The organism is Sinomonas atrocyanea (assembly GCF_001577305.1).
Taxonomy (GTDB): Bacteria; Actinomycetota; Actinomycetes; order Actinomycetales; family Micrococcaceae; genus Sinomonas; species Sinomonas atrocyanea.
In genome coordinates, this window is sequence record NZ_CP014518.1 from 3,510,016 (window position 1) to 3,564,965 (window position 54,950).

Annotated in this window: 54 protein-coding genes (2 of these 54 only partly in view); 19 read left to right on the forward strand and 35 right to left on the reverse strand. The window is 73.1% G+C overall.

Features of this window, described 5'->3' with window-relative positions; genetic code table 11:
- Positions 1–505 carry the 3' portion of a hypothetical protein gene (locus tag SA2016_RS21930; protein ID WP_066500015.1) on the forward strand. It extends 365 nt beyond the left edge of the window, so the window shows 505 of its 870 coding nt (coding positions 366–870); its start codon lies beyond the left edge, outside the window; it ends in the stop codon at positions 503–505.
- Between the two features lie 4 nt (positions 506–509).
- A complete protein-coding gene (locus SA2016_RS16135) occupies positions 510–1,196 on the forward strand; it encodes a hypothetical protein (RefSeq protein ID WP_141305426.1) in 687 nt (228 codons plus the stop codon).
- A 78-nt stretch (positions 1,197–1,274) separates the two neighbouring features.
- Here SA2016_RS16135 and SA2016_RS16140 read toward each other — a convergent pair whose 3' ends face one another.
- Together SA2016_RS16140 and SA2016_RS16145 are read right to left on the reverse strand one after the other, a co-directional pair.
- Complete coding sequence (locus SA2016_RS16140) at positions 1,275–2,027, reverse strand: redox-sensing transcriptional repressor Rex (protein ID WP_174835349.1); 753 nt, start codon at positions 2,025–2,027, stop codon at positions 1,275–1,277.
- A gap of 140 nt (positions 2,028–2,167) precedes the next feature.
- Positions 2,168–2,422 carry a glutaredoxin family protein gene (locus SA2016_RS16145; protein ID WP_066500020.1) on the reverse strand — a complete coding sequence of 85 codons (255 nt, stop codon included), beginning with the start codon at positions 2,420–2,422 and terminating at the stop codon, positions 2,168–2,170.
- Between the two features lie 54 nt (positions 2,423–2,476).
- Between SA2016_RS16145 and SA2016_RS16150 the strand changes: the two genes are divergently transcribed.
- The gene (locus SA2016_RS16150) at positions 2,477–3,286 is read left to right on the forward strand and encodes an HAD family hydrolase (RefSeq protein WP_066500029.1); all 810 of its coding nucleotides are present in this window, start codon (positions 2,477–2,479) and stop codon (positions 3,284–3,286) included.
- A gap of 125 nt (positions 3,287–3,411) precedes the next feature.
- On the opposite strand, the gene SA2016_RS21025 is transcribed toward SA2016_RS16150, so the two are convergent.
- The 3 genes from SA2016_RS21025 to SA2016_RS16160 form a co-directional block, all read right to left on the reverse strand.
- On the reverse strand, positions 3,412–3,510 hold the full coding sequence (locus tag SA2016_RS21025; protein WP_003792170.1) for a 30S ribosomal protein bS22: 99 nt from the start codon (positions 3,508–3,510) through the stop codon (positions 3,412–3,414).
- A gap of 120 nt (positions 3,511–3,630) precedes the next feature.
- Positions 3,631–3,834 carry a helix-turn-helix domain-containing protein gene (locus SA2016_RS16155; RefSeq protein ID WP_066500031.1) on the reverse strand — a complete coding sequence of 68 codons (204 nt, stop codon included), beginning with the start codon at positions 3,832–3,834 and terminating at the stop codon, positions 3,631–3,633.
- A 10-nt stretch (positions 3,835–3,844) separates the two neighbouring features.
- Entirely contained in the window at positions 3,845–4,990 is a 1,146-nt protein-coding gene (locus SA2016_RS16160; RefSeq protein WP_066500034.1) for a 3-deoxy-7-phosphoheptulonate synthase, read from the reverse strand.
- Positions 4,991–5,424: 434 nt separating this feature from the next.
- Between SA2016_RS16160 and SA2016_RS16165 the strand changes: the two genes are divergently transcribed.
- Positions 5,425–6,147, forward strand: a complete 723-nt coding sequence (locus tag SA2016_RS16165) for an ANTAR domain-containing protein (RefSeq protein WP_066500037.1) — start codon at positions 5,425–5,427, stop codon at positions 6,145–6,147.
- Positions 6,148–6,201: 54 nt separating this feature from the next.
- On the opposite strand, the gene SA2016_RS16170 is transcribed toward SA2016_RS16165, so the two are convergent.
- The 3 genes from SA2016_RS16170 to SA2016_RS16180 form a co-directional block, all read right to left on the reverse strand.
- Positions 6,202–6,630: a hypothetical protein gene (locus SA2016_RS16170; RefSeq protein ID WP_066500040.1), complete on the reverse strand. Its 429-nt coding sequence runs from the start codon at positions 6,628–6,630 to the stop codon at positions 6,202–6,204.
- Positions 6,627–6,887 carry a hypothetical protein gene (locus SA2016_RS16175; RefSeq protein WP_066500042.1) on the reverse strand — a complete coding sequence of 87 codons (261 nt, stop codon included), beginning with the start codon at positions 6,885–6,887 and terminating at the stop codon, positions 6,627–6,629. Before SA2016_RS16175 ends, SA2016_RS16170 begins: the two co-directional genes overlap by 4 nt.
- An 88-nt stretch (positions 6,888–6,975) precedes the next feature.
- On the reverse strand, positions 6,976–7,713 hold the full coding sequence (locus tag SA2016_RS16180) for a LuxR C-terminal-related transcriptional regulator (protein WP_066502716.1): 738 nt from the start codon (positions 7,711–7,713) through the stop codon (positions 6,976–6,978).
- Positions 7,714–8,047: 334 nt separating this feature from the next.
- Here SA2016_RS16180 and SA2016_RS16185 point away from each other — a divergent pair, with 334 nt between their 5' ends.
- The 3 genes from SA2016_RS16185 (at position 8,048) to SA2016_RS16195 (ending at position 10,179) form a co-directional block, all read left to right on the forward strand.
- Entirely contained in the window at positions 8,048–8,638 is a 591-nt protein-coding gene (locus SA2016_RS16185) for a hypothetical protein (protein WP_066500045.1), read from the forward strand.
- Positions 8,639–8,795: 157 nt separating this feature from the next.
- Positions 8,796–9,101, forward strand: coding sequence for a hypothetical protein (locus tag SA2016_RS16190; RefSeq protein ID WP_066500047.1), 306 nt, complete (start codon positions 8,796–8,798; stop codon positions 9,099–9,101).
- A 22-nt stretch (positions 9,102–9,123) separates the two neighbouring features.
- Entirely contained in the window at positions 9,124–10,179 is a 1,056-nt protein-coding gene (locus tag SA2016_RS16195) for a zinc-dependent alcohol dehydrogenase family protein (RefSeq protein WP_066500050.1), read from the forward strand.
- A gap of 52 nt (positions 10,180–10,231) precedes the next feature.
- Here the strand turns inward: SA2016_RS16195 and SA2016_RS16200 are convergent, their stop codons facing one another.
- The 3 genes from SA2016_RS16200 to SA2016_RS16210 all read right to left on the reverse strand — a co-directional run bounded on the left by SA2016_RS16200 (position 10,232) and on the right by SA2016_RS16210 (position 12,982).
- The gene (locus SA2016_RS16200) at positions 10,232–11,422 is read right to left on the reverse strand and encodes an acetyl-CoA acetyltransferase (protein ID WP_066500051.1); all 1,191 of its coding nucleotides are present in this window, start codon (positions 11,420–11,422) and stop codon (positions 10,232–10,234) included.
- The gene (locus SA2016_RS16205; protein WP_066500053.1) at positions 11,422–12,129 is read right to left on the reverse strand and encodes a CoA transferase subunit B; all 708 of its coding nucleotides are present in this window, start codon (positions 12,127–12,129) and stop codon (positions 11,422–11,424) included. Before SA2016_RS16205 ends, SA2016_RS16200 begins: the two co-directional genes overlap by 1 nt.
- Positions 12,130–12,265: 136 nt before the next feature.
- A complete protein-coding gene (locus tag SA2016_RS16210; RefSeq protein WP_066500055.1) occupies positions 12,266–12,982 on the reverse strand; it encodes a CoA transferase subunit A in 717 nt (238 codons plus the stop codon).
- 180 nt (positions 12,983–13,162) lie between these two features.
- Here SA2016_RS16210 and SA2016_RS16215 point away from each other — a divergent pair, with 180 nt between their 5' ends.
- The gene (locus tag SA2016_RS16215) at positions 13,163–13,939 is read left to right on the forward strand and encodes an IclR family transcriptional regulator (protein WP_141305425.1); all 777 of its coding nucleotides are present in this window, start codon (positions 13,163–13,165) and stop codon (positions 13,937–13,939) included.
- Between the two features lie 55 nt (positions 13,940–13,994).
- Here SA2016_RS16215 and SA2016_RS16220 read toward each other — a convergent pair whose 3' ends face one another.
- A complete protein-coding gene (locus SA2016_RS16220; protein ID WP_066500061.1) occupies positions 13,995–14,732 on the reverse strand; it encodes a dienelactone hydrolase family protein in 738 nt (245 codons plus the stop codon).
- Positions 14,733–14,815: 83 nt separating this feature from the next.
- Between SA2016_RS16220 and SA2016_RS16225 the strand changes: the two genes are divergently transcribed.
- Positions 14,816–15,796 carry a squalene cyclase gene (locus SA2016_RS16225; protein WP_066500065.1) on the forward strand — a complete coding sequence of 327 codons (981 nt, stop codon included), beginning with the start codon at positions 14,816–14,818 and terminating at the stop codon, positions 15,794–15,796.
- 10 nt (positions 15,797–15,806) lie between these two features.
- On the opposite strand, the gene SA2016_RS16230 is transcribed toward SA2016_RS16225, so the two are convergent.
- A complete protein-coding gene (locus SA2016_RS16230) occupies positions 15,807–16,358 on the reverse strand; it encodes an ArsR/SmtB family transcription factor (protein ID WP_066500068.1) in 552 nt (183 codons plus the stop codon).
- 36 nt (positions 16,359–16,394) lie between these two features.
- A complete protein-coding gene (locus SA2016_RS16235; protein ID WP_066500069.1) occupies positions 16,395–17,633 on the reverse strand; it encodes an acetoin utilization protein AcuC in 1,239 nt (412 codons plus the stop codon).
- Between the two features lie 122 nt (positions 17,634–17,755).
- On the opposite strand from SA2016_RS16235, the gene SA2016_RS16240 reads away from it, so the two are divergent.
- Both SA2016_RS16240 and SA2016_RS16245 read left to right on the forward strand, forming a co-directional pair.
- Entirely contained in the window at positions 17,756–19,168 is a 1,413-nt protein-coding gene (locus SA2016_RS16240; RefSeq protein ID WP_066500070.1) for a TrkH family potassium uptake protein, read from the forward strand.
- A complete protein-coding gene (locus SA2016_RS16245) occupies positions 19,161–19,859 on the forward strand; it encodes a potassium channel family protein (RefSeq protein WP_066500073.1) in 699 nt (232 codons plus the stop codon). Before SA2016_RS16240 ends, SA2016_RS16245 begins: the two co-directional genes overlap by 8 nt.
- A gap of 36 nt (positions 19,860–19,895) precedes the next feature.
- Here SA2016_RS16245 and SA2016_RS16250 read toward each other — a convergent pair whose 3' ends face one another.
- Positions 19,896–20,729, reverse strand: coding sequence for a uracil-DNA glycosylase (locus SA2016_RS16250; RefSeq protein ID WP_066500075.1), 834 nt, complete (start codon positions 20,727–20,729; stop codon positions 19,896–19,898).
- Positions 20,730–20,751: 22 nt separating this feature from the next.
- Positions 20,752–21,528 (reverse strand): alpha/beta fold hydrolase, encoded by a 777-nt coding sequence (locus SA2016_RS16255; RefSeq protein WP_066500079.1) that lies wholly within the window; start codon positions 21,526–21,528, stop codon positions 20,752–20,754.
- Between the two features lie 121 nt (positions 21,529–21,649).
- On the opposite strand from SA2016_RS16255, the gene SA2016_RS16260 reads away from it, so the two are divergent.
- Positions 21,650–23,161 (forward strand): HD domain-containing phosphohydrolase, encoded by a 1,512-nt coding sequence (locus tag SA2016_RS16260; RefSeq protein ID WP_066500082.1) that lies wholly within the window; start codon positions 21,650–21,652, stop codon positions 23,159–23,161.
- An 11-nt stretch (positions 23,162–23,172) separates the two neighbouring features.
- On the opposite strand, the gene proC is transcribed toward SA2016_RS16260, so the two are convergent.
- From proC to SA2016_RS16295, 7 genes are all read right to left on the reverse strand, one after another.
- Positions 23,173–24,018, reverse strand: coding sequence for a pyrroline-5-carboxylate reductase (proC, locus tag SA2016_RS16265; RefSeq protein ID WP_066500084.1), 846 nt, complete (start codon positions 24,016–24,018; stop codon positions 23,173–23,175).
- A gap of 310 nt (positions 24,019–24,328) precedes the next feature.
- Entirely contained in the window at positions 24,329–25,231 is a 903-nt protein-coding gene (locus SA2016_RS16270) for a sugar phosphate isomerase/epimerase family protein (protein WP_084249594.1), read from the reverse strand.
- Positions 25,228–26,247, reverse strand: coding sequence for a Ppx/GppA family phosphatase (locus tag SA2016_RS16275; RefSeq protein ID WP_066500088.1), 1,020 nt, complete (start codon positions 26,245–26,247; stop codon positions 25,228–25,230). The genes SA2016_RS16270 and SA2016_RS16275 overlap by 4 nt, the downstream gene beginning before the upstream one ends.
- Positions 26,248–26,254: 7 nt before the next feature.
- Positions 26,255–26,779, reverse strand: coding sequence for an SseB family protein (locus tag SA2016_RS16280; RefSeq protein WP_066500091.1), 525 nt, complete (start codon positions 26,777–26,779; stop codon positions 26,255–26,257).
- Positions 26,776–29,553, reverse strand: a complete 2,778-nt coding sequence (gene topA / locus SA2016_RS16285; RefSeq protein WP_066500093.1) for a type I DNA topoisomerase — start codon at positions 29,551–29,553, stop codon at positions 26,776–26,778. The genes SA2016_RS16280 and topA overlap by 4 nt, the downstream gene beginning before the upstream one ends.
- A gap of 163 nt (positions 29,554–29,716) precedes the next feature.
- Positions 29,717–30,451 carry an ArsR/SmtB family transcription factor gene (locus tag SA2016_RS16290; RefSeq protein ID WP_084249595.1) on the reverse strand — a complete coding sequence of 245 codons (735 nt, stop codon included), beginning with the start codon at positions 30,449–30,451 and terminating at the stop codon, positions 29,717–29,719.
- Positions 30,452–30,508: 57 nt separating this feature from the next.
- Positions 30,509–32,149, reverse strand: coding sequence for a DUF7059 domain-containing protein (locus SA2016_RS16295; protein ID WP_066500094.1), 1,641 nt, complete (start codon positions 32,147–32,149; stop codon positions 30,509–30,511).
- Between the two features lie 51 nt (positions 32,150–32,200).
- Between SA2016_RS16295 and SA2016_RS16300 the strand changes: the two genes are divergently transcribed.
- Complete coding sequence (locus tag SA2016_RS16300; protein WP_066500096.1) at positions 32,201–32,791, forward strand: DUF6023 family protein; 591 nt, start codon at positions 32,201–32,203, stop codon at positions 32,789–32,791.
- On the opposite strand, the gene trhO is transcribed toward SA2016_RS16300, so the two are convergent.
- The gene (gene trhO / locus SA2016_RS16305; RefSeq protein WP_066500098.1) at positions 32,778–33,722 is read right to left on the reverse strand and encodes an oxygen-dependent tRNA uridine(34) hydroxylase TrhO; all 945 of its coding nucleotides are present in this window, start codon (positions 33,720–33,722) and stop codon (positions 32,778–32,780) included. The two genes, SA2016_RS16300 and trhO, sit on opposite strands and share 14 nt — an antisense overlap.
- Before the next feature lie 93 nt (positions 33,723–33,815).
- On the opposite strand from trhO, the gene SA2016_RS16310 reads away from it, so the two are divergent.
- Both SA2016_RS16310 and SA2016_RS16315 read left to right on the forward strand, forming a co-directional pair.
- Positions 33,816–34,505 (forward strand): GNAT family N-acetyltransferase, encoded by a 690-nt coding sequence (locus tag SA2016_RS16310; protein ID WP_066500100.1) that lies wholly within the window; start codon positions 33,816–33,818, stop codon positions 34,503–34,505.
- Between the two features lie 58 nt (positions 34,506–34,563).
- A complete protein-coding gene (locus SA2016_RS16315) occupies positions 34,564–36,909 on the forward strand; it encodes a DEAD/DEAH box helicase (protein ID WP_066500103.1) in 2,346 nt (781 codons plus the stop codon).
- 118 nt (positions 36,910–37,027) lie between these two features.
- Here SA2016_RS16315 and SA2016_RS16320 read toward each other — a convergent pair whose 3' ends face one another.
- From SA2016_RS16320 to ssd, 7 genes are all read right to left on the reverse strand, one after another.
- Positions 37,028–37,450: an Rv3654c family TadE-like protein gene (locus SA2016_RS16320; protein WP_229710910.1), complete on the reverse strand. Its 423-nt coding sequence runs from the start codon at positions 37,448–37,450 to the stop codon at positions 37,028–37,030.
- Positions 37,447–37,830: a TadE family protein gene (locus tag SA2016_RS21825; RefSeq protein WP_066500108.1), complete on the reverse strand. Its 384-nt coding sequence runs from the start codon at positions 37,828–37,830 to the stop codon at positions 37,447–37,449. The genes SA2016_RS16320 and SA2016_RS21825 overlap by 4 nt, the downstream gene beginning before the upstream one ends.
- The gene (locus SA2016_RS22670; RefSeq protein WP_371326664.1) at positions 37,827–38,084 is read right to left on the reverse strand and encodes a DUF4244 domain-containing protein; all 258 of its coding nucleotides are present in this window, start codon (positions 38,082–38,084) and stop codon (positions 37,827–37,829) included. The genes SA2016_RS21825 and SA2016_RS22670 overlap by 4 nt, the downstream gene beginning before the upstream one ends.
- A gap of 409 nt (positions 38,085–38,493) precedes the next feature.
- A complete protein-coding gene (locus SA2016_RS16335) occupies positions 38,494–39,108 on the reverse strand; it encodes a type II secretion system F family protein (RefSeq protein ID WP_066500113.1) in 615 nt (204 codons plus the stop codon).
- Positions 39,105–39,674 carry a type II secretion system F family protein gene (locus tag SA2016_RS16340; RefSeq protein ID WP_442758770.1) on the reverse strand — a complete coding sequence of 190 codons (570 nt, stop codon included), beginning with the start codon at positions 39,672–39,674 and terminating at the stop codon, positions 39,105–39,107. The genes SA2016_RS16335 and SA2016_RS16340 overlap by 4 nt, the downstream gene beginning before the upstream one ends.
- Before the next feature lie 212 nt (positions 39,675–39,886).
- Positions 39,887–41,071, reverse strand: coding sequence for a TadA family conjugal transfer-associated ATPase (locus SA2016_RS16345; protein WP_066500116.1), 1,185 nt, complete (start codon positions 41,069–41,071; stop codon positions 39,887–39,889).
- A complete protein-coding gene (ssd, locus tag SA2016_RS16350) occupies positions 41,068–42,237 on the reverse strand; it encodes a septum site-determining protein Ssd (protein WP_066500119.1) in 1,170 nt (389 codons plus the stop codon). The genes SA2016_RS16345 and ssd overlap by 4 nt, the downstream gene beginning before the upstream one ends.
- Positions 42,238–42,359: 122 nt before the next feature.
- Here ssd and SA2016_RS16355 point away from each other — a divergent pair, with 122 nt between their 5' ends.
- Positions 42,360–44,024, forward strand: a complete 1,665-nt coding sequence (locus SA2016_RS16355) for a bifunctional 3'-5' exonuclease/DNA polymerase (protein WP_066500122.1) — start codon at positions 42,360–42,362, stop codon at positions 44,022–44,024.
- A 19-nt stretch (positions 44,025–44,043) separates the two neighbouring features.
- Here SA2016_RS16355 and SA2016_RS16360 read toward each other — a convergent pair whose 3' ends face one another.
- From SA2016_RS16360 to SA2016_RS16370, 3 genes are read right to left on the reverse strand one after another with little or no spacing between them, the layout of a single operon-like run.
- Complete coding sequence (locus tag SA2016_RS16360) at positions 44,044–44,721, reverse strand: NUDIX hydrolase (RefSeq protein ID WP_066500126.1); 678 nt, start codon at positions 44,719–44,721, stop codon at positions 44,044–44,046.
- Positions 44,718–45,581, reverse strand: coding sequence for an endonuclease III (gene nth, locus SA2016_RS16365; protein WP_084249801.1), 864 nt, complete (start codon positions 45,579–45,581; stop codon positions 44,718–44,720). The genes SA2016_RS16360 and nth overlap by 4 nt, the downstream gene beginning before the upstream one ends.
- A gap of 35 nt (positions 45,582–45,616) precedes the next feature.
- Complete coding sequence (locus tag SA2016_RS16370; protein WP_066500128.1) at positions 45,617–47,098, reverse strand: hypothetical protein; 1,482 nt, start codon at positions 47,096–47,098, stop codon at positions 45,617–45,619.
- 314 nt (positions 47,099–47,412) lie between these two features.
- Between SA2016_RS16370 and acs the strand changes: the two genes are divergently transcribed.
- Positions 47,413–49,398 (forward strand): acetate--CoA ligase, encoded by a 1,986-nt coding sequence (acs, locus tag SA2016_RS16375; protein WP_229710835.1) that lies wholly within the window; start codon positions 47,413–47,415, stop codon positions 49,396–49,398.
- 118 nt (positions 49,399–49,516) lie between these two features.
- Here the strand turns inward: acs and SA2016_RS16380 are convergent, their stop codons facing one another.
- Entirely contained in the window at positions 49,517–50,515 is a 999-nt protein-coding gene (locus SA2016_RS16380; RefSeq protein WP_066502724.1) for a LacI family DNA-binding transcriptional regulator, read from the reverse strand.
- Positions 50,516–50,649: 134 nt separating this feature from the next.
- On the opposite strand from SA2016_RS16380, the gene SA2016_RS16385 reads away from it, so the two are divergent.
- Positions 50,650–52,857 carry an alpha-galactosidase gene (locus SA2016_RS16385; protein ID WP_066500129.1) on the forward strand — a complete coding sequence of 736 codons (2,208 nt, stop codon included), beginning with the start codon at positions 50,650–50,652 and terminating at the stop codon, positions 52,855–52,857.
- A 101-nt stretch (positions 52,858–52,958) separates the two neighbouring features.
- On the forward strand, positions 52,959–54,950 hold the 5' portion of the coding sequence (locus SA2016_RS16390) for a beta-galactosidase (protein ID WP_066502725.1). Its footprint extends 48 nt past the window's final position; the window shows 1,992 of its 2,040 coding nt (coding positions 1–1,992); its start codon is at positions 52,959–52,961; the stop codon falls past the right edge of the window.

The window sequence follows — 54,950 nt, forward strand, 5'->3', positions numbered from 1 at the left end:
GCCGAGCCCCGAGGCCCAGCGCACGGCGGTCCGCCGGGCGTCCCTGCTGATCTTCATCACGGCGGCCGCCGAGGTCGTCATCGGCTTCTTCGCCACGTTCGTCACACTGAACACGCCCACGTCCGCGCTCCGGAACCTCTTCGACGACGCCGGCGGCGCGTCGTCGGGCATCACCTTCGAGCAGTTCCGCCAGATCATCAGCACCTTCGTGTGGCTCGCCATGGCAGGGGTCGTGGTCAACGCCGCCGTGCTCGTGCTCTGCGGGGTGTTCCTGATGCGGGGCCGGCGCTGGGCGCGGATCCTCGGGACCGTCTTCCTCTGCCTCACCCTCGGCGCGTTCCTCGCGGGCGGCGTCTTCTCCCTCATCACCATCGGCCTCGCGGTCGCCTCGGTCGTTCTCCTGTTCCGGCCTGCGGTGACGGCCTTCCTCGCCGCACAGAACCAGTTCGCCAATCCCTACACCACCCCGAAGGGACCCACCTTCGGCAACCCCTACGGACAGTGACGCCATGAGCCAGCAGCCCACGCCGCCCCCGTACCAGTCCGGCCCCCCGGCGTACCAGCCGGGGCCCCCTCCGCACGGAGCGCCGGACTACGGCCCTCCCCCGCCGCAGGGCTCGTACCAGGGTCCTTGGCCGAGCCAGCTGCCCAGCGGATCCTTCCCCGGGATGCCCGCCGTCGGCATCGGCCGCCCGCTGACCATCATGCTCGCGGTCTGGTTCCTCATCGCGAGCTCCGTCGCACCGCTCGCGGGGATCCCGGCGATCGTCGACTGGATGGGCACCTACATGCACACCGCCCTCATGCAGTCCACGACGCGGGCCAACCGGGCCAGCGCGGTCGCCTTCGCCAGCCAGTTCACGGCCATCATGACCCCCGTGCTGTGGATCTCCGCGCTCATCGGGGTCGCGGTCACCGTGCTGCTCGCGCTCGGGATCCGGGCCGGCATGAACTGGGTGCGCATCCTGCTGACCGTGTTCGCGGGCCTCTCGCTCCTCGGCTACGTGGTCAACTTCGCCATCGCCACGGCGCTCCCGACCGCGCGCACCTTCCCCCTGCCGGCCTTCGTGTACGTGCTCGGGTTCCTCTCGGCGGCCCTGTACATCGCCGCGGCGGTGCTCACGTGGCTGCGCCCCTCGAGCCAGTACATCGCCGCGCGCCGTGCGGCCAAGCTCGGCGGCGGCTACCTGCGCTGAGCACGGGGCGCCCCGGCGTGCCGGCGCCCCCGCTTCCTGACGCCCCGCGGGAGTCGGCGCACGACGCCGGCCCCCGCCTCAGGCGGGCTGCCCGCCCGAGTGGGGGGCGGCGTCGTACGTCGGGTCGGGGTCCGAAGAGGCCCCCGTCTCCCCTCCGGCCTCCCCGCGCTGGGCGTGGTAGGCGAGGATCTGGAGCTCGGTGGCCATGTCCACCTTCCGCAGCGTCACGCCCGGCGGGACCTGGAGGATCGTCGGCGCGAAGCTGAGGATGCTGCGGACGCCCGCCGCGACGACGCGGTCGCACACGGCCTGGGCCACGGACGCCGGGAGGGCGAGGACCGCCATGTTCGCGCGGGTGCGCTGGAAGACGGCCTCGAGGTTGGCCGCGTCGGAGATCCGGAGCCAGCCGATCTCGTTGCCGATGATCTGCGGGTCCGTGTCGAGCAGCGCGACGACGTCGAAGCCGCGGGTGCCGAAGCCGCCGTAGCGGGCCAGGGCACGGCCGAGGTTGCCGGCGCCCACGATCGCGACCCGCCAGTCGCGCGTCAGGCCGAGCGCCACGGAGAGGTGCTGGCGGAGGTTCTCGACCTCGTACCCCACGCCGCGCGTGCCGTAGGAGCCGAGCTGGGAGAGGTCCTTGCGCAGCGTCGCGGAGCTGACGCCGGACGCCTCGGCGAGTGCGTCCGAGGAGACCCGGTCCACGCCGTCCGCCAGGAAGGAGTTCAGCGCGCGCAGATAGACGGTCAGGCGGGAGACGACCGCGGGCGGAAGCTGCTTCCCGTCGGGCGCGGGCGCGGCGCCTCGGCTCCCCGACTGGGACCGTCCTGCCACTGCCACCTCATTCCCTCGCGGGCCTTGCGCCTGTCGCGCGATACGCTCGGTCGCCGCCGTCTGGGCGGCCCCATTCACTCTAGGACCGGGGCGGGGCGGCCGCCAAAAGGGCTGCGGGGCGCCGGGCCGGGCGCTGGGACTCAGCCCCGGCGGGCCGCCTCGACGGTCCGGCGCAGGCGGGCCTCGTTGATCCGCCAGAAGTCGCGCTGGACCCCGTCGACGAGCACCACGGGCACCTCCTCGGCGAAGCGGTCGTGCAGGGCCGGGTCGTCATCGATGCTGCGCTCTTCCCAGCCGAGGCCGGCGTCCGACGCCACCCGTCCGACCACGTCCCGCGCCGCCTCGCAGAGGTGGCACTGGCTCTTCGTCACGAGGACGATCTCGGGGATGCGCATGCCTCCACGGTAGCGCGCGACGGTGGCGGAGCCGCGAATCGCTAGACTCGGACCATGCCCGCAGTGAAGAAGGCGCTGGATCCAGTGCGCCCCGCGCCCCTCGGGCGCCCGGGCGAGGCAGCCTTCTTCGACGTGGACAACACCCTCATGAAGGGGGCCAGCCTCTTCCACGTGGCGCACAAGATGTACGAACGCGGCGCCTTCACCCTCCGCGACGCGGCCGGCTTCGCCTGGAAGCACGTGGCGTTCCTGTTCCGCGGCGAGAGCCTCGAGGACGTCCGCTCGATCGAGGCCTCGGCCCTCGCGCTCGGAGCCGGGATCCTCGCGGTAGACGTCGAGACGATCGGCCACGAGGTCTACGACGAATTCATCGAGTCACGCATCTGGCCCGGCACCAAGGCCCTCGCCGAGCAGCACCTGCGCGTGGGCCGGCGGGTGTGGCTCGTGACGGCCACGCCGATCGAGGTCGCCTCCGTCATCGCCGACCGCCTGGGGCTCACCGGCGCGCTCGGGACGGTGGGCGAGATCGAGGACGGCGCCTACACCGGCCGGCTCGTGGGCGAGATCCTGCACGGGAAGGCCAAGGCGACCGCCGCCGCAGAGCTCGCCGAGCGGGAGGGCCTCGACCTCGACCGCTGCTGGGCCTACTCGGATTCGCACAACGACATCCCGCTGCTGACCCTCGTGGGGCACCCCGTGGCCATCAATCCCGATGCGCGCCTGCGCGCGCACGCGCATGCGCACAACTGGCCCATCTACGACTTCCGCGCCGGGCGCCGGGCCGCGACGCTCGGGCTCAAGGCCGCCACCGTCGGCGGCGCGCTGTACGGGCTGTGGCGCGGCTACGCCCGCTTCCGCCGGTAGCCGTACCCGGCTGCCCCCTCTCCCGCGAAGTCACCCCGCGGGAAGGAAGGTGCCCGGACGCACGTGAGGCCCGCTCCCACGAAGGGAACGGGCCTCACCCACCATCGCCCCTCAGGGGCGGGCGCCTACTTCTTGTTGCGGCGCTGGTGACGAGTCTTGCGAAGCAGCTTGCGGTGCTTCTTCTTGGCCATGCGCTTGCGGCGCTTCTTGATAACCGAACCCATGAAAAGTTCCTTACCGGTAGTTGGTGCCCCGGGCTGCTGGCCGGGTCGCGCACAGGGGCGCCGTTCAACCAACTGCTGGTGACGTGACGTAAAACGTTCCTGAACAGGATACCGTACGCGTCAGGCCGACTCGGTCCTGCCGTCCACGACCGAGTTCTTCAGGTACTGCTCGACCGCGGCCTCCGGAACCCGGTAGGAGCGGCCGAAGCGCACGGCAGGCATCTCCCCCGAGTGCACCAGACGGTAGACCGTCATCTTCGACACCCGCATCATCTCCGCGACCTCAGCGACTGTGAGGAACCGCGACGAGGAGAAATCAGACATACAAACAACTCTAGTTGCTGGAGTGGCCCTTGGGAACGCGGCGGGCCCGAACGGCTCCCGCGAGCTGATCGAGGACCTGCTCGGTGACGCCCCACTCCATGCACTTGTCGGTCACGCTCTGCCCGTAGACGAGCTGCGCACGGCCGGCAGCGAACTCGGCCACGTCGAGCGGCTGGGCCCCGCCCACGAGGAAGCTCTCGAGCATGACGCCGGCCACCGCACCGGCCGCTTCGGCGCCCGCGGCGAGCTCCGCGCCGATCTCGAGGGCCACCTCGGCCTGGCGGTGGTGGTCCTTGCCGCTGTTGGCATGGCTTGCGTCCACGATGAGGCGCGGGTTGAGGCCCTTGCCCGCCATCCGGGCAGAGGCCGCGGCGACGTGCTCGGCGCCGTAGTTCGGCCCCGCGGATCCCCCGCGGAGGATGAGGTGGGTGTCGGGATTGCCGGCGGTCTCCACGAGGGCGGCCCGGCCGGCGTCGTCAATCCCGAGGAAGGCCTGCGCGGCGGCCGCGGCCCCGCACGCGTCGACGGCGACCCCGAGCCCGCCGTCGGTGCCGTTCTTGAAGCCGACCGGCATCGAGAGGCCGGAGACGAGCTGGCGGTGGATCTGGCTCTCCGTGGTGCGGGCGCCGATCGCGCCCCAGACGATCGCGTCCGCGGTGTACTGCGGGCTGATGGGCTCAAGGAATTCGGTGGCCGTGGGGAGCCCGAGCGCGAGGACGTCGAGGAGGAAGCGCCGCGCGGTGCGCAGCCCGCCGGGGATGTCGTGGCTGCCGTCCAGGTGGGGGTCGTTGATGAGCCCCTTCCAGCCCACGGTGGTGCGCGGCTTCTCGAAGTACGTCCGCATCACCACGAGCAGGTCCTCGCGGTGTCCGCGGGCGACGCCGGCCAGTCGCCGCGCGTAGTCGAGGCCCGCCTCGGGGTCGTGGATGGAGCAGGGCCCCACGATCACGAGGAGCCTGTCGTCCAGCCCGTCCATGATGGCGCGCACCTCGTCGCGGGCGCGGGCCACGGTCCGGGCGGCGCCGTCCGAGAGGGGCAGCTCGCCGAGGATCTCCTCGGGGGACGGGAGCGCGGTGAACTCGGCGACACGGAGGTTGCCGGTGGAGGAGGTGGCCGCGGCGGAGCTGGCGGTCGGGGCGGCGGGCTGGGGATTCATGGGGTCCTGTCCTTCATCTGCAGGCCCCGCGGGGTCCAGAGCCTGCCGTTGATATGGCAAAGGGCAAGGACCGTGAGGTCCCTGCCCTGTTGGCTCTGGAAGTCGGTACGCGAAACTCTACGCTTGGCCCTCCAGAGCCAACGCAAAATACGCATACCAACGCTTGAACATGCGCCCACCGTAGCTCCCGGGCCGCCGGGACGCCAAAGACAGCCCGCATAGTGGACGCCGGCCCCGGGTGTCCCCTCTTCCGTGGTGGATCGAGGCGTTCGTGGCGGGCCCCGGGGGGCCTCGAGATTTGACCGGTTCGCGGACTTTCGTCAAAGATGATCGACGGGGCTGCGCCGAGCGCCGCCCGTGCTCAGGAAAAGGGCCGACTTCAGTCCACACGGCCTACGCTCCCGCGGCGGCCGTGCCCCCGAAGGAGCGCACCGATGGCCGCCCGGCCCGAGCTATATCCCGCCACGCACGATCTGATCCACCTGCTGCTGGCGTACTCCGGGCTCGACGCGTTCCTCTCCGCCCTGGCCGACCGCACGGGCCGCCGCCTCGCCCCGCTGGGCCAGCCTGACACCGCACTGGCCGTCTACCGCCGCAACCGGCCAGTGCTGACGGCGGGGGCGGCCCCCTCGCTCGTCCGGCTCACCCAGGAGCGCCTCGCGGACGACGACGTGTACCTCGCCTCCGCGCTCGAGCATTCGCGCTCGGCGTCCGAGGAGCGGCTGCCCGACGCCTGGGCGTCGGGGACCGCCTGGGGCGTCGACGCGGGCCTGCTCGTGGTGCCCGTGCCCGCCGGGCCCTCCGCCACGGCGGCGCTGGTCCTCGTCGGCACTCCGCCTGCGGACCCAGGGACGCGGCGCGCTGCTCTCGCCCTGCTGGGCCGCGTGCGCAATGAGGCGTCGTGGGCGCTGCGGATGGCGGTGCGGCTCGCGGATGAGACGGACCTCGCCGAACACCGGGCCCACGCCATGCAGAACCGGACGGTGATCGACGTGGCGATCGGGGTGATCATGGCCCAGAGCCGATGCTCGGCAGACGAGGCCTTCGATGTCCTGCGCAGGGCGTCGAACAACCGCAACGTCAAGCTGCACACCGTCGCCGCCGAGCTCGTCCGGCGCATCCATCCCGAGCTGCCGCAGACGGCATTCGTGGACTGAGCGTCTCAGCCGGCCCTTCCGGAGACGCTGAAGCCGGCGCGACCCGCGCCCGGCTCAGCCGGCCCTGCGCATCCCGGAGGTGAGCAGGGCATCGAGCGAGCTGAACGCCTCGTAGGCCACGCGGGCGCCGGCAGCGCGCTGGACCGGGCCGAGGCCCGCATCCTGCTCGAAGCGGCGCTGCGCGGCACGGATCACGGAGCGGGCCGTCTCGGTGTCCCCGGGATGGCGCAGGAGGCCCACCACGACGCTCTGCAGCGGCCGCAGCGCCGCCTCGAGCATCTTCGCCTCGCTTCCGTTGCCCCGGTCCCGCTCGTGGCGGCGACGCAGGTTGATCAGGTCCCAGGCCTCGAGCGCCCCGAGGCACGCGGCCTCGGTGCGGGCGCGCTCGTCCGGCGCGCCCTCGAGGACCAGCAGGGTGCGGACGCTCTCCCAGCGGGCCAGGAGGCCGCGCCGGCCGCGCGGGGTCAGGGGCGAGACCGTCATGGGCGCTCCCCTCCTTCGGCGCCCGGCTGGTCAGGTGCCCCGGCGTCCGTCTCCCAGACGCCGTCCCTCCACCGCAGCGACTCGGCCGCGGTGCCCGCCGCCGAGAGCACAGCTTCGGCGACCCGGCCGCCCCGGAGCTGATGGTCAATCAGCTGCGAGGCAAGGATGCGGGCGGACTCAGGCGACGCTGCCCGGAACTGGAGGGGGTGCGACCTGCGGGAGGCAGGATTGATGAACGTGAGCTCGTAGTGCGGCATATTGGTTCTCCTCGTGCACGTGCGGGCGTCCATCCAGCATCGCTGCCCGGCGCCCAGGGTCCACAGGGGAAAAGGTCCCAGCGGTGGCTCAGCGCCCGCGCGAGGGCCCCCCAGGGTGGCCGTCCCCGTTCCGGCCGTCCCCGTTCCGGCCGTCCTCGTTCCGGGTGGCGACATGCAGCGCGGCCTGGGTCCGGTGCCTGAGCCCGAGCTTGGTGAGGACCGAGGAGACGTAGTTCTTCGCCGTCTTCTCCGCGAGGTCGAGCTCGCGGGCAATCTGCCGGTTGGTCAGCCCCTCGGCGATGAGGTCCAGCACCCTGTGCTCCTGCGGGGTCAGCGACTCTACGAGGGGATCCTTGGGTTCGGCTGATGAGAGCCGGGCCTTCGCGCGCGCCTCCGCCCCGGGCCCGAAGAGCGTCTCCCCCGCCGCCGCGCGGCCGATCGCCTCCACGAGCGTGGCGGCCGGCGTGTCCTTCGGGAAGTATCCCGCCGCCCCCGCGAGCACCGCTTCGAGGACGGCCTGGTCGTCATGGGCGTCGTTGAGGATGATGCACTGGACGCCCGGGGCCGCGGACCGGAGGCGGCGGCACACCTCGATGCCGATCCCGTCCGCCAGCTGCGTCCCGAGGACCGCGACATGCGGCTCCAGCTGCGGGACCTGGGCGAGACTGTCGCGGACCGATCCCGCTTCCCCGACCACCGTCATCCCGGCGCCCTCGAGCAGGCCCCGCAGGCCGAGGCGGACCACCTCATGGCGATCGAGGATGAACACGCGGACGGCCCCGCCTGCTGGGCTCCTGTCGCCGGTGTGGGACTCACGGCGCTCCATGCCGCCCCCCATCTCGCCGCGGCCGCAACGTCCTTGCTGCAGCCGAGGACATGGTAGGTCCGTGCGCTCAAGGCGGGTCAGGGGAAAAGGTCACTGCCGCCGTGGGGCCGGCTGTGCTGGGCGGCGCGCGCGGCGCCCGGGACAGGCTCGCGGTGAAGACACGGGACTTTTGGCCCTCCAAGGATCCGGCGTCCGTTGTGGACTCTGGAATGGAGCCGCAGTGATCCGGGTCCCCACAGCTTCGGGGCCGACGAGCCGCGGCCGTTGCACCACGTCCCGATCCAGCCCCTGTCCCAGCCCTGCTGGCACGGGCTGGCCAGCTGAGCGGAAAACGATGAAGAGAGTCCCAGCACTCGCACACTACCGCACCCGCACCGCAGAAGCGGCGCTGCACGCCCACCCCTCGAGCCACATCCCCACGGTTCCGCCGCGCCCGGCGACCGAGGAGGAGCTGGCCGGCCGGTGGAACCGGCTGCACGCCACCTTGGTCCGCGCCGGGCTCGAGGAGGAGCAGGCCTGGACAGAGGTGGCGCGCATCGCCGCAGGAGAGCTGTGGTCCGAGGCCGCGGGCCAGCTCCGCGAGCACCGCGCCGCGGCCCAGCGCGAGGACGCCCGCGCGTTCGCCCTTGCCCTGCAGTCCGTCCGCGGGGTCCTGCAGCCCCTCACCCTCCGGCCCGGCGACCTGCCCGCCGCGCGCACCGCCGTGACCAAGGCACGCCTGCGCCTCCAGCACAACGGGGAGCTCCTGCAGCGACTGCAGCGGCCCCACCCTGCGTTCGAACGGACCGGGCAGGCCTTCGCGGCGCTCGAGGCCTTCCTGGCCCCCGGCTCGCGGCCCTCGGGCGCGGGTGCCGCCGCCTTCGACGGCGATCCCCGGCCGCGCCCGCGGCGCGGGCACATTTCCAGGTCGGGACCCCGCAGCTAGGGAGCGCGCCGGGCAGAGGGGCGGACGACGACGTCCGCGGCCTCGTGTGCCCGGCCGGTGGTGCTGGGCACGCGCCGCACGGCGGCGTGCCCGCAGCAGGAGATGGCCGGGTCGGTCCCCGTGCCCGGATGTCGGAGGCCTCAGGAATGATCCAGCCATGAGTGAGCTGAACAAGATCGGCGAGCCCGAACCGGACCCGGTCGTGGCCCCCGTAGGAGAGGCCTGCCGGCAGCGGGCAGTCCGCGCGCACCGGCCCCTTCCGGTGTGGGTGCGGCTGACGTTCGACGACGGCCGCCCGGCCCTCACCGAGAAGGGCTTCGCCCTGGGCTGGAACGGGGAGCACGTGCTCGTGCAGGTGCTCTGGGGCATGTCCTACTACCGGGGCGCGCGCGAGTTCTGGGTCGGGTCCGATCAGGTACGGCGACGGCACCTCGAGCCGCAGTGGCTCGGGCGCTCCGCGTGAAACCCATCAAGGAGGTTCCACTATGAAGGCACTCGTCTACCACGGCCCGGGCCAGAAGGCCTGGGAGGACGTCCCCGACCCCGTCCTCAAGGACCCGACCGACGCGATCGTGAAGGTGGAGACCACCACGATCTGCGGGACCGACCTGCACATCCTCAAGGGTGATGTCCCGGCGGTCACGGACGGCCGGATCCTCGGCCACGAAGGGGTCGGGGTCGTCACCGAGGCCGGCCCCGAATGTACCCGCGTCAAAGTCGGCGACCGTGTGATCATCTCCTGCATCAGCAAGTGCATGGAGTGCGACTTCTGCACCGCCGGGCTCACGTCCCACTGCCGCACCCTCGGGGGCATCGGGTGGATCTTCGGCCATCTCATCGACGGCACCCAGGCCGAGTACGTGCGTGTGCCCTTCGCGGACAACGGGCTCATCCCGCTGCCTGAGGGAGTCACCGCGGAGCAGGGCGCGATGCTCAGCGACCTCCTGCCCACCGGGTACGAGATCGGTGTCCTCTACGGCAAGGTGGGCCCCGGCGACGAGGTCGCGGTGGTCGGCTCCGGCCCGGTGGGGCTCGCCGCCATCATGACGGCGGGCCCGGCGGGCGCCTCGAAGGTCATCGCCGTGGACGGCAACGAGTACCGGCTCGAGCAGGCCAGGAACTTCGGCGCGACGGACACGCTCCGGGTCGGCGAGGGCGTCGACGTCGCCGCAGAGATCAAGCGGCTGAGCCGGGACGGTCTCGGGGTCGACGTCGCGATCGAGGCCGTGGGCCTCCCCGCGACCTTCACCACGTGCCTGGATGCGATCCGGCCCGGCGGCCGCGTGGCCAACGTCGGGGTCCACGGCAAGCCGGCCGAGTTCCCCCTCGACCGCGACTGGATCAACAACATCACCGTCACCACGGGGCTCGTCAATGCGACGACGGCGCCGGAGCTCCTCGCGAAGATCACGGCCGGCGAGATCGACCCCGCGAAGTTCGTCACCCACCGGTTCGCGTTCGGGCAGATCCTGGACGCCTACGACACCTTCGCCAACGCCGCCTCCCAGCATGCGCTCAAGGTGGTCATCAGCGCCGAGTGAGCGCGGCTGAGCGGGGCCCGGTATCGGCCCCGCTCACCTGCGGGGGAGGCGGTCAGACCGCCTCGAGCACGCTGACGTAGTTGGCGATCGCCAGGCCGCCCATGTTGTGCACGGCGGCGCGGCGTGCGCCGGGCAGCTGCATCTCCCCCGCGGTCCCCGCCAGCTGCATGGCGGCGATGACATGCTGGGAGACGCCCGTCGCGCCCACGGGGTGGCCCTTGGCCTTCAGGCCGCCCGAGAGGTTCACCGGCAGTCGGCCGCCGCGGTACACCGAGCCGTCCTCGATCGCCACGGAGCCCTTGCCCCGCTCGGCCAGGCCCATGACCTCGTACATGACCAGCTCGGCGATGGTGAAGCAGTCGTGCACCTCGGCGAGATCGAGGTCCGCCAGCCCCACCCCGGCCATGCCGAGCGCCCGGGACCAGGCGGCGCGGCTGCCGGCGAACTCGAGCGGGTCCCGCTTGGCGGCCGGCAGGAAGTCGTTCGCGTGGCCGAAGCCGGCCAGGCGCACCGGCGCGGTGGCGGCGCCCGACGGCGCGTGGCCGGCCGAGAGCACGACGGCTGCGGCGCCGTCGGACACCGGGGAGCAGTCGGTGCGGCGCAGCGGGGCGTCGACCATCGGGTTCTTCTCGGACACGGTCCGGCAGAACTCGACGCCGAAGTCGCGGTGCATCTGCGCGTACGGGTTGGACATGCCGTTGTGGTGGTTCTTCGCGGCGATCGATCCGAGCACATCGGAGACGGCGCCGTAGCGGTCCTCGTAGGCGCGGGCGACCTCGGCGAAGAGGCCGGTGAAGCCGGTGCGCGAGGGGTGCCCGGCGGACTCGTAGCCGGCCGCAAGGAGCGCGGCGCCGACCGTGTCCGCACCGGCCGAGGTCATCTTCTCCGCCCCGATGACGAGGACGTTGCGGGCCGTGCCGGCCAGGAGGGCCTTGACGCCCTGCTGGAACGCGCCCGAGCCGGAGGCGCAGGCGTTCTCGACGCGGGTGGCCGGGACGTTCGCGAGCTCATCGGAGACCTGGAGCGCGAGCGAGGACGTGAACGCGAGCGGCACCATGCCGGCGTTGTAGTTGCCCACGTAGATCTCGTCGATCTGGCCCGGCTCGAGGCCGGAGTTGGCGATGGCCTCGGCGGCCGCGGCCACGACGAGCGATTCGAGCGTCTCGCCCTCGAGCTTGCCGAAGCGCGTGTGGCCCCAGCCGGTGAGCAGGACGTCGGTGCCGAACTGGTCCTTGAGTGCCATCAGAGCGCCACCTCCACGCGCGCCTCGTCCGCCGAGGCCGCATCGTCCGCCTCGGGCGCGACGTCGAACTCCGCGCCCGTCTTCTGCCGCAGTTCCTCGAGGCCGACGCCGGGCGCGCGCCGCACGAGCGTGAGCCGCCGCCCGCCGTCGTCCGCGCCAGACTTCACCACGTCGAAGACGGCGAGGTCCGTCACGATCCGGTCCACGACGCCCACCCCGGTGAGCGGCAGGGTGCACTCGGCGACGAGCTTGGGCGTGCCGTCCTTGGCCACGTGCTCGGTGAGGACGACGACGCGCGGGGTCCCCGCGACGAGGTCCATCGCCCCGCCCATGCCCTTGACCATCTTCCCGGGAATCTGCCAGTTGGCGAGGTCGCCGTTGCCCGCGACCTGCATCGCGCCGAGGATCGCGACCTTGACGTGGCCGCCGCGGATCATGCCGAAGCTCGTCGCCGAGTCGAAGATCGAGCCGCCCGGAAGCACGGTGACGGTCTGCTTGCCGGCGTTGATGAGGTCGGCGTCCTCGTCGCCCTCATACGGGAAGGGGCCCATGCCGAGGAGCCCGTTCTCGCTCTGCAGGTGCACGGTCACGCCGTCGGGGAGGTGGTTGGCCACAAGGGTCGGGATGCCGATCCCGAGGTTCACGTAGTCGCCGTCGCTGAGCTCGGTGGCGGCGATGGCCGCCATCTCGTCGCGGGTCCAGGCCATGGGAGGCCCTCCTTCTGGGAGTCAGTTTCTGGAAGTCAGGTTCTGGAAGTCAGGTTCTGGAAGTCAGGTTCTGGGAGTCACCTTCTGGAGGTCACGCGAGGTGCCTCCCAGAAGCTGACCTTCAGATGGGCGCGGGTCAGCCGACGACGGCGGCCGGCCGGGGGCGCGTGGTGACCTGCTCGATGTGCTTCACCCGGTCGGTCGCCTGGAGGAGCCGCTGGACGTACACGCCCGGGGTCACGATGTGGTTCGGGTCGAGCGCTCCGGCGGGCACGATCTGCTCGGCTTCGGCGACGGTGATCCTGCCGGCCGTGGCGACGACCGGGTTGAAGTTCCGCGCCGTGTAGCGGTAGACGAGGTTGCCCGCGGTGTCCGCCGTGTGGGCATGGACCAGGGCGACGTCGGCCACGATGCCGCGCTCCTGGACGTAGAGCTCGCCGTCGAAGGTCTCGTGCGGCTTGCCCTCGGCCACGAGGGTCCCCACGCCGGTCTTCGTGTAGAAGGCCGGGATGCCGGCGCCGCCGGCGCGCAGCCGCTCGGCGAGCGTGCCCTGGGGGGTGAACTCGACCTCGAGGCGGCCGGCGAGGTACTGCTCCGCGAACAGCCTGTTCTCGCCGACGTAGCTCGCGATCACTTTGGCGACCTGCCCGGCCTCGATCAGCACGCCGAGGCCCTTGCCGTCCACGCCCATGTTGTTCGAGACGACCGTCAGAGACGTCACCCCCGAGTCGCGCACGGCGTCGATGAGGTCTGCGGGGATGCCGCTGAGGCCGAACCCTCCGACCGCCAGGGTCATGCCGTCGGCGAGGGCCCCGGCGAGAGCCTCGGCGGCGTCGGTGTACATCGTGGGCATGGGCTCCTCCTCGAGCTGGCTGCGTCCCGCGGCCCGCGAGGGCCACGTTGTGGACTCTTCTGCTCAGCGAGCGTAGGCAGGTGTTGCCCGCGTCACAAGGGAGTCGCGGCCCAGCTGTTCACGTCGTGGCGTCGGCTGCGTAGAATGTCCACATTGTGGCGGATTTCTATGAGGCAGGCCATGTCCGGGATCCAGGGCACGCAGGTCGTGGGCCGCGTGGCGCTCGTCCTGCGGGTCATCGCGCGGGCCGGCGGAGCGGGGCTGTCGCTCACCGGGATCGTGCGCGCCTCCGGCCTCACCCGGCCCACCGTCCACCGGCTGCTCAAGGCCCTCGCCGCGGACGGCCTGCTCGACTTCGACGAGGCCGCCGGACGCTGGCACCTCGGGCCGGAGCTGTACGTCATGGGCGCTGTCGCCGCGGGCCGCTTCGCGGTCGAGCACCTCGCCCGCCCCGCCCTGCGGCGGCTCGCCGAGGCGACCGGCGAGTCCGCGTTCCTCTCGATCCGCCGGGGCGACGAGACCGTGTGCCTCGCCCGCGAGGAGGGCAGCTTCCCGGTGCGCTCGTTCGTGCTCTACGAGGGCAAGCGCTTCCCGCTCGGCGTCGCCTCCGCCGGGATCGCGATCCTCGCCTTCCTGCCCGGCGGCGAGGCCGAGCCGATCATCAGTGACGACGCCGCGCGCACCGCGGAGTACGGCCCGACCCATGCCGCTGGCCCCCTCCGGGAGCGGCTGGCCGAGACGCGCGAGCTGGGCTACTCCGTGAACCCCGGGCTCGTGGTCGAGGGATCCTATGGGCTCGGCGCGGCGGTATTCGACCCCTCCGGGCGGCCGGCATGGGCACTCTCCCTCACGGGCATCGAGCCGCGCTTCCGGCCGGGCCGGCGCGAGGAGCTCGGAGAGCAGCTCCTGGCCGAGGCCCACCGGCTCTCCACGGCCATCGCCTCGCCCCGGCCCTGACGGCCGCCCGCCCCGGGCCGCGCGGCGGGCACGGGGACGGTGCTCCCCGAGCCCCTCAGGCCGCCGCGCCGGGGAGGTGCCGGGCGAAGAACGCCACGGAGCTCGCCTCCTCGTGGTCGGGGACCTCGCCGTGGGCGCCGGGGTTGGCGTGCAGCGTCTTGTCCCTCGAGCCGACCAGGTCGAAGAGCCGCAGCGCGCTCACACGGGAGACGAGCGGATCGTCCCACTGCATGACGAACTGGACGGGCACCCGGATCGCCGCGGCGCTCTCGGCCACGGTCTCGCCGATCAGGCCCAGCACGGCGGCCCGGATGCGCCCTTCGGCGGCGACGAGCGGGAACCCGATGGCCGCTCCGAGGGAGTAGCCCCAGTACCCCGCGTGCGCGGCGCCGGCCACGCCTTCCGCCTCGAGGTCGTCCAGCAGCAGGGTCCATTCGGGCACCGCGTCCTGGGCCACCGCCGCGTTGAGGTCCGCCACCGCGGCGCCGAAGTCCGGGCTGCCCTGCGCGTCCCGCATGCGCTCGATCCGCCGCTCGAGCTCCGCCGTCCTGGGGCGGCCGCCATGGCCGGGGGCGTCCAGGGCCGCCACCGCGTAGCCGCTGTGCACGAGGGCTTCGGCCCGGGCGCGCATGCCCGGTGCCTGGGTGCTCTGTCCTCCCCCATGGCCTAGGAGCACGAGGGGGCGCCCCGCGGCGTCGTCAGTGCCCCAGAGGACTCCGGTGGTGCTGTCCCCGATCCGGAACGCACGCCTGCCCGCCGCGCCCGCCGGCGCCGGATCCGTGTACTGCAGCATGTCGGTCTCCTCCTCGAACCCCCGCCGTGAAAGGTCCCGTGGGGGGGCTTGCCGCCCCACAGGGTGCGAGTAGCCTAGCCCCCATGGGGGACGATCTCACCGGGTGGCTCCTCGACGCCGACCCTGCCCTGCGCTGGCAGGTCGAGCGCGATCTTGCCGGGGCCTCGCCCGAGGTGTGGCAGGCCACCCGCGCCAGGGTGGCCACCGAGGGCCACGGGGCACGCCTGCTCGCACTCCAGGACCCCGACGGGCAGTGGGCCGGAGGGGCGTTCTTCCCCGCGGACTTCGACGTCCACGGCCCCGAGGCCGCGCCGGACGCGGGCCAGCCCTGGACGGCGACGACGTGGACCCTCACCACCCTGCGCGAGTGGGGCCTCGACGCCGCGGCGCTGGCCGGGACCGCGGAGAAGCTCGCGGCCAACAGCCGGTGGGAGTACGACGACCTGCCCTACTGGGGCGGCGAGGTCGACGCGTGCATCAACGCCGCCACGCTCGCCAATGGCGCGTGGCTCGGCGCGGACGTCGGGACGCTCGCGCAGTGGTTCGTGGACCACCAGATGGCCGAGGGCGGCTGGAACTGCGAATGGGTCAACGGCTCGGACCGCTCGTCGTTCGACTCGACCCTCAGCTGCCTACGCGGCATCCTCGCCTACGAACAGTCCCCGCAGGGCGCCTCGGCGTCCCCGGAGGGCCTCCGCCGGACGCGCACGGCGGCCGAGGAGTACCTCCTGGCCCGGCGCCTGATGTACCGGGCGAGCACCGGCGGCCTGGTCCGGCCGCGGTTCCAGGTCTTCGCCTACCCGTTCCGCTGGCAGTACACCGTGCTCCGGGCGCTGGACTACTTCCGGGCCTCCGCCCTCCACGATGGCACCGCGCCGGACCCACGGCTCGAGGAGGCCATCGAGCTCGTCCGGGGCAGGCGACGGCCCGACGGGACCTGGGTGCAGGAGCACCGGTACCCGGGGCGGACGTGGTTCGACGTCGACGTCCCTCCCGGAGAGCCCTCGAAGTGGCTCACGTTCTACGCCGCCCGGGTCCTCGGCTGGTGGGACGGCCGCGCCTGAGCTCCTCGAGCTACTTCCGGCGCCCGAACTTGGGCAGGTTCGCCATAAGCTCCGTGGCCCGCGCCGCGGCCCGCTCGACCGTGCGCTGGATCTGCGCCGGTCGGCTCCCCTCGGGCCTCGCCTCGAGCCGCTCGGCCGGGCCGGGCACGACGGCGGCCTGCACCAGCGCGCCCTCCTCGCCGGTGCGCGGGCTGGGCGCGGCGGGCCGCGCGGGCGGTTCCTCGGCCTGGGCGGGGCGGCCGGCCTCGGGCGCTGCCTGTTCCACGGCGGAGGGCGGGGCAGCGGCGGCGGGCGGGGACGGCGCCGTCGTGCGCAGCCCGGCGAGCCAGCCGCCGACCTCGTCGAGCGGCTCGAGCCGGAGGGCGTAGAAGCGCTTCTGCCCCTGGGCGCGGGTGCTCACGAGTCCCGCGTCGCGGAGGACCTTGAGGTGCTTGGACACCGTCGGCTGGCTCGCGGCGAGGGCCTCGACGAGTTCGCCCACTGCCTTGTCACCGGTCCGCAGCGTGTCGAGGATGTCCCTCCGCGTGCGGTCAGCGATGACGGCGAAGATGTCAGTCACCATGCTTCCAGCCTACCCATCCCGGCGAGGGCCGCTGACTCAGTCGAACCACGGGTCCAGGCCGTGCAGGGGGAAGATCTCCTTGCGGGTGGCCATGACGGCCCGGTCCACCGGATCGTTCGGATTGAAGCCGATCTCCCACGAGCGCCACCAGGTGTCGGCGTCCTCCCCCATCAGCGCCGGGGCGTTCCTGCCGTACCTCTCGTGCACGTAGTCGCGCCACCGCTGGGGCGTCGGGGTGCGCAGGTGCACGGGGTGGCCCGCCGCGATCCCGACCAGATGGGCCCAGGCCCGCGGGACCACCTGGACGACCTCGTAGCCGCCCCCTCCCGTGGCGATCCAGCGGCCCTCACAGAACCGGCGCGCGAGCGCCGAGACGGACAGCGCGGCCTCCCGCTGGGCGTCCACCGTGACCTTGAGGTTGGTCAGGGGGTCGAGGTGGTGGGAGTCGCAGCCGTGCTGGCTCACGATCACCTCGGGCCGGAACGCCTCGACGAGCTGGGGGACCACGGCGTGGAAGGCCCGCAGCCAGCCCGCGTCGCGGGTCCCGGCGGGCAGGGCGACGTTCACGGCGGTGCCCTCCGCGTGCGGGCCGCCCACCTCGTTCGGGAAGCCCGAGCCCGGGAAGAGCGTCAGGCCGCTCTCGTGGAGCGAGATGGTCAGGACGCGCGGCTCGTCCCAGAAGATGCGCTCCGTGCCGTCGCCGTGGTGCGCGTCCGTGTCGATGTAGGCCACACGCTGCACGCCCCCGTCCAGGAGCCGCTGGACCGCCGCCGCGACGTCGTTGTAGATGCAGAACCCGCTGCCGCGGTCGGCGGCGGCGTGGTGCATGCCCCCGGCGAAGTTGACGGCGTGCACTGCGGAGCCGTCGAGGACCGCATCCGCGGCAGCCAGCGATCCCCCCACGATCCGGGCGCTCGCCTCGTGCATGCCGGCGAACGCGGGATCGTCCTCGGTCCCGAGCCCGCGGCCCGGCTCGGGCTCGGCGGGGTTCTCGCTGACACGGCGGACCGCGGCGATGTACTCGCGGGTGTGGACGGTGGCGAGCTCGTCGTCGGTGGCCACGGGGGGCTCGACGACGCGGACCACGGGCAGCCCGAACAGTCCGAGGTCCTCGCACAGCCGTGCGGTCAGGTCCAGGCGCGCCGGGCTCATGGGGTGGTGCGGCCCGAAGTCGTACGCGAGGACCTCCTCGCTCCACGCGACGAGGGTGGGGTACTCGACCCTGCGGACGGCGCTGGCGGGGCCGCTGGCCTGCTGCGCTGCGCCGTCGGACATGCGCCTAGGCTACCGGACACCCCTTCGGGTGCGGCCCTCGGGGGCCGTTGGTGGTTTACTGTGACACGAAGCCGCCGCCCGGGCCCTCCGGACGGCCAGGACGCACACAGGACACGCTTTCCATGGCCCAGACGAAGCCGACATGGCAGCCCATGCCGCAGCGCGAGGGCCTCGGCCCCCTCACGGGCCTGCGGGATTTCGTGGACCGGCTTGCGGCGTCGTCGCCGGCACGGCTGGCGATGCTCGCGTTCGCCGCCGTCATCATCGTCTTCACGCTCCTGCTCTCGCTGCCCGCCTCCTCCGCCGACGGCCAGGTCACGCCCCTGCACGAGGCCCTCTTCACCGCCGCGTCCGCGGTCTGCGTGACCGGGCTCACCGTGGTCTCCACGGCGGCGCACTGGACGTTCTTCGGCCAGTTCGTGATCCTGTTGGGCATCTTCGTGGGAGGCCTCGGAACGCTCACGATCGCCTCGCTCCTGACCCTCATGGTGAGCCGCCGGCTCGGCCTGCGCAGCAAGCTCATCGCGCAGGAGGCACTGAACAACTCAAGCCGCCTGGGCGAGGTCGGAGAGCTGCTGCGGATCGTCATCATGACCTCGGTCGTGATCGAGGGCTCCCTCGCCGTGGTGCTGACGGGCCGGTTCCTGGCCCTCGGCGAGGGGTGGTGGACGGCCGTGTGGCATGGGGTCTTCTACTCGATCTCCGCCTTCAACAACGCCGGCTTCACGCCGCACTCGGACGGGATTGTGCCGTACGCGGCGGACCTGTGGATCCTCGTCCCCTTGGCCCTGGGCGCGTTTGTGGGTTCCCTCGGCTTCCCCGTGATCCTCGGGCTGCGCCAGGCCGGCTTCCGGTGGCGGAAATGGAGCCTCCACGTCAAGCTGACCATCCAGGTCTCCGCGATCCTCGTCGCGGTCGGCAGCCTCCTGTGGGGCTGGATGGAGTGGGACAACCCCCGCACGATCGGCGGCATGGGGGTCGCAGAGAAGATCATCCACGCCGTCTTCGCCTCCATCATGACCCGCTCGTGCGGGTTCAACCTCGTGGACCAGAACCATCTGGGGGGAACCACGCGGCTGCTCACCGACGCGCTCATGTTCGCCGGCGGGGGCTCCGCCTCCACGGCGGGCGGCATCAAGGTCACGACCATCGCCGTGCTGTTCCTCGCCATCGTCGCCGAGGGCCGAGGGGACAGCGACGTGAAGGTCTACGGGCGCACCATCCCCGACAGCGCGCTGCGGGTCGCGATCTCCGTGATCGTCGCCGGGGCCACGCTCGTCCTCGTGGGCTCGTTCCTGATGTCCGCCATCACCCAGCAGTCCCTGGACCGGGTCCTGTTCGAGGTCATCTCCGCCTTCGCGACCTGCGGGCTGAGCTCGGGCCTGAGCGCGGAGTCACCCCCCGCCGGCATGTACGTCCTGACCGCCCTCATGGTCACCGGCCGCCTCGGCACGATCACGCTCGCCTCCGCCCTCGCGGTCCGCCAGCGCATCCAGCTGTACCACTACCCGGAAGAGAGGCCGATCATTGGCTAATCCCACGCCCAGCGCCACGGGCGCCAGCCGGCGGCCCAACCCCTCGGCCCCGGTCCTCGTCATCGGCCTCGGCCGGTTCGGCGCGGCCACCGCCGAGCAGCTCGTCAAGCAGGGCCGCGAGGTCCTCGCCATCGAGCGGGACATCAACCTCGTCCAGAAGTGGTCGGGGACCCTGACCCACGTGGTGCAGGCGGACGCGACGAACATCGACGCCCTCCGCCAGCTCGGAGCGCAGGAGTTCCAGTCCGCAGTGGTGGGCGTGGGCACCTCGATCGAGTCCTCGGTGCTCATCACGGCCAATCTCGTGGACCTCGGGATCGAGCACCTGTGGGTCAAGGCGATCACTCCCTCGCACGGCAAGATCCTCTCCCGCATCGGGGCGAACCACGTGATCTACCCGGAGGCCGATGCGGGGGTGCGGGCCGCGCACCTCGTGAGCGGGCGCATGCTGGACTTCATCGAGTTCGACGACGACTTCGCGATCGTGAAGATGTACCCGCCCAAGGAGACCCAGGGGTTCACCCTCGCCGAGTCGGCCGTCCGCTCCAAGTACGGCGTCACCATCGTGGGGGTCAAGAGCCCCGGCGAGGACTTCACCTACGCCCAGCCCCACACCAAGGTCACGAGCCGGGACATGCTCATCGTCTCCGGCCATGTGGACCTGCTCGAGCGGTTCGCGGCGCGTCCGTAGGCGCCTGTCGCCCGCGGCCGGCGCCCTCCGCCGCCCTCAGAGGCGGCGGAGGGCGGCGTCGAGCATCTCCTCGGTCAGCCGCTTCGTGGACGTGTTGTGGGGGCTCACGTGGTAGCTGCCCAGCAGCCGGACACCGCCGCCGCCCGGAAGGCCCAGGACCACCTCGGCCCCGTGCCCGAACACGGGCTTGGGCCGGGGCACGGCCCAGCCGAGCCTGCGCGCCGCGGCAAGCGCCGCGTTCCAGGCGACGCCGCCGAGTGCCAGGACGGCGTCGAGTCCGCCGGGCGAGGCGGCCGTGAGGGCGAGGTCGCGGTCGAGCCAGTGCCCGCACGTGGCGAGCTCGGCTGGCGTCGGGCGGTTGGCCGGAGGCGCGCAGCGTACCGAGGCGACGATCCGGATGCCGCTCAGCACGAGCCCGTCCCCGGCCGCGACCGAGGTGGCCTGGTTCGCGTACCCCGTGCGGTGGAGGGCGGCGTAGAGCCAGTCGCCGGAGCGGTCGCCCGTGAACATGCGCCCGGTCCGGTTCGTCCCGTTCGCCGCGGGCGCGAGGCCGAGCACGAGCTTCGAGGCCGAGGGGTCGCCGAACGAGGGGCCCGGGCGGCCCCAGTAGGGCTGGTCCGCGAACGCCGCGCGGCGCCCCGAGACCGCGACGTCCTCGCGCCACTGGACGAGGCGCGGGCACGCGCGGCACACCGAGCTCAGGGCGTCCACGTCCTCCACCGTCTCCGCCGCGGCCGCGAGGCGGGAGACCTCGCCCAGGTCGTGGGCGACGGGGGTGCTGGGCGTCGCCGGGTCCCCCGGCCATCCGGTGCCCGGCGAGACCGGGGACGGGAACGGCGCTCCGGTGACGGGGTGGGGCTCAAGGCTCATCCCCTCACGCTAGCCGCCCGGGTCAGTCCTCGTCCCAGAGCGCCGCGAGGGACGCCGCGACGCGGTCCGGCTCGACCCGGTGAGGGGGATCGAAATGGTGCCTGTCGGGGAACACCTCGAGCCGGAACCTGCGGAAGACGCCGGAGAGGCGGTCGGCGATCTCCCCGTAGTCGTCGGGATTGGAGAGGCCGCCGAGGGCGAAGTAGACCGGGCGGTCGAAGCGCGCGAGGGCGCTCCGGTCGAGGTCGTAGGTGGAGAACGTCTGCAGGAAGGCCCGGATGCCCGCGGGGCGCTGCGCCATCCACGGCGGCTGCTCCCCGCCCGGCACGGGCAGGCCCGCCGTCACGCCGGGGCGCACGCCGAGGCGGACGAACCGCGCCATGAACTCATCGGGTCCGAGGCCGTCCAGCTCCCGGTACTGCTCCCACAGGGCGCGATGGTCGGAGCTCCATCCCCAGTTTCCCGCCCAGGCCGGCTCGAGCAGCGCGAGCGACTGGAGCAGCTCGGGATGGGCCGCCGCCACCGCGAGGGCGGCCGCTCCCCCGCCGGAGTAGCCCACCAGGTGGAACCTGTCCCAGCCGAGCTCGAGGGCGGCGCGCACGACGCCGGCCACCTCCGTATCGAGCGAGTAGCCGGCGGGCGGTGTGGGACCGGCATAGACCTCGAGGTCCTTGGCGACGGGCTGGACGGCGTCGCCCAGCCTGTCCCGCAGAGCGGTGATGAGCGCGCCGTACGCCGGAGCGGCTGGCAGGACGCTGCCGGGGAGGAGGAGAACGCGGTGTGCGGTTGCGGTGTTCATACACCTAGGATCCGGCGTCGGTCGCACCGGCGCATCGCGCGATCGCGCTATCTGAGCCGTCGCGGCGTCCTGGTGCGCGCGGATGCTGTACGCGCACGGCCGCGGGCGCGATGATCGACCCATGACGCGCCCGCTGCGCCTCGCCGAGGTGATGGCCGCGGTCTCGCTCGCCACCGACCTCGGCATGGGCCAGCCGCTCGAGCAGTGCCTGAGGACCTGTCTCACGGCGCTCGAGTTGGCAGATGCCGCGGGCGTGGAGCGCGGCACGCTGTCCGAGGTGTACTGCACCGCGCTCCTGAGGTTCCTCGGCTGCACGGCTGACGCGCACGAGGCCGCGGCGCTCGCTGGCGGCGACGAGATCGCGCTGCGGGCAGCCATCGCGCCCGTGCTCGGCGCACCGCCGCACGAGTTCCTCCGCGGGGTCGTGCCAGCTCTTGCTCCGGGGCGTACCCTCCTGCCGCGTGCAAGGGCTGCCACGGTGTTCCTGGCGACGGGGAGGGACACGCTCCGTGCCGGCGTGCGGGCCCACTGCGAGGCCGCGGAGATCCTCGCGGTGCGGCTCGGTCTCCCCGCAGTGACGAGGGCCGCCCTGAGGGCCGCGTTCGAGACCTGGGACGGAAAGGGGTTCCCCGACGGGCTCGCCGGGGAGGATATCCCCCTCCCCGCGCGGATTGCCTTCGCTGCCCGCGACATCGAGGTGATCAACCGCCTCCACGGGCGCGAGGCCCTGCGCGATGCGCTCAGCGCGCGGTCGGGAGGCTCCCTGGATCCAGCGCTCGCGGAGACCGCCCTCCGGCACCTCGACCGGCTCCTCGAGGCGGCGCAGACGGAGAGGCCCTGGGACGAGGCGCTGCGCCGCGAGCCTGCACCCGTCGCAACTGTCCCCGACGACCGGATCGACGAGGTCCTGACGGTGTTCGCCGACTTCGCCGATCTCAAGGTGCCGGCCCGGGCGGGCTTTTCTCGCGATGTCGCCGCCCTCGCGGCCTCGGCAGCCCCGGACCATGCGGAGACCCTTCGCGGCGCTGGCCTCGTCGAGGATCTCGGACGTGCTGCGGTCCCCGCCGGTGACCCCGCCGGGTCCCTGGATGCCAGCGAGCGGCTCCGGCTGCACCCGTACTACAGCGAGCGCATCCTGGCGCGGGTTCCCGCCACGGCCCCGCTGGCCCGGCTCGCAGGCATGCACCACGAGCGGCTCGACGGCTCCGGCTACTATCGCGGGGCGACGGCCGGCGAGCTGCCGTGGGAGGCGAGGGTCCTGGCGGCCGCAGACGCCTTCCGCGAGCTGCTCATTGCCGCTCCCGGCCGGCCCCAGCCCTCCGCGGCCCGGGCCGCGGACGCGCTCTCCCGGGAAGCACCGCACCGCCTTGACAGCGACGCCGTGGACGCTGTCCTCGCTGCCGCGGGCGCGAGGGACCGCCGTTCACGTCCCGCATGGCCAGCGGGCCTCACCGCCAGAGAGGTCGAGGTCCTGCGGCTCCTCTGTCACGGGGCGACCAAGAAAGAGGTCGCGGCGGCGCTGGCAGTCTCACCGGCCACCGCCGACCACCACGTGCGCCACATCTACGTCAAGACCGGGTGCTCGACCCGGGCGGGAGCAGCCCTGTTCGCTGCCGCCCATGATCTCCTCTGAGACCGGGACCGTCAGACCCGAGGGGCGCGGCCGAGCTCGCGGGTGATCTCGTCCGAACGCTCGACGGCGGCACGCGCGCCGTCGGCGATGATGCCCGGCAGGCCCCGCTCGTCGAAGACGCGGATGGCCTGCTCGGTGGTGCCCTTGGGGCTCGTCACGGCGCGCCGGAGCGCGGCCGGGTCCGCGCCGGGCTCGTCCAGCATGTAGCCGGCGCCGACCACCGTCTCGCGCGCGAGCTGGAGCGCGAGCCGGGGCTCGAGGCCGAGCGACTCGCCAGCCTTGGCCATGGCCTCGGCCAGGTAGAAGGCGTACGCGGGGCCGGATCCGCTCACGGCGCTCACCGCCGCGATCTGGTCCTCGGAGACCTCCACCACCAGGCCGAGGCCGCCGAAGAGCTTCTTGATGTGCTCGACCTGCTCGGTGGTGGCGTGCGTGCCGCGCGCGAGGGCCACGACGCCCTTGCCGAGCCGGGAGGGGGTGTTCGGCATGGTGCGGATCACCGGCTGGCCCTCGGGCAGCTCACGCTCGAGCTGCTCGATCGACACGGCGGCGGCCACGCTCACCACGACGGCACCCGGGCTGAGCACGGGCGCGATCTCGCGTGCGACGGCCGCGACGCCGACGGGCTTGACGCCGATGACCACGATCGAGGCCCCGCGCGCGGCCTGCGCGTTGGAGTCGCTCTCCTCGTCCCAGGCCATGACGGTCACGCCGTAGCGCTCGGCCAGCTCCGAGGCGCTCTCCCGGCGCCGCACGGTGGCGACGATGTCCGTCTTGGGGAAGCCGGCCGCGAGCAGGCCGCCCATGATGGCCCCGTTCATGGAGCCCGTGCCGAGGAATGCGATCTGGTTGCTCATGCCCCCATCCTGCCAGCCGGGGGCGGCCGCCGCATGCCGGCCGGCGGATCCTTTCCCAGCCTTTTCCCACCCTCGCCCCGGTGTTCTCCCATACTCCGTCCCTAGAGTTGCTAATACCTCACAGGGTGCGAGTGATGGGGCGGTCAGTCTCCCCCCAAGACTGACCGCCAGGCACTGGCAGTTCGGATGCATGGTCCCCTAACCTTCCCCGAACTGCCAGTGCCGAACTCGTTTAAGGGGTCCTCTTCCTCGGGCGGCGCAGGCAGCTCCGGCGCCGGCCCCGGGCAGGGGCCGCCGCCGAAGCCCCGGCCTAGATCCCGCTGCCCGCGTCGAGGCGGGCGCGCTGGCCCAGATGGGTCCGCGCGAATTCGAGGGTCTCGGCGAGCATCCGCTCCCGCTCCCCCGTCACCCTGGCCTTGCGCGTGCTGATCTCGGCGACCACAGCGCCGTCGAACCCGTTCCCGCCCAGGTGCGCGAGGCACTCGGCAACCCGCTGGGTCCCCTGCCCCGGCAGGAGGTGCTCGTCGCGGAACGAGCGACCGGAGCCGTCCGTCAGGTGGACGTGCCGCAGCGTGCTGCCGAGCGCCTTGATCGCGGCGAGGCTGTCCTCGCGCGCGGTCGCCGCGTGCGAGAAGTCCCACGTGACGTCCTGGTAGCCCTGCCCGATGGGATCCCAGTGCGGGAGGTAGGCGAGCGTCTCGCGCCCGCGGACGCGCCACGGATACATGTTCTCCACCGCGATCCGGACCCCGTAGGCGTCGGCCAGGTCCCGGACCCCGTGCGCGAACGTCTCCGCGTAGTTGCCCTGCCACCGGAACGGCGGGTGCACCACCACGGTCTCGCACCCGACGTCGACCGCCATCCGGCAGGACTGGCTGATCTTGTTCCACGGCGAGCCCCACACCTGCTGGGTCAGCAGGAGCGTGGGCGCGTGGATGGAGACGATGGGCTGGTCATAGTGCTGGGCGAGCTGGATCAGCTCGTCGGCCTTCTGGCTCGTGGAGTTGTTGGTGACCATGACCTCGACCCCGTCGAAGCCGAGGTCGGCGGCCACCGCGAAGGCGTCATGGACGCTCAGCGGATAGACCGAGGCACTCGAGAGGGCTACGGGGATCTCCCCTCCGTCCGCGCGCTCGTCCGCCTCTGGGGCCGTCTGAGGTGCTGTCTCCACGTGGGTTCCCGCTTCCGCTCCGGTGCCGCTGGATGAGTTCATGCGCGCGCCCTCGAGGGGTGCATGCGCTCTGATCGCCGACGCTCGCTCTGGATGGGCCCGATGTGCGCCGGGGGCTCGAGGGGGCCGTCGTGGACGAGCTGGTCGAGCCGGCGGAGGATGAGGCCCTCGCGCAGGGCCCAGGGGCAGATCTCGAGCTCGTCCACTTCGAACTGCTCCATGGCCGCCTCGGCGGCGAGGGCGCCGGCGAGGAGCTGGGGCGCGCGCGCCTCCGAGACCCCGGGGAGGTGGACGCGGTCGGAGGCGGCCATCGCCGAGATGCGCTGGGCCCACAGCCCGAGGTCGGTCCGCTGCAGCACGCGCCGCACGTACGGCCCGGCGCCCGACGGCGCGGCGCCGGCGATGCGGGCCAGCGAGCGGAAGGTCTTGGACGTCCCCGTGACGAGGTTGGGCCGGCCCGCCTTCTCGAACCCCTTGACCACCGGCCTCAGGGTGTCGCGGAGGTACTTGCGCAGCTCCTTGATGCTCTTGGCCGTGGGCGGGTCCTCCGACAGCCAGTCGCGGGTGAGGCGCTGGGCGCCGAGCGGGACCGAGGTCGCGACGGCGGGCAGGGAGTCGTGACCCATCGCCATCTCGAACGAGCCGCCGCCGATGTCGAGGTCGAGGATGGTGCCGGCACCCCAGCCGTACCAGCGCCGGACGGCGAAGAACGTCATGGCGGCCTCCTCGGGCCCGGTGAGCTCCTGGAGCGTCACGCCGGCCTCCTGCTGGACCCTGTCCAGGACCGCGTCGCCGTTGGGAGCCTCGCGGATCGCGGAGGTGCAGAACGCGAGGAGGTCCTCGGCATGGTGCCGGCCGGCGAATGCCCAGGCCTCCTGGACGAAGTCGATGAGCTCCTTCTGCCCGCGCTCGCTGATGCTGCCGTCCTCCTCGAGGTACCGCACGAGGGAGAGCGGGCGCTTGTGCGAGGCGTAGGCCACCGGCTGCGCACCCGGGTGGGCGTCCACCAGGAGCAGGTGCACGGTGTTCGAGCCGATGTCGAGGACGCCTAGCCGCATGTGCCCATTATTCCCCGGCTGAGCCGGCCGAACCGTCCGCGTCCAGTTCACCCGGCTCGGCCGGGCGGAAGTCGCGCAGCACCGCCGCCACGTGCTCGCTGCTCAGCTCGAAGCCGTAGGCGCTGCCCGGGTTGAGCACGAGCCCGAGCTCGGTGCCGAGGTTCTGCAGCAGCACGGCGCCCTGCGTCTGCACCACGGTAGGGGCGTGCTCGAGGAAGTCCGGCCGGATGCGGGCCCGGTGGGTGAAGGCCGCGACCACGGGCTTCCCCTCGCCGCCCGTCAGGACGAGCGGCTCCACGAACTCCGTCTCCCCCGGGACGGGCTCCGGCACGAGCAGGCACACGAGGCTGTTGAGGAAGGCCAGGATCGACTGCTGGGCGTCGTCGTCGGACCCGGAGGCGGTCGCCTCGGCCAGGGAGGCCTCGAGCTCGGTCAGCGGGACCGGGTCGAGGTGTGCGGGGACCGCGTCCGTCTCGGCGGACGACGGCGCGTGCTCGCCGCCGGTGACCGGCTCGCCGTCGTGCGTGCTCACTTGGCACCTGCCTTCGCTCGGCCGCCCGAACGCCGGACGGGCTTCTTGGCCGGGCCCTTGGCCCGCTTCTCGGCAAGGAGCTCAATGGCGCGCTCCCGGGTGAGTTCCTCGATGGCGGTGGCCCGTGGAACGGTGATGTTCGTCTCGCCGTCCGTGATGTACGGCCCGAAGCGGCCCTCCTTGACCACGATCGGCTTGCCGGAGGCCGGGTCCTCCCCGAACTCTGCCAGCGGCGCCGCGGCAGTCCGGCCGCCGCGTGTCTTGGGCTGGGAGTAGATCTCGAGCGCCTGCTCGAGGGTGATCGTGAAGATCTCCTCCTCGGAGCCGATCGAGCGCGAATCGGTGCCCTTCTTCAGGTACGGGCCGAACCGGCCGTTCTGCACCGTGATCGCGGTGCCCTCCGCGTCCTCGCCGAGGCGGCGCGGGAGCGTGAGCAGCTGCAGGGCCTGCTCGAGGGTCACGGTGTCCAGGGTCATCGACTTGAACAGGCTGGCCGTGCGGGGCTTGACCTTGACGGGCTTCTTGGGCGGCTTCGGCTTGCCGTTCTTGTAGTACTCCACCGGCTGGGCTGCGATCTGCTCGGGCGTCAGCTCGGGGATGACCTCGGTGACGTAGGCGCCGTAACGGCCGTTCTTGGCCACGACCGTGTGCCCGGTGTGCGGGTCCTGGCCGAGGACGCGCTCCTCGGGGCCGGCGCTCTCCATGAGCTCGAGCGCCTTCTCCGCGGTGAGCTCGTCCGGGGCGAGGTCCTCGGGGACGTTGGCGCGCTCGGGGACCGTGCCCTCGGGAGCGTCCGCCGGGAGCGGCTTCTCGAGGTACGGCCCGTACTTGCCCACGCGCAGCACGATGCCGGGGGCGATCTCGACCGAGTTGACCTCGCGCGCGTCGATCTCGCCGAGCCCGTTGACGATCGTGGTCAGGCCCGGGTTGGTGCCGTCGCCGAAGTAGAAGTGGCTCAGCCAATCGGAGCCGGCCTGCTGGCCCGCGGCGATCTTGTCGAGGTCCTCCTCCATCTCGGCGGTGAAGTCGTAGTCGACGTAGTCGTGGAAGTGCTCCTCGAGCAGCCGGACGACCGAGAACGCGATCCAGCTGGGCACGAGCGCCGTGCCGCGGCTGCGGACGTACCCGCGGTCCATGATCGTGGAGATCGTCGCCGCGTAGGTGGACGGGCGGCCGATCCCGCGCTCCTCGAGCGTCTTCACGAGGGAGGCTTCCGTGTAGCGCGGGGGCGGGGAGGTCTGGTGGCCGTTGGAGGTGATCTCGAGGGCGTCGAGGGCCTGCCCCTCGGCGAGCACCGGGAGGCGGCCGCCCTCGCCGGAGCCTGCACCCGAGCCGCTCGCAGCGTTTTCCGTGTCCTCGCGGACCTCGTCGCGGCCCTCCTCGTACGCGGCGAGGAAGCCTCGGAACGTGATGACCGTGCCGGAGGCAGCGAACTCGGCGTCCCGGCCGGCGGCCTCGCCGGAGACGGCCGTCGCGCCGAGGCGGACGGTCGCGGTGGAGCCCTTCGCGTCCTCCATCTGGGAGGCGACCGTGCGCTTCCAGATGAGCTCGTAGAGGCGGAACTCGTCCCCGGAGAGCTGCTTGGCGACCTGGGCGGGGGTCCGGAAGGAGTCCCCCGAGGGGCGGATGGCCTCGTGGGCCTCCTGGGCGTTCTTCGACTTGGACGCGTACACGCGGGGCCTCGCCGGGATGTACTCCGCCCCGTAGAGCTCCGAGGCCTGCCGCCGCGCGGCCGTCACGGCCTGGTCCGACAGCGCCGTGGAGTCCGTACGCATATAGGTGATGTAGCCGTTCTCGTACAGGCGCTGGGCAACCTGCATCGTCACCCGCGCGGAGAACCGCAGCTTGCGGGCGGCCTCCTGCTGGAGGGTGGAGGTCGTGAAGGGGGCCGCCGGGCGCCGGGTGTACGGCTTCTCCTCGACGGAGCGGACGGCGAAGGCGGCGTCCCGCAGGCCCTCCGCGAGCGCCGTCGCGGTCGCCTCCGTGAGCAGCTCGGCGTTCTTGGCCTTGAGCTGGCCGCGGTCGTCGAAGTCGCGCCCGGTGGCCACCTTCTTCCCGTCCACCTGCGCGAGGCGGGCCTGGAAGCTCTGGCGGGCGGCGGCGTCGTCCGCGCCCTTCCCGGCCGGAGCGAGGGTCGCGAGGAGGTCCCAGTAGCTCGCGGCGCGGAAGGCCATGCGCTCGCGCTCCCGCTCCACCACGAGCCGGGTCGCCACGGACTGCACGCGGCCGGCCGACAGGCCGCCGGCGACCTTGCGCCAGAGCACCGGGGAGATCTCGTAGCCGTACAGGCGGTCCAGGACGCGGCGGGTCTCCTGGGCGTCGACGAGCGACTCGTCGACATCGCGCAGCTCCGCCATGGCGCGCTGGATCGCTTCCTTGGTGATCTCGGGGAAGGTCAGGCGGTGCACGGGCACCTTGGGCTTGAGCACCTCGAGCAGGTGCCACGCGATGGCCTCGCCCTCGCGATCGCCATCGGTGGCGAGGTAGAGCTCGTCGGCGTCCTTGAGCTTGGCCTTGAGCTCCGCAACCTTCTTCTTCTTGTCGGGGGAGACCACGTAGTAGGGCTCGAAGCCGTGCTCGATGTCCACGGCGAACTTGCCCACCGAGGACTTCTTGAGCTCGGCGGGCAGGTCCGAGGGCTGGGGAAGGTCGCGGATGTGGCCCATCGACGCGTCGACTTCGAAGCCGTCGCCCAGGTACTGGGCGATCGTCTTGCTCTTGGCCGGCGACTCCACGATCACGAGCTTCTTGCCGGTTCTAGCCTTCGTGGCCACGGTACTCCTCGCCAAACTGCTGCAGATCTCCCGTGCCCGCCAGATCCGATGGAGGCCGGCGTCCTGGCACGAGGGGGCGCGGCGGAGCGCCGCGCAAGTCCCTAGTTCACCATACGACGGCCGCCCACGCGCAAGCCGGGCGTGCAGCTGTGGACAGGCGCCCTCAGGAACCGGCGACCGGGGCGGGGCGCGCCGCCCCGCCCGAGGACGCGCGGCCAGGCTCCTCGGTGTCCGGCGTGCGGGCCGCCGTCCGGCGCGCAGCGGGCCGGCGCCGCTCGCCCGTCTCCTTGGGCGCCGACTTCACCGCCTCGCGCACCTCGGGCAGCATCGACCAGACGAAGTACATGCGCTCGGTGTCCTCGCCCGCGGGGTGCTCCTCGAACTCGAACTCGTCCATGAGCTCGAGCATCCGCTGCTTGAAGCGGGCCCGCTGCTCGAGGGTGAGCTTGAGGACGTTGCCGGAGATCATCATGACCGGCGACTCATCCGGCTCACCGCGGCGCCTGGCCGCGTCGCGGTGCTTGGCGTGGCTGGCGATCCGGGTGCGCAGCGAGTCGATCTCCATGTCGATGATCGCGAGCCCCGGGGTCTGGCCGGTCGTGGCCGTGTCCAGGTTGAGGTCGGTGCCGGCGGCCTTCCAGCGCCGCTCACGGCCGTCGCCGTCGCTCGGCGCGTCCACCACGATGCCCCACTTCTTCAGGGCGCGGAGGTGGTAGCTCATGGCACTCGGGGTCAGGCCCGTGAACGCAGCCAGCTCAGTGGCGGTGCGGCTCTCCTGGCTCGAGTAGAGCTCGTTGATGGCCTCGAGGCGGGCCGCGTGCGCCAGCGCGCGGATGGCCTTGGGGTCGGTGATCCGGACCGGGTTCTCGGTGCGGGAACTGCGCTTCTTGTCCGTCATGCTGCTTTTTCGTTGTGCCGGTATTGGAGTGTAATAAACGCCACACTCGAGGCGATGTCAAGCTGTTTCTTCACGATTCCCCGGCGTCATGTCATCGGCGGGTCCGGCAGCCGTCTCGGCCGGAACGAGGAAGCCCTCGGCGACCAGATTCGCGGCCTCGGCGAGGAGGCCCGGGCGGAAGCCCTCATCGTCGCGGCCGAGGAGCGCAGCGAGCGCGGACGCGATCTGCCCGGCCGTGAGCCCGCCGTCGCACGCCGAGACGAAGCCCGCCAGCTCGGTGCTCAGCAGGATTGTGCGGCGGAAGCCCGCGCCCTGGCGCAGGAGGATCACCCCCGGGTGCTCGGCCCCGGGGCGCTGGTGGCGCTCCTCCGTGACGTCGCCGGCGACGACGAGCCGCTCGGCCCCCAGGTCGGGATGGGCGGCGAGCCAGTCGGCGCGCTCGACGGCGGCGGCCCAGTAGGGCCCGATCGGCTGCTCGAGCGGATGGGTGAGCTCCTCGAAGCGGTCCAGGCGCGCCTGGCCAGGTGCGGGGCGGCGCAGCCAGACCGCCCCGAAGCCGATCGCGGCAGTCCCCCGGGCCGCGAAGTCGGCGAGGTACGCGGCGTAGGCGTCCTCGTAGGCTCCGGGGTCGCGCTGCTGCGAGGCGTCCGCGAGCCACGTCTCCGCGTACTGGCCGGGGCCGACCTCCTCACGCTGGACGACCCAGGCGTCGACGTCCGCGGAGACCCAGGAGCGGACGCGCTCGTGCCACGGGGCGCCGGCCGGGATCTCCCAGTTGCCGAGCAGCTGGGCGGTGCCGCCCTCGGCCAGGACGGCGGGCAGCCCTGCGACCAGCCGGGCCACGAGCTCGTCCCCGGGCAGGCCGCCGTCGCGGTAGGTGAACTGGTCCTCGGCGCGCTCGTCCGCCGCGCGGGGAGTGATGACGAACGGGGGGTTCGAGACCACGAGGTCGAACAGCTCCCCCGCGACCGGATCGAGCAGGCTGCCGCGCCGCAGCTCGATCCGGTCCTCGAGGCGGTCCGGGTCGAGGCCGAGGGCACCGGCGTTGAGCAGGAGGTTGAAGCGCGCGAACGCGAGGGCGCGCTCCGAGATGTCCGTCGCAACCACGTGGCGCGCGTGCCCGAGGAGGTGGAAGGCCTGGATCCCGCAGCCGGTGCCGAGGTCCAGCGCGCACCCGACCTGCCGCCTGGCCGTGGTCTGCACGAGGGTCGCCGAGGCGTGCCCGATCCCGAGCACGTGGTCGGAGCGCAGGACCCCCGGGCGCTGGTGGGCCGCCAGATCGGAGGCGACCCAGATCTCCTTCGCGCCGTCCCCGGCGTCCCACCCGTAGGGGCGGAGGTCGACCGCGGCGAGCCACCCGCCGTCGTCCGCCGGCTCGGCCAGCCCGAGCGCGCGGAGGCCCTGGGGGCCGAGCGCGGGGAACACGGTCCCGAGCGCGGCCTCGGGCAGGGGCCGGGCGAGGAGGAAGAAGCGCACGACGGCGCCGAGCGGGTTCCGCGCCGGATCCTCGCCGGCGGCGCGGGTCGCCGCGAGCGCCGGCACGATCTGGTCGCGTGAGAGCGCGGCGCGGGCCTCAGCTCCGAGCAGCTCGGCGACCTCGTCGACCGTGTACCGCGCGGCGGCGAGGTCGTGGGCCAGCGCGCGCAGCAGCTCGGGCCGGTCGGAGGCGGGGGCGTCGTCCTGGGTGCGTGAACTCACCACGGAAGTCTAGGCTGATCGGCCCGGGCGGCGCGGGGGCAGAATGGTGCCATGAGCCGCTGCCCAGCCGCGCGCCCGGTGAGGGCGAGGCCCCTGCAGGCCTGCCTCGTGGCGGCGCTCCTCGCGGCAGGCGCGGCCGGCTGCGCGTACCAGTACGACGACGGGCTGCCGCCCCTGGGCCAGCGTGACGCCGCGGCGGCGGCGGCGTCGGCCAGCGCCTCGGCCGCGGCCGCCGCCCGGGACCGCAGATCCCATCAGGTGCGCGGCCTGGCGACGGCCGCGCCCTTGGACCAGCCGCTCGCCGGCGAGTCCCTGCAGGCGTGGGCGGCCACCGTGCTGCCGGACACCTCGGGGGTCTCGCTGGCCGGGGATGCGAGCACGGCGTGGCCCGGCAGGCCAGCGCGCCGCATGTCCGTCCAGACCCAGCCCGGGCCCGCCACGCTGCACATCGCGTGCCGGGGCGAGGGCCGCGCCGACGTGCGCGTGAATGCGGGCGATGCGCAGCTGCTGGACTTCACGTTCGAGTGCAATCGCGCGTGGGCGCGCCCGGTCGACGTCCCGGCCGCGGGACGCCTCGACGTGCAGTTCAGTGCCGCTGAGGATGCGGTGGCGAACGTGGCCTACCGGCTCACCCGGCCGTGACGCTCGGCGCGGGGGTCTGGGCCGGCTGGGCCGGCTGGCAGCCGTCCGGGCAGCGGAGGGTCTCCGGGGACGCGGCGCACTGGGGGCAGTAGAGCGTCAGCCGGCGGCACGCCGGGTCGGAGCAGTTGTGGAAGTCTGACGTCGGAGCGGCGCAGCGGGCGCACCGGCCGATCGTCGCGGCGTCCTCGCTGAACTCCAGGCGCATGCGCCGGTCGAAGACGTAGAGCGAGCCTTCCCACAGGCCCGCGTCCCCGTAGGCCTCCCCGTAGCGCACGATCCCGCCGTCGAGCTGGTACACCTCCTGGAACCCGCGGCGCCGCATGTGGGCGGTGAGGATCTCGCAGCGGATCCCGCCCGTGCAGTAGGTGACCACGGGCCGATCCTTGAGGTCGTCGTACTTGCCGGAGTCGAGCTCGGCGAGGAAATCGTGCGTCGTGGAGGTGTCGGGGACGACCGCGCCCTTGAACCGGCCGATCTGCGCCTCGAACGCGTTGCGCCCGTCGAAGAACACGACCTCGCGCCGGGTGTCCTCGGCGGCGCTGCCCGAGGCGACGAGTTCGTGGAGCTGCTCGGGGGTGAGCCGGCTGCCGCCGCCGATCACGCCCTCGGCGCCGACCTCGAGTTCACCGGGCGCACCGAAGGACACCAGCTCGGCACGTGCCTTCACGGACAGCCGCGGAAAGTCCTGGGCGGTGCCCTCGGACCACTTCACGTCGAGCTTCCGGAAGCCGGGGTACTCCTTGGTGGCACGCAGGTACCCCTTGACGGCGTTCAGCTCGCCGCCGACGGTCGCGTTGATGCCGTCCGGGGAGACGATGATGCGGCCCCTGAGGCCGAGCCCCTCGCACAGGGTGCGCTGCCAGAGCCGGACCGCCTCCGGGTCCGCCAGCGGGGTGAAGCAGTAGAACAGGACGATACGGTGCTGGGCCACCCATCAAGGGTACCGGCGCCCCCGCCTCGGGCCCCGGTGACAGTTCTGTCACGGCCCTTATCAGGTTCTCCGGTTGCGGTTATCGTCGTGGCTATGGGAGAGCCATCGCTGAGCGAACTTCTGGGCATCTGGGTCGAAGGCTGGGCCTCCACGCGCCATTATCCGGTCAAGGAGGTCGGGGCGTTCCGGGCGGTGCAGCTCTCCGACAAGTCCGGCGACTGGGAGGCGTTCGCCGCCGACCCGAGCGAGGATGAGTTCGCCGACCTCGCCGCGTTCGTCGCGGAGTCGTCGCCCCGGCTGATGACCGTGCTCACCGACGACCTGCCTGCCTACCGCGCCCTGGCCGAGAAGCACGGCCTCGTCGAGGTCGCTGCGGACCAGGAGCTCATGATCATGGACTTCGAGGGCAAGGACGTCGAGGCGCCCTGGCTCAACGACGACGAGCTCAAGCTGACCACGGCCTACGAGGACCACAGCGCCACCGTGACCGTCGCGACCGCCGACGGCACCCTGGCCGCCCGCGGCCACGTGGCCGTCGCGCACGGCTATGCCGTCTTCGACCGCATCATCACGGAGCCGGCCTTCCGCCGCCGCGGGCTGGGCAGCTTCATCATGCGGGCCCTCACAGCGGCGATGAGCGAGCACAACCTCGACCAGGGCCTGCTCATCGCGTCCACGGACGGCCAGCACCTCTACCACCACCTCGGATGGAGCGACGTGTCCCAGGTGCTCGTGCTCACCAACCCCGGCAACACCGGGGGCGGTTCGCTCTCCGCGGACTGACCCCGCCCCGGCGGCCCCGGGGTCCGAGGCTTCCGGCCGGTGCTGGAAGAATGCTGGTGTGGCCGCGCACGACTCCCTCCTCTCGCTCCTGGGCAGGTCCTCCGCCCCGGAGGAGCTGCGGCACCTGCGCACGATCCCCGCACGCTCGGCCCGGCATGCGCCCTGGCCTGCCTGGGCCCACCCGGACCTCGTGGCTGCGTACCGCCGCCTCGGGGTCGAGACGCCCTACATCCACCAGGTCGAGGCGGCGGAGCTGGCCCACGCGGGACGCCACGTGGTGCTCGCCACCGGAACCGCCTCGGGCAAGTCCCTCGCCTACCAGCTCCCGGCGCTGGACGCCGTCCACCGCTCGGAGCTGCGCGTGGCCGAGCAGCCCGGGCGGATCCACGACGACGGCGCGGCCGTCCTGTACCTCTCCCCCACCAAGGCGCTGGCCGCGGACCAGCTCACGGCCATCCGTGCCCTCGGGCTCAGCACGGTCCGGGCCGAGACCTACGACGGCGACACCGAGCAGTCGGCCCGCCGCTGGATCCGGGACCACGCGAACGTCATCCTCGCCAACCCGGACATGCTCCACTTCGGCATCCTGCCGAACCACCCCTGGTGGGCGGCCTTCTTCCGGCGCCTTCGTTTCGTGGTCATCGACGAAGCGCACTCCTACCGAGGCGTCTTCGGCTCCCATGTGGCCAACCTCCTGCGGCGGCTCCGGCGCGTGTGCGCCCACTATGGCGCCGACCCCGTGTTCATCGCGGCGTCCGCGACGTCCGGGGACCCGGAGGGGTCGGTGGGGCGGCTGATCGGCGACGCCGTCGCCGCGGTCACCGAGGACGGCTCGCCCCACGGGGCCACCGAGGTGGCCTTCTGGGAGCCCGCGCTGACGGACGCCCGCGGGGAGAACGGCGCGCCCCAGCGCCGCACCGCGATCGCCGAGAGCGCCGACCTGCTGGCCAATCTCGTGTCGGCGCATGTGCGGACCATCGCCTTCATCAAGTCCCGCCGCGGCGCAGAGACGATCTCCTCGATCGCGCAGCGCCTCGTCGACGAGGTGGACCCGAGCCTCGCGGGGCGCATCGCGGCGTACCGGTCGGGGTACCTGCCCGAGGAGCGGCGCGAGCTCGAGCGGCGGCTGCGCTCCGGCGAGCTGCTGGGGGTCGCGAGCACCTCGGCGCTCGAACTCGGCATCGACATCTCCGGGCTGGATGCGGTCCTCGTCGCGGGATGGCCGGGGACGCGGGCCTCGCTGTTCCAGGAGATCGGGCGGGCCGGGCGCTCGGGGCAGGATGCGCTCGCCGCGTTCGTCGCCAGCGACGACCCCCTCGACACCTATCTGGTGAACCACCCGGAGGCGATCTTCGACACCTCGGTCGAGGCCACCGTCCTGGATCCGTCCAACCCCTACGTCCTCGGCCCGCACCTGTGTGCCGCCGCGGCCGAGAAGCCCCTCACCGGCTCCGACCTCGCCCTGTTCGGACCCACCGCCGAGCGGCTCCTCGACCAGCTCGTGGCGCAGGGGTACCTGCGCCGGCGGCCGGGCGGATGGTACTGGACCCATCCCGAGAGCGCCGCGGCCATGGTGAACCTCCGCGCGGACGGGGGCGGCCCGATGAGCATCATCGAGGCCGAGACCGGCCAGCTGCTGGGCTCCATGGATTCGCCGCAGACGCACTACCAGGCCCACCAGGGCGCCATCTACGTCCATCAGGGCGCGAGCTACCTCGTCGAAGAACTCAACGAGGCGGAGCACTGCGTGGTGGTGCGACGGGTGAACCCCGACTACTACACGACCGCGCGGGACCTCACCACGGTCGAGGTCCTCGGCGAGGACCGCTGCGAGCAGTGGGGCCCGGTGGGGGTCCACTTCGGCGAGGTCCGGGTGACCACGCAGGTGGTCTCCTTCCAGCGCAAGGCGCTCATCTCCAACGAGGTCCTCGGCGAGGAGCCCCTCGAGCTGGGCGCACGGGACCTCTTCACCAAGGCCGTCTGGCTCACCCTGCCTGAGCCGACGCTCGCGGCCGCGGGACTGATCGCTGCCCAGTTCCCGGGCGCCCTCCACGCCGCGGAGCACGCATCGATCGGCCTCCTGCCCCTCGTCGCCTCCAGCGACCGGTGGGACGTGGGCGGGGTGTCCACCGCGCTGCACGCCGACACCGAGCAGCCCACCATCTTCGTCTACGACGGGCACCCCGGCGGGGCAGGGTTCGCCGAGCGCGGGTTCGAGCGCATCCGGGTCTGGCTCCGGGCAACCCTGGACGCGATCGAGGCCTGCGAGTGCGATGCCGGGTGCCCGTCGTGCGTCCAGAGCCCCAAGTGCGGCAACAAGAACAATCCCCTGGACAAGTCCGGGGCGGTCGCCCTGCTGCGCGCCGTCCTCCTCCAGTCCGACCTCGCGGCCGAGCTGGTCTGACGCCAGAGCCGGCCCCACCACCGGGACTGGGGCGCCCGCCGGGACCGGCCCGCTCGCCTGGGCCGTCCCGCTCGCCTGGGCCGTCCGTTTGGGGCTGGTCCGCCGCCCGGCACGGGAGTCAGCCGGGGCCGACGCGGGGCGGCGGCCCTGCCCGGGCGCGCCCCACGGCGGGACCCCACGGGGCGCCCGTCTCCAGCTCCACGGTGACCCGGACGGTGCTGCCGGGCTTCTCCACGGCGCAGGCAGTCAGGACGGCGCCGTTGAGTTCGGCCGTCTCCTGGGCCGTCGCACAGGCGGCCCCAGGGCGGAGACCACGCTCGGTGTCGGCCGCCGCGAGCGCAGCGAGATCCGCCGCCGCGCCGGCCCGCGAAGACGCCGCCAGCGCCTGGCCGAGCATTGCCAGTGCCGCACAGGCCAGGATGAGGACCATCCCCAGCCCGAGGGCCAGGACGGTCCCCGACCCGGCCTCGGCGCCGCCCCTGCAGCCGGCACGGCCACGACAGCCGGGGCCCGGCCCGCAGAGCCTGGCCTGCCAGGTCACGGCGGTCCCTCCAGGCTCAGGCTCGCCGCCGCGCGGGCGCGCAGCCCGGCAGCGGCCGCGACGGGTCCGGGTACCGCCGTGCTGACCTGGACGGTGACGACTCCTGCCGAGGCCTCGACCGAATGCTCCGCGCCGGGGCCGGCAACCCTCGCGATCTCGCGGGCCACCGCGCCGGCGTCCTCGCCCTTGGCGACCGATCGCGCCCCGGCCCTCGCCGCTTCCTCGACCCGCACCTGGCAGACGGCCGCGGAAACGGCGCCGAGGAGGAAGCCGAGCAGGAGGATCACTGCGGGGACAGCCACTGCGAACTCGGCGGTGACCGACCCCCGCGGGGACGCCGGGCCCTCCTGGGCGGTGGCGTCCCCACGGATGCACCTCACGGGAGGGCGAGTGCTTGGCGGATGATCGCGAGGAGGAATCCCCGCACCTCGTCGCTGCGCATGATCACCACGAGCAGCCCCGCGAAGGCCACGGCGCCCAGTGTCGCGATCGCGTACTCGGCAGTTGCCATCCCCTGCTGTCCAGCGGCCCTGGCGCCGAGCCAGAGCCGCAGGAGCTGCAGGCGAATGGCTGCCCTCCGCCGCATGCGGGCGGCCCAGGCTCGCTCCCGCCCTCCGCTCCGTCGGCGCCTCAACCGGTCCCCTGGCGGTGCGGAAGACGCGGCCGGGAGATGCGCGGAGCCAGGGAAGCCCGGCTCGGTGCCTGCCCTCTGGTGGCCCGGCTGCCCGGAGTCCGGCGCTCCGGCCGCAGGGAAGAGCTCGATGACCCGGCACGGCTCGCCCGGGCCTTCGAGGGCATCGGGGCGAGGACCCGGGGATGGCGTCAGATCGAGCCGTGCGGATTCCCGTGACTGGTCGGGGTGTGCCCCGACGTCGTCGGGATGAGGCATTGCGGACATGGTTCCTCCTTGGTGGTCGGGCACAGCCGTGTGTCCGCGCCCGTAGGTGGGCCCGCCGGCTCGCCGTCGGAGACCCCTCCTCGCGGCGGGGCCATGGCGCCCAGGGGCGCCGCCTGCCCGATGGGCAGGGATCGTGGGGGCGGGATCACCCGCCCGGCAGCATCGCCAGAAGCACTGGCACCACGCCGAGACACAGGAAGGCTGGGAGGGAGCAGACTCCCAAGGGGATGACCAGCTTGACGCCGAGGGCCGCGGCGCGCTTCTCGAGCTCACGATGCCTGCTCCGCCGCAGCTGCCGTGCGCGGGCGTACAGCAGCTCGGCAGACGGGGCTCCGGTGGACGCTGCGAAGCGCAGGGCCGATCGGATCTCCTCGACGGAGGAGCCCACAGCAGCATCCGGCCATGCATGGTCCCAGTCGGTCCCGAGCCGTAGGGCAGCGGCGGCCCGCGCCAGCGCCGGGCCTGGTCCGTCGGCGACGCCGGCTGCGACCTCGAGCGCCCGCGGCAGGGCCAGGCCCGCCTCGAGCATGGCACCGAGCAGCTCGAGCAGGAGGGGCACCTCGTCAGGCCTCGTGGTCCGCAGGCGCGCCCGGCCTTCGGCGTGGACGGGCTGCTCCCGGCGGTCCACGCCCCCGGGCACGGCGGTGCCCACGGCACCGCACGGTGCCAGAAGCCGGTCGGCTCGGCGCCGGCTGCCTGCGAAGGAGAGGGCGATGCCTGCGGAGGCTGCAGCGAGCCCCACGGCGAGGACGGCGCTCATCGTGCCTCCGAAGCCGAGCGCACGAGCCGAGTGGACCACCATCGTCCGGCCACCGTCAGAGCTGCCCCGAGGCCGAGGCACATCGCGCCCAGCGGTGTGGAGAGGAGGATCCCGAACGGGTCCGCCCCCATCAGCATCCCGAGTCCCAGCCCGGCAATGGGGAGGATGGTCAGCACCTTCGCCGTGGCCCGGGGGCCTGCAAGGGCCACCGAGCGGGCGGCGACCGCGTCGGCGTCGGCCTCGAGCTGGGCGGCGAGCCTCTCCAGGACGTCGGCAAGGGCGCTCCCCGATGCCTCGGCGGCCTCGATGCAGGCCGCCACGCTGAGCCAGATGCCAGCGGCCGCGCCCGTGGAGCGGTGAGGGGACGGTTCCCTCTCGCTCACCGCCGTCTGGATCGCGGCTGCGACGGGCCGGCCCAGGTCCGCGGCCAGGGCAGCCGAGTGCAGCACACGTGGTGCAGGGTCTGCGCTCTCCCGCTCGCCGGCCGGGTACGCCTCGCAGGCCTGCCTCCACATCTGCTCGGGGGTGCGGCCGGCTCGCAGCAGGGCGGCGAGCTGCCCCACCAAGATGGCCGCGTGCTGGAATTCCTCCGCGGGACCTGTGCCTGCCCTCCCTGCCCAAGGTCGTCCCCGGGCCGGTCGTCGGCGCCGCGGCGACGGGACCGCGGCCGCCCCGGTCCTGAGGCGTCGTGTCCCCGCCATCGCCCCTCCCCCGGCTGCGAGGCGCCAGCCCGCGAACAGCAGCGCGGCGATAGTGGCGGCCACAACGGATGCGGCGCTCACGCCGCCGCCCTCAGCGCGCGGGGAAGGGCCAGCTCTGCGGCGAGCCGGTCCCAGCCCGGTCCGCGTTCTGACGTGCGGGCCGTCTCGGCCCCGCGACGGAGTGCGTCCACGACCGCGAGCCCATCCGGCCCCTCCGCGACGACGGCGATGCTCGCGACCCGCCGGCCCGCCGGGGCCCTCTCCATGTGCACGACTGCATCCAGGGCACTCGAGGCCTGGAGGAAGGTGGCTTCCCTGGTGAGCCCTGCGAGCGCTCCGAGGGCGGCGAGCCGCGCCACGACGGAGCCCGCCGTATTGGCATGGACTGTTCCGGCCCCGCTGTGCCCCGTGTTGAGTGCTGAGAGGAGGTCCCTGACCTCGGCGCCGCGGCACTCGCCGACCACGAGCCAGTCCGGCCGCATCCGCAGCGCCTCCCGCACGAGGCGGGCGAGATCGATCCCGCCGGCACCCTCGACATTGCCATGGCGCGCTTCCAGGCAGACGGCGTGCCCGTGGTCGGGCGCCAGCTCGGCGGCATCTTCCACCAGAACGATCCGGTCGGTGGCCGGAACGGTGCCGAGGAGCGTGCTCAGCAGGGTGGTCTTCCCCGACCCGGTGGAACCGCTCACCAGGAAGCTCCGCCGCTGGGCGACCAATGCCTCGAGCACGGTCCTCTGGTCGGGCAGCACCGTGCCGGCCGCCTCGAACTCGTCCAAGGTCATCGGCTGGGCGCGCCGGATGCGGATGGACAGCAGGGTTCCCGCGGTTGAGACGGGCGGCAGCACGGCGTGGATCCGGTAACCTCCGGCGAGCCGCACGTCGACGCACGGCGACGAGTCGTCGAGCCGGCGTCCCGCCGCCGCCACCAGGCGGACGGCAAGCGCTCGCAGGGCCTCCTCCGAGGGGAAGGACACCGCGCTCCGTTCGAGTCCGCGCCCCCTGTCGAGCCAGACGCTGTCCGGCGCGTTGACGAACAGATCCGTCACCTCAGGGTCATTGGCGAGGACCTGCAGGGGTCCGAGACCGCGCAGCTCGGCCATGATGATCTCCACGGCCGCGAGCGACCCCGCCGTGCCCAGCACGCGGCCGCTTCCCTGGAGCGCGGCCGCGACGCGCGCCGGGGTCACCTGTCCCGGCGTCGAGAGCACCGATCGGCGCACGGCGTCCAGCAGCTCCGCGTCGACGCTGCCCTGCGCCCTCACCGCGCGACCCTCCGCCCGCGCCCGGCGAGCCTGGCGCCGAGGGCGAGTGCCGGGCCGTCACCCGCTGAAGCAGCCGGGGCCCGCTCGGGCAGCGCCTCGCACACTGCGGCGGCGAGCCGCCGCAGGGGCCCCGAGCGCGCCAGCTCCATGAGGCGACCCCACTCCGCCGCGGCAGCGGCGCGTCGAAGGTGGGGAATCCGGGCCACCAGGGGACAGCCGATGAGCCCGGCCAGCTGTTCGGCGTCGACCCCTTCCCCGGTGCCTCCGCGGAGCACGACGCCCAGTGGCACCGGGGGCAGCTCATGGACGAGCTGGGCAGCGGAGAGCGCCCCACCCAGGGTGCCGGGCACCACGACGAGGATCCGGTCGCTGGCCCACCCGAAGTCCTCGATCCCTTCCCGTCCACGCCCGATGTCGACGACGACCAGGTCGAACGCTGCACGGGCCGCCTCGACCACACCCGAGATGGCGGCCCCCGGAACCCGCACGGCAGGACGCGGACCGGCGGGCCAGGACAGGACCCCGGCCCCGGCCGCCCTCGGCAGCGAGGCGGCCAGCTGCTCGGGATTGATGGCGCCGTGTGCGGAGGCCAGGTCGGGCCAGCGCAGCCCCTCGAGCGGCTGCTCGCCCAGGACGGCCTCGAGACCTCCTGCGAGCCTGTCGCCATCCACCAGCAGCACCCGCGCCCCGCCGTGCGCCGCGGCACCCGCGAGCAGCACCGCCGTCGTGCTGGCGCCCGCGCCGCCGCACCCGCCGACGACGCCGACCACCACACCCGAGGGCCCCTCCGAACCTCGCCTGCCCATGTAGTCCACGAGCCAGCCGGCAGCGTCCGGCAGCTCGGCCACGTGGTCGATCCCCAGCGCCGCGGCCCTGTCCCACAGCAGATGGCGCTGAGATGCGGCGCCGACGAGGATGGTCGGGCCGCGCCTCTGCGGAGGAACCTCGCTGATGTCCGCCCCGAGCAGCACAAGGTCTGCCCGCGTCCAGAGCTGCGGGTCCTCACCGACGGACGGGACGCCCTCGAAGACGGCGCCCGCCACCGCGGCGGCCCTCGCGCACTCGTCCCGGAGCGCCGCGTCACCGGTGATACAGCACACGATCGGGCCCGCCTCCGGGAGCCATCCCCCGGCCCCGGCCGACTGTTCCTGCTCGTTCCTCGCCATGCCGTCCAGCCTTCCCAGTCTGCGGCAGCCGTGGAACCGGCCCGACCCCCTATGTGGACGACATCCCTCGGGGACGGCTGTGGAGGGAAACTGCACCCGTGCGGACAGGGAAGAATGGGGATGTGTACCAGCTCGTCGCCCCCGCACCGGACGGCGGAGTGCTGCTGCAGCGCCTCGACCGGGGCGGTGCCCCGGCCGGAACCGCGCAGATCGTCCCGGGCAGCCACTTCGCCGCGCTCGCCCAGAGCGTCGAGGCGGAGGAGCGCCCGCGGTGGGTGTGGCAGCGCACCACCGACTGGTATCCGCGGCTCCTTGCCGCAGGGGTCGAGGTGCAGCGGTGCCACGACCTCACCCTCAGCGCCGCGATCCTCGCTCATTCGGCCTTCGTGGCCGGAAGCGGCTACACGCCCTCGATCCCGCTGGGCAGCCCCCTCGACGAGCCGGACTCCGGGCGCAGCGGCTGGCCCGGGCAGCACCAGGATGCCCTGTTCGAGGCCAGGACGCCCGGCGTCGACGCCGACGAGGCCGTGGCCGAGCTCGGGGCCCAGCTGGGCGCGGTCTCCGGGTCACCGCGGCGCCAACGGCTCGCCCTCCTGCTCGCGGCCGAGTCCGCGGGGGCTCTGGCCGCGGCCGAGATGCGGCGCTCCGGTGTGCCGTGGGACGCGGAAGTCCACGACGCCCTCCTCGTCGAAAGGCTCGGCCCGCGTCCGCGGGGGACGGCGAGGCCCGCCCTCCTCGAGGCGAAGGCGGCCGAACTCCGCGGCCTCCTCGCCTCCCCGCACCTCAACCCGGACTCACCGCAGGAACTCCTCCGCGCGCTCCACCGCGCCGGCATCGAGACGAACAGCACCCGTGCCTGGGAGCTGCGGAAGTTCACCCATCCAGCGGTCGCGCCGCTGCTCGAGTACAAGAAGATGGCCCGGCTGCTCGCCGCCAACGGCTGGTCGTGGCTGGAGACGTGGGTCTCGGAGGGCCGCTTCCGCCCAGAGTATGTGGTCGGCGGCGTCGTGACAGGCCGCTGGGCGTCCCGGGGCGGCGGTGCGATGCAGATTCCGGCGGAGGTCCGCTCCGCAGCCCGCGCGCTCCCGGGCCATCGCCTCGTCGTGGCCGACGCCTCGCAGCTCGAGCCGCGGGTCCTCGCTGCGCTGGCCGGCGACGAGGCGATGGCCGGCGCCGCGCGCGGCCGCGACCTCTATGCGGGCATCGCGGCTGCAGGGTTCGGCGGCGACCGGGCCCAAGCGAAGGTCGCGCTCCTCGGCGCGATCTACGGCGCCACGACCGGAGAGTCGGGCCGGCTCATGCCGCAGCTCGCCCGCCTGTATCCCCAGGCCGTCGCCCTCGTCGAGCAGGCCGCGAGGGATGGCGAGCGGGGGCTGGCGGTGACGACGCACCTGGGCCGCAGCACCCCTCCCCCGTCGCCCCGCTGGCTCGCCTCACAGCGCACCACGAGCGCCCAGGAGCAGCACCGCGCAGACGCGATCGCCCGCGACAGGGGTCGCTTCACGCGCAACTTCGTGGTGCAGGGCACGGCCGCCGAATGGGCCGAGTGCTGGATGGCCGACCTGCGGGGCCGGCTTCGCCGCATCAGGTCGCGCGGGCACCGCGCCGAGCTCGTCTACTTCCTCCATGACGAGGTGGTCATCCATGCCGAGGAGTCCGTGGCCGAGGACTGCGCCGCCGCCGTCCAGGACGCGGCGCAGACCGCCGGGCGGCTGCTCTTCCACCACGCTCCCGTTGAGTTCCCCCTGAGTGTGGCCGTCGTCGAGTCCTACGACCACGCGAAGTGACCCCCGGGGCGGGGCGGAGCTACGGATCGACCCGGTGCTCCCGGGTCCGGTCCCAGGGGACCCCCCAGCCCAGGGCGGTGAAGAGGGAATCGAGGACCATGGCGGTGAAGCCCCACACGAGGACCCCGTTGACTTCGAACCCCGGGCTCGCGAAGCGCGCACCCCGTCGGTGGAGCACGGCCATGACGCGGTTGTCCGGGTCGAGCAGGTCCCGGACCGGGGTGCGGAACACCTGGGCGGACTCCCCGTAGTCGACCACGTCGACGGGGGACGGGGAGGCCCACCAGCCGACCACGGGTGTGACCAGGAAGCGGCTGACGGCCATGCCGAGCGGGGGCAGCTCGCCCAGAACCTCGACTCCGGCGGGGTCGAGGCCGGTTTCCTCCCTGGCCTCCCGGAGGGCACAGTCCACGAGCGTGGCGTCCTCGGGGTCCTGGCTGCCGCCGGGGAAGGCGACCTGGCCTGGGTGCGAGCCCAGAGTCGAGGCCCGCTCGAGGAGCAGGACGTCGAGATCGGCGGGTGCGAGCGGGCGGTGCGAAACGGCCGGGACGTCGTCGAGGACGCCGAAGAGGACCAGGACTGCGGCCTTCCGCGAGGCCCCCGGAAGGGTTGCCGGGTGCCACCGGCGGTCGAAGGGGTCGGTGTGGCCGGCGCGGATGGCGCGGACCAGCTCCTCGAGCTCCGCTCGGGCGCTCACCGGTGCCGGCCCGTGGTGGCCTCCGGGCTGGTGGCCGCCGGGCTGGGCGCCGGACCTGCCGCGGACGCGGCGGCGGCCGCCAGCGACTCGGTCCGCTGCCGGATGGCGGCGGCGTCGGAGGCGTTGGCGACCATCTCGGCCTGGAGGTCCTCCCGTCCCGGCGCCAGCTCGAACCGGAGGAGTCGGCGCGCCTTGACCGGGTCGGTCTCGCCTTCGCCGAACGAGGGGCACAGGGAGGCCACCGGGCAGGCACCGCAGGCCGGCCTGCGGGCGAGGCAGACGCGGCGGCCGTGGAACACGACACGGTGGGAGAGCATCGTCCAGTCCTTGGGCTCGAACAGTTCCATGACGTCCCGCTCGATGACCACGGGGTCCTCCGACGCCGTCCACCCGAACCGCTTGGCGAGGCGGCCGAAATGGGTGTCGACCGTGATCCCCGGGACTCCGAAGGCGTTGCCGAGCACCACATTGGCCGTCTTGCGGCCGACGCCGGGCAGCGTCACGAGTTCTGCCAGCGTCCCGGGCACCTCGCCGTCGAACTCGTCGACGACCCTGCGGGCCAGCGTATGGATGCTGCGCGCCTTGGCCCGGAAGAATCCCGTGGGCCGGATGATCTCCTCGATGTCGACGAGCTCGCCCTCCGAGAGGGCCCGCGCGTCCGGGTAGCGGGCGAACAAGACAGGGGTGACCTGGTTGACCCGGACGTCCGTCGTCTGCGCGCTGAGCACCGTGGCCACGAGGAGCTCGAAGGGGTTCCGGAAGTCCAATTCAGCGTGCGCGTAGGGGTAGGCCTCGGCGAGGACCCGGTTGATCTTCCGTGCGCGCCGCTTGAGCGCGAGGGGTGTCTCGTCCGGACTCATCCGCCGTCGGCGGGGCTCGGCGGCCGCCGCGTCGCTCACGCGCGTTCGATTCCCGACAGGTCGCGCAGGACCCCGACGCGCCCGTCGGGGCTCTGGACCACGAACTCCTGTCCGCGATCCTGCAGCGCGAGGATCCACTGCCCCGGTTCGAGGCTGAACACGGGCTGGCCCGTCGAGGCGTCCACCGCCGTGCGCGGCTGGCTGACCGCGAACCAGAACGCCTCATAGCGCGCGCTGTCGTCGTAGGGCCTGGTCGCTCCGATGTCCTCGGCGGAGCCCCTCTGCCCGGCGGCGGCGCGGTCCGCGGCTCCCCCGGCCCCCGCGGCGGGGAACACCGCAGTGGCCGGTTCCGCGCCGGCCGCCCCGACGATCTCGGTCGGCGCGGCGGGCTGCGCCGCCACCGTCGGCGCGACGGGCTCCGCAGGCCCGACAGGCTTCGCGGTCGCCGTCTCGGCGGGTCGTTCGGGCTCAACCGGCGCCGTCGGAGCGACCGGATCCCCGGCCCCGGCTGGCGCAGCGGGCTCCACCGACCGGACAGGCTCCGCGGGCGCAACCGTCTCCGCGGACCCGACAGGCTCCGCGGGCGCAACCGTCTCCGCGGACCCGACAGGCTCCGCGGTCGCCGTCTCGGCGGGTCGTTCGGGTTCCCCGGGCGCCGTCGGCCCACGGTCCTCGGGCGCGGTCTCAGCGACGGGAGCGCCATAGGCCTCGCCGTCGGCTGCGCCGAGGGCACCGATGGCACGCTCGGGTGCCCCGTCGTCCTCGGGTGCCGGCGCGCTCGGCCCGGCTCCGGCTGCCGCAGGCCCGGTCGGCCCCGCGGGCGTCCCACCGAACGGCTCGACGGGGGCGCCGGTCGCCGGGCCGGCACCGGGGACGGCGGCGGCCTCGCCGGGGCGCCCGGACGGCGGCGCGAGGGGCCCGCCCCACTCGTTCGTGCCCGGGCTGCCCCACGGGTTCCCGGCAGCGCTGGAGCCGGCCGCGCCCCGCTTCGGTCCGCGTCCAGCCTTGCCGGCCGCGGCGGGGCGCGGCGCCGGCGGCACGGCATCACGCGCCACGACGTGGGCCGGCACCTCCGGCCGGCCCAGGAAATCGACCGCGAACGCCGGGATGAGCCGTGCCAGGGTGGTGGCCGCAAGCATGGCGAGGCCGCCCAGCAGGCCCACCACGGCACCGGGCGAGAGCGTGGTGACGGTGCCGAGGAAGTAGAAGGCAGCGCTGAGAATGGCGGCGACCGAGGCGAACTGGTCCAGCGAGAGGGAGCCGACCCGCAGCCTCCTCGAGGGCTCGAGGCGGCGCCACGCGAACAGGGCCGCCGTCGTCACGGGGACGAGGATCCCGATCCCGAGGAAGTACAGGCCCGCGGCGTTCCACAGGTTCCCTGGCCCGAACAGCGGCAGGAGGGACGCCACGAAGGTGATGAGGACGCCCCCGAACAGGGTCAGATCACGTGCGGTGAACGGTCCTAGCACGGATTCGCTGCGGCGCCCCTCGGACGGGCTCTGACTGGGGTCAGACATGAGTCACTCCTTCGGTCTTGAGTTCAGCCTAGCCATTCCCGCGGGGGGCACCTAGGCGGCCGCGGGCGGGTCCAGGCGGTGGAGGACGACGGCGCGCGGCGCCCATTCGGCGTCGGCCGCCTACCGCCTGCCGCATGTCTGCGGCCGTCCGGCGCGGGAGTGTGACGCTCGCAACGTCGCCGCGACCCCTTTGGGGCTACTGTTGACACCAGGCAGCCGGTGTGTGCGGCCTCACATCCGACGGTGGCGTCCTGCCCCGCGGCCGGGGCGGCAGGATCGGCTGGATCATGCGAGGAACGAGCCGAAAGGACACCATGGCCCACGAAACCGTCACGGGCGACGCCTTCGAGAACCTGCTCCGGGAGAATCGCCAGTTCGCGCCCTCCCCCGAGTTCGCTGCGGCGGCCAACGTCCACGAGGGCATCTATGCCGAGGCGAACGCTGATCCCGAGGCCTTCTGGGCCGCGCAGGCCCGCGAGCGCCTCACCTGGTCGAAGGACTTCACCCAGACCCTGGACTGGTCGGAGCCGCCGTTCGCCAAGTGGTTCGTCGGCGGCGAGGTCAACGCCGCGTACAACGCGCTCGACCGGCACGTCGAGAACGGGCTCGGCGACCGCGTCGCCATCCACTTCGAGGGCGAGCCGGGCGACACCGAGACGATCACATACGCGGACCTGACCGAGCGCGTGAAGCGTGCGGCGAACGCGTTCGAGTCCCTCGGGGTGGCCAAGGGGGACCGCGTCGCCGTGTACCTGCCGATGATCCCCGAGGCCGTGGTGACGATGCTCGCTTGCGCACGCATCGGCGCGATCCACTCGGTCGTCTTCGGCGGCTTCTCCTCTGAGGCGCTCCGTTCGCGGATCGACGACGCCGAGGCCAAGCTCGTGGTCACCGCGGACGGGACCTACCGCCGCGGCAAGCCGAGCCCGCTCAAGCCCGCCGTGGACGAGGCCCTCGCCGAGGACGGGCACACCGTGCAGCACGTCGTGGTGGTGCGGCGCAACGGCCAGGACGTGGCCTGGACCGAGGGCCGCGACCTGGCCTGGTCCGAGGTCATGGCCGCCGCCTCGCCGGAGCACACCGCGGTGGGCCACGACGCCGAGCACCCGCTGTTCATCCTCTACACCTCCGGCACCACGGGGAAGCCGAAGGGCATCCTGCACACCACCGGCGGGTACCTGACCCAGACGGCGTTCACCCACTCTGCGGTGTTCGACCTCAAGCCGGAGACCGACGTCTACTGGTGCACCGCGGACATCGGCTGGGTCACCGGCCACTCGTACGTCACGTACGCCCCCCTCGTGAACGGCGCCACCCAGGTGATGTACGAGGGCACACCGGACTCGCCGCACCAGGGCCGGTGGTGGGAGATCGTCCAGAAGTACAAGGTCTCGATCCTCTACACGGCGCCCACGGCGATCCGCACCATGATGAAGTGGGGCTCGGACATCCCCGCCAAGTACGACCTCTCCTCGATCCGGGTCCTCGGTTCCGTGGGCGAGCCCATCAACCCCGAGGCGTGGATGTGGTACCGCGAGATGATCGGCGGCAACGGCGGCCGCCGCGAGGAGCGGGCCCCGATCGTGGACACCTGGTGGCAGACCGAGACCGGAGCGATCATGATCGCCCCGCTGCCCGGAGTCACGGCCACGAAGCCGGGCTCGGCCCAGGTTCCGCTGCCGGGCATCGCGGTCGACGTCGTGGACGAGGCCGGCCAGCCCGTGCCGGACGGGCACGGCGGCTTCCTCGTGATCCGCAAGCCGTGGCCGGCCATGCTGCGCACCATCTGGGGCGACCCGCAGCGGTTCAAGGACACCTACTGGTCCCGCTTCGACGGCATGTACTTCGCCGGCGACGGGGCGAAGAAGGACGACGACGGCGACATCTGGCTCCTGGGCCGCGTCGACGACGTCATGAACGTCTCGGGCCACCGGCTCTCCACCACGGAGATCGAGTCCGCGCTCGTCTCCCACCCGTGGGTCGCCGAGGCCGCGGTGGTCGGCGCCGCCGACGAGACGACGGGCCAGGCGGTCGTGGCCTTCGTGATCCTGCGCGGCGAGGCGAGCATCCCCGAGGGCGAGGACCCGGCGGCGGTGCTGCGCGCCCACGTGGGCCACGAGATCGGCCCGATCGCCAAGCCGCGGCACATCCTCGTGGTCCCGGAGCTGCCCAAGACCCGCTCGGGCAAGATCATGCGCCGCCTGCTCAAGGACGTCGCAGAGGGCCGCGATCCGGGCGACGCCACGACGCTGGCGGATCCGACGGTCATGCACAAGATCGCCCAGGACCTTCGCAAGTAGCTGCGGCAGGGCGGAGGGAACTCCGCGGACGACGACGGCGCCCCACCGCTCGCGGTAGGGCGCCGTCGCGTGTGGTGGGCCCGCCCGCCCGGGCGACGGGCCGCCGTCGTCCACGGCGCTAGCAGCCGCAGGAGGCGCGGCGCACGAGTTCCGGAGCGAAGATGCGGTTCGTGGTGGGGCCGCCGCCCACGAGGGACTCGACGGCGGCGGCGGCCATCTCGGAGATCGGCTGCGCGAGCGTCGTCAGGCCCGGCCAGCTGTACTCCGCCTCCGGCGAGCCGTCGAAGGAGACGATCGCGACGTCCTCGGGAATGCGCACGCCGGACTCGTGGAAGGCCTTCACGATCCCGACGGCGAGGATGTCCGAGCTGGCGAACAGCGCCGTCGGCCGGTCGGCGGACGCCGCGAGTTCGAGACCGAGCCGGTAGCCCTCCTCGCGGCGGAACGGTGCCCTGATCACCGGGCCGGGGACGAGGCCCGCCGCGCGGATCCCCTCGAGCCAGCCGGCCTCGCGCCCGTCGAGGCCGCCCCCGGTGGTGGTGCCCATCACGAGCCCGATGTCGCGGTGGCCGTGCTCCGCGAGATGCGCGACAGCGGTCCGGCCGCCCGCGCGCAGGTCCACGCCCACGGACGCGAACCCGGGGCTGTCGAGGCTGTGGTTGAGCAGCACCACGGGGATGTCAGCGGACTCGAGGTCGCGCAGGTCCGGTTCGAACAGCACGCTCGAGAGGAACACCCCGTCCACCCTCCGGCTCGCGAGGCTCTCGACGTGCCGGCGCTCGGTCGCGACGGACGCGTCCGAGTTGGCGATCAGGAGGGCGTAGCCGCGCTCGGCGGCGGCCACCTCGACCGCGTGCGCGAGCATGACGAAGAAAGGGTTGGTGGTGTCCGGCACGATCATGCCCAGCATCTCGCTCGAACCGAGCTTGAGGGCCCGGGCGGCGGCGTTGGGCCGGTAGCCGATGGCCGCGATCGCCTCCCGGACCCTCGCCTCGGTGGCTGGGGCCACCTTCTTGGGGCCGCCGTTGACCACGTAGCTCACGACGGCGGTGCTCACGCCGGCGAGCCGGGCCACGTCGGTGCGGGTGGGGGCCGGCTTCGCGGCGGGATGGGGCATGGCGACCATGCTAGTGGCGGCCGGCCTCGGGACACCCGAGGCCGATGACCGTTGGCACCAGAAGGTTACTCGTGTAGATTTCGGGAGATCCCCGATCGGCCCCCTCCACCACGTCCTACGAAAGCGGGCTTCCCATGGACCCCCTTCACCTCCGTTCCGCCGGTACCAGCCTCCTCCTTGCCTTCGACTCCGGCGAGGCGGAGATCGTCCATTGGGGAGCCGCACTCGGCGCGGCCCTCCCCGATCTCGCCCTCCTGACTCCGCCGATTCCGCATTCGGCGCTCGACGTGCCGGTGGTCGCGGGGCTCCTTCCGCAGGCGTCCTCGGGGTGGCTGGGCCGCCCCGGGCTGCGCGGGTCACGGCTGGCCCCCGCGGGCACCGCGGCGCACGACGCCGGCGTCCCCGGCTTCGCGTTCTCGCCCGCCCTCCGCGTCGTCTCGGCCGAGGCGACCCCGGACGGCCGGGGGGCGCGGATCGTCCAGGCCGACGACGACGCGGGGGTGCGCGTGGCGTCGGAGCTCACGCTCCACGAGGGCGGCCTCCTCGAGGTCTCCCACGAGCTGGCCAACACCGGGGCCACCCCCTACTGCCTCGACGAGCTCGGCACCGTGCTCCCGGTGCCGGGCGACGCCGTCGAACTGCTGGACCTCACCGGCCGCTGGTGCCGCGAGAACCACCCGCAGCGGCACCGAATCGCGCAGGGCACCTGGGTGCGCTCGGGCCGCCACGGGCGCACCGGCCACGACTCCTCGCTCCTCGTGGCCGCCGGCACCTCCGGCTTCTCCAACCGGACCGGTCGCGTCTGGGCCGCACACTTCGCCTGGTCCGGCAACCACGAGCAGTACCTCGACTCGCTCGCCGACGGGCGCCGGATCCTGGGCGCCGCGGAGCTCCTCGGCCCGGGCGAGGTGGTGCTCGCCCCCGGCGAGGCCTACCGCACCCCCACCCTGTACGCGGCCTTCTCGGACCGCGGGCTCGACGGGATCACCGAGGCCTTCTACGAGTGGTTCCGGGCACGGCCCAGCCACGTCGGCACGACCTCCGGCCGCGTCCGCCCCGTCGTCCTCAACACGTGGGAGGCCGTGTACTTCGACCACCGGCTCGAGCCGCTGCTCGAGCTCGCCGAGTCCGCGGCGGAGCTCGGCGTAGAGCGCTTCGTCCTCGATGACGGGTGGTTCCGGGGGCGCCGCGACGACCACGCGGGACTCGGAGACTGGTACGTCGACGAGGCCATGTGGCCCGAGGGACTGACACCCCTGGTCGAGAGGGTCACCGGCCTCGGCATGGAGTTCGGGCTGTGGGTCGAGCCCGAGATGGTCAACCTCGACTCCGACGTGGCCCGGGCCCATCCCGACTGGATCGTGCGGCCGACCGCCGCCTCCCACAAGGACGGGGGCAGGCTCCCGCTCGAATGGCGGCACCAGCACATCCTCGACCTGGCGAACCCGGACGCCTGGCAGTACATCTACGAGCGCCTCGATGCCCTCCTGAGCGAGAACGACATCGCCTACCTCAAGTGGGACCAGAACCGCGACCTGGCCGAGCACGGCCACGCGGGGCGCCCCTCGGTGCACGAGCAGACTCTTGCCGCCTACAGGCTGTTCGACGCGCTGCGGGCCGCGCATCCGCACGTCGAGATCGAGTCCTGCTCGTCCGGCGGGGCGCGCGTGGACCTCGGCATCCTGCAGCGCACGGACCGGGTGTGGGCCTCGGACTGCAACGACGCCCTCGAGCGCCAGACCATCCAGCGCTGGACCCAGGCCGTCCTGCCGCCAGAGCTCGTCGGAGCGCACGTGGGCCCGACCCACTCGCACACCACCGGCCGCGTCCACGACATCTCGTTCCGGGCCATCACCGCCCTGTTCGGCCACTTCGGCATGGAGTGGGACATCCGGCAGGCCGCACCGGCCGAGCGGGAGACCCTGCGGCGCGCCATCCGCCTCTACAAGCGCCACCGCGGCCTGATCCACTCGGGCGTGCGCGTCAACGCGGACCTGACGGAGTCGAACCTGTCACTCCACGGAGTCGTGGCGCACGACGGCGCGTCCGGCCTGTTCTCGGCCGTCGCCCTGGGCACGCTCGCAACGGAGCTGCCCGGCCGCGTGGGGCTCCCCGGCCTCGACCCCAACCGGACCTACACGGTCCGGGCGGTACTGCCGACGCCCGAGGACGCTGACTGGAAGGACACGTTCATCCAGACCGCGCCCCCGGCGTGGCTCGCCGAAGGGGCCACGGCCCCGGGCCGCTTCCTCGCCGAGGTCGGCCTCCCGCTGCCGGTCCTCCGGCCCGAGCACGCCATCCTGCTCGAGGTGACCCCCGAAAGTCAGTCCGTTTCTGATTAGTTCTGTACGTTTCTGTTCGGATCACTTACGCTGGGTGACGGCAGTCACACGGGTGACCGCCCTCCCAGCCCTCCGAGCAAGAGACAGGCCTCCTGATGGACATGACCGATCTCACCCGCCGCCTCGGCGACGGGACGCCCCGCATCGCCTTCGGCGCGGACTACAACCCGGAACAGTGGCCCGAGGAGGTGTGGGACCGGGACGTCGAGCTCATGCGGGAGGCCGGCGTCAACCTCGTCAGCCTCGGCATCTTCTCGTGGGCCCTCCTCGAGCCCGAGGAGGGCCGGTACGAGTTCGGCTGGCTCGATCGGGTCATGGACCTCCTGCACGCCAACGGCATCGCGGTGGACCTCGCCAACGCGAGCGCCTCCCCGCCCCCGTGGTTCACGGTGAAGTACCCGGATTCCGCCCCCGTCGGCGCCGACGGCGTGCGCCAGACCCACGGCTCCCGCCAGGCCTTCGCCGCCTGCTCGCCGGACTACCGGCGCGCGGCCGCCGCGCTGACGACGGCGATCGCGGAGCGCTACTCGGACCATCCCGCGGTCGCGATGTGGCACGTGCACAACGAGTACGGCTGCCACAACCAGCCCGACTACGGGCCGCATGCCGAGCGGGGCTTCCGCGCCTGGCTCGAGCGCCGGTACGGCACCCTCGAGGCGCTCAACGACGCGTGGGGCACGGCCTTCTGGTCCCAGCACTACTACGACTGGGCCGAGGTCATGCCGCCGCGGCGCTCGGGCACGTGGGTCAACCCCACGCACCAGCTCGACTTCGCCCGCTTCTCCTCGGACTCGCTCCTCGAATGCTTCGAGGCCGAGGCCGCGATCATCCGGGCGCACTCCGACAAGCCCGTCACCACCAACTTCATGGGCACCAACATGGGCCTGGCCGCGCCGATCGACTACTGGCGCTGGTCGGCGAGCATGGACGTCGTCTCCAACGACCACTACCTCATCGCGGAGGACCTCCGGAACTACCAGGACCTGGCGCTCACGGCCGACCTCACCCGCGGCTGGGCGGGCGGCCGGCCCTGGCTGCTCATGGAGCACTCGACCTCGGCCGTGAACTGGCAGCCGCGCAACATCGCCAAGGCGCCGGGCGAGATGCTCCGCAACTCGTTCCAGCACCTCGCCCGCGGGGCGGACGGCATCATGTTCTTCCAGTGGCGCGCCTCCCGGGCCGGCGCCGAGAAGTACCACTCGGGCATGGTCCCGCACGCCGGCACGGACACGAAGGTCTGGCGCGAGGTGGTCGAGCTCGGGCACGCCCTGAGCGCGGTCTCGGAAGTCGCCGGGTCGCGGGTGGCCGCGGATGCCGCGCTCGTCTTCGACACCGATGCCCGCTGGGGCGCCGAGCTGGACTCCCACCCGAGCATCGAGGCCCAGCCCGTCCGCGAGCTGCGCGAGTGGCACGACGCGCTCTACCGCCGCGGCATCACCGCCGACGTCAGGCAGAGCACCGACGACCTCTCCGCCTACCCCCTGGTCGTGGCCCCGATGCTCTACCTCGTCACGGAGGCCGGCGCGGCGAACCTGCGCCGGTACGTCGAGGGCGGCGGCACGCTCGTGCTGACGTACTTCTCCGGCATCGTCGACGAGTGCGACCGCATCATCATGGACCCCGTCGCGGGCGGGGGCTATCCGGGGGCGTTCCGCGAGCTGCTCGGCGTCGAGATCGAGGAGTTCTTCCCCCTGCACGCGGGCGAGACGGTGGGCCTGGGAAGCGGGCGCGGCCACCGCTGGAGCGAGCTCGGCCGCGCCACCGGCGCGGACGTCCTGGCGCGCTTCGAGGAAGGGCCGACGGCGGGGTCCCCGGCCGTCACGCGCAACGCCGCGGGCGCGGGGCACGCCTACTACGTCGCCACGTCCCCCGACGCCGAGGCGCTCGCCACCTTCCTCCCCCGCGTGCTCGAGGACGCCGGCCTCGGCCCGGCGGCCCACGGCGCCCCCGGCCAGGACCTCGAGGTCGTCACGCGGGTCTCGGAGGGCGCCGCCTGGCTCTTCGCGATCAACCACAGCGAGCGCGAGGCGACGGTGCCCGCCAGCGGCACCGAGCTGCTCTCCGGCACCCCCGTCGGCGGCGAGCTGACCGTG

Excerpts from the sequence above, each read along its gene's own strand:
- SA2016_RS16135 (WP_141305426.1), top strand. The coding sequence starts at position 510 with ATGAGCCAGCAGCCCACGCCGCCCCCGTACCAGTCCGGCCCCCCGGCG.
- SA2016_RS16145 (WP_066500020.1), bottom strand. The coding sequence starts at position 2,422 with ATGCGCATCCCCGAGATCGTCCTCGTGACGAAGAGCCAGTGCCACCTC.
- SA2016_RS16150 (WP_066500029.1), top strand. The coding sequence starts at position 2,477 with ATGCCCGCAGTGAAGAAGGCGCTGGATCCAGTGCGCCCCGCGCCCCTC.
- SA2016_RS21025 (WP_003792170.1), bottom strand. The coding sequence starts at position 3,510 with ATGGGTTCGGTTATCAAGAAGCGCCGCAAGCGCATGGCCAAGAAGAAG.
- SA2016_RS16155 (WP_066500031.1), bottom strand. The coding sequence starts at position 3,834 with ATGTCTGATTTCTCCTCGTCGCGGTTCCTCACAGTCGCTGAGGTCGCG.
- SA2016_RS16160 (WP_066500034.1), bottom strand. The coding sequence starts at position 4,990 with ATGAATCCCCAGCCCGCCGCCCCGACCGCCAGCTCCGCCGCGGCCACC.
- SA2016_RS16165 (WP_066500037.1), top strand. The coding sequence starts at position 5,425 with ATGGCCGCCCGGCCCGAGCTATATCCCGCCACGCACGATCTGATCCAC.
- SA2016_RS16170 (WP_066500040.1), bottom strand. The coding sequence starts at position 6,630 with ATGACGGTCTCGCCCCTGACCCCGCGCGGCCGGCGCGGCCTCCTGGCC.
- SA2016_RS16175 (WP_066500042.1), bottom strand. The coding sequence starts at position 6,887 with ATGCCGCACTACGAGCTCACGTTCATCAATCCTGCCTCCCGCAGGTCG.
- SA2016_RS16180 (WP_066502716.1), bottom strand. The coding sequence starts at position 7,713 with ATGGAGCGCCGTGAGTCCCACACCGGCGACAGGAGCCCAGCAGGCGGG.
- SA2016_RS16185 (WP_066500045.1), top strand. The coding sequence starts at position 8,048 with ATGAAGAGAGTCCCAGCACTCGCACACTACCGCACCCGCACCGCAGAA.
- SA2016_RS16190 (WP_066500047.1), top strand. The coding sequence starts at position 8,796 with ATGAGTGAGCTGAACAAGATCGGCGAGCCCGAACCGGACCCGGTCGTG.
- SA2016_RS16195 (WP_066500050.1), top strand. The coding sequence starts at position 9,124 with ATGAAGGCACTCGTCTACCACGGCCCGGGCCAGAAGGCCTGGGAGGAC.
- SA2016_RS16200 (WP_066500051.1), bottom strand. The coding sequence starts at position 11,422 with ATGGCACTCAAGGACCAGTTCGGCACCGACGTCCTGCTCACCGGCTGG.
- SA2016_RS16205 (WP_066500053.1), bottom strand. The coding sequence starts at position 12,129 with ATGGCCTGGACCCGCGACGAGATGGCGGCCATCGCCGCCACCGAGCTC.
- SA2016_RS16210 (WP_066500055.1), bottom strand. The coding sequence starts at position 12,982 with ATGCCCACGATGTACACCGACGCCGCCGAGGCTCTCGCCGGGGCCCTC.
- SA2016_RS16215 (WP_141305425.1), top strand. The coding sequence starts at position 13,163 with ATGTCCGGGATCCAGGGCACGCAGGTCGTGGGCCGCGTGGCGCTCGTC.
- SA2016_RS16220 (WP_066500061.1), bottom strand. The coding sequence starts at position 14,732 with ATGCTGCAGTACACGGATCCGGCGCCGGCGGGCGCGGCGGGCAGGCGT.
- SA2016_RS16225 (WP_066500065.1), top strand. The coding sequence starts at position 14,816 with ATGGGGGACGATCTCACCGGGTGGCTCCTCGACGCCGACCCTGCCCTG.
- SA2016_RS16230 (WP_066500068.1), bottom strand. The coding sequence starts at position 16,358 with ATGGTGACTGACATCTTCGCCGTCATCGCTGACCGCACGCGGAGGGAC.
- SA2016_RS16235 (WP_066500069.1), bottom strand. The coding sequence starts at position 17,633 with ATGTCCGACGGCGCAGCGCAGCAGGCCAGCGGCCCCGCCAGCGCCGTC.
- SA2016_RS16240 (WP_066500070.1), top strand. The coding sequence starts at position 17,756 with ATGGCCCAGACGAAGCCGACATGGCAGCCCATGCCGCAGCGCGAGGGC.
- SA2016_RS16250 (WP_066500075.1), bottom strand. The coding sequence starts at position 20,729 with ATGAGCCTTGAGCCCCACCCCGTCACCGGAGCGCCGTTCCCGTCCCCG.
- SA2016_RS16255 (WP_066500079.1), bottom strand. The coding sequence starts at position 21,528 with ATGAACACCGCAACCGCACACCGCGTTCTCCTCCTCCCCGGCAGCGTC.
- SA2016_RS16260 (WP_066500082.1), top strand. The coding sequence starts at position 21,650 with ATGACGCGCCCGCTGCGCCTCGCCGAGGTGATGGCCGCGGTCTCGCTC.
- proC (WP_066500084.1), bottom strand. The coding sequence starts at position 24,018 with ATGAGCAACCAGATCGCATTCCTCGGCACGGGCTCCATGAACGGGGCC.
- SA2016_RS16270 (WP_084249594.1), bottom strand. The coding sequence starts at position 25,231 with ATGAACTCATCCAGCGGCACCGGAGCGGAAGCGGGAACCCACGTGGAG.
- SA2016_RS16275 (WP_066500088.1), bottom strand. The coding sequence starts at position 26,247 with ATGCGGCTAGGCGTCCTCGACATCGGCTCGAACACCGTGCACCTGCTC.
- SA2016_RS16290 (WP_084249595.1), bottom strand. The coding sequence starts at position 30,451 with ATGACGGACAAGAAGCGCAGTTCCCGCACCGAGAACCCGGTCCGGATC.
- SA2016_RS16300 (WP_066500096.1), top strand. The coding sequence starts at position 32,201 with ATGAGCCGCTGCCCAGCCGCGCGCCCGGTGAGGGCGAGGCCCCTGCAG.
- SA2016_RS16310 (WP_066500100.1), top strand. The coding sequence starts at position 33,816 with ATGGGAGAGCCATCGCTGAGCGAACTTCTGGGCATCTGGGTCGAAGGC.
- SA2016_RS16335 (WP_066500113.1), bottom strand. The coding sequence starts at position 39,108 with ATGAGCGCCGTCCTCGCCGTGGGGCTCGCTGCAGCCTCCGCAGGCATC.
- ssd (WP_066500119.1), bottom strand. The coding sequence starts at position 42,237 with ATGGCGAGGAACGAGCAGGAACAGTCGGCCGGGGCCGGGGGATGGCTC.
- nth (WP_084249801.1), bottom strand. The coding sequence starts at position 45,581 with ATGAGTCCGGACGAGACACCCCTCGCGCTCAAGCGGCGCGCACGGAAG.
- SA2016_RS16370 (WP_066500128.1), bottom strand. The coding sequence starts at position 47,098 with ATGTCTGACCCCAGTCAGAGCCCGTCCGAGGGGCGCCGCAGCGAATCC.
- acs (WP_229710835.1), top strand. The coding sequence starts at position 47,413 with ATGGCCCACGAAACCGTCACGGGCGACGCCTTCGAGAACCTGCTCCGG.
- SA2016_RS16380 (WP_066502724.1), bottom strand. The coding sequence starts at position 50,515 with ATGCCCCATCCCGCCGCGAAGCCGGCCCCCACCCGCACCGACGTGGCC.
- SA2016_RS16385 (WP_066500129.1), top strand. The coding sequence starts at position 50,650 with ATGGACCCCCTTCACCTCCGTTCCGCCGGTACCAGCCTCCTCCTTGCC.